51 protein-coding genes (2 of these 51 running past the window's edge) are annotated in these 56,655 nt (G+C 68.6%); 16 read left to right on the top strand and 35 right to left on the bottom strand.

The features are described 5' to 3' along the window. A protein-coding gene (locus tag ACTT2I_RS17155; protein ID WP_421098786.1) for a GGDEF domain-containing protein crosses the window boundary here: on the bottom strand, nt 1-951 show its 5' portion. It extends 219 nt beyond the left edge of the window; 951 of the gene's 1,170 nt are visible here — the first part of the coding sequence; its start codon is at nt 949-951; the stop codon falls past the left edge of the window. 268 nt (nt 952-1,219) lie between these two features. On the opposite strand from ACTT2I_RS17155, the gene ACTT2I_RS17160 reads away from it, so the two are divergent. After that, nucleotides 1,220-2,389, top strand: coding sequence for a lytic polysaccharide monooxygenase (locus tag ACTT2I_RS17160; RefSeq protein WP_421098785.1), 1,170 nt, complete (start codon nt 1,220-1,222; stop codon nt 2,387-2,389). An 87-nt stretch (nt 2,390-2,476) separates the two neighbouring features. On the opposite strand, the gene ACTT2I_RS17165 is transcribed toward ACTT2I_RS17160, so the two are convergent. Continuing rightward, entirely contained in the window at nt 2,477-3,226 is a 750-nt protein-coding gene (locus ACTT2I_RS17165; protein WP_088433471.1) for a ferredoxin--NADP reductase, read from the bottom strand. A 104-nt stretch (nt 3,227-3,330) separates the two neighbouring features. Between ACTT2I_RS17165 and ACTT2I_RS17170 the strand changes: the two genes are divergently transcribed. From ACTT2I_RS17170 to ACTT2I_RS17185, 4 genes are read left to right on the top strand one after another with little or no spacing between them, the layout of a single operon-like run. Beyond that, nucleotides 3,331-4,290 carry an ABC transporter ATP-binding protein gene (locus ACTT2I_RS17170; protein ID WP_088433470.1) on the top strand — a complete coding sequence of 320 codons (960 nt, stop codon included), beginning with the start codon at nt 3,331-3,333 and terminating at the stop codon, nt 4,288-4,290. After that, on the top strand, nt 4,287-5,087 hold the full coding sequence (locus tag ACTT2I_RS17175; protein ID WP_070426185.1) for an ABC transporter permease: 801 nt from the start codon (nt 4,287-4,289) through the stop codon (nt 5,085-5,087). Before ACTT2I_RS17170 ends, ACTT2I_RS17175 begins: the two co-directional genes overlap by 4 nt. Beyond that, the gene (panE, locus tag ACTT2I_RS17180; RefSeq protein ID WP_293980750.1) at nt 5,087-6,025 is read left to right on the top strand and encodes a 2-dehydropantoate 2-reductase; all 939 of its coding nucleotides are present in this window, start codon (nt 5,087-5,089) and stop codon (nt 6,023-6,025) included. The genes ACTT2I_RS17175 and panE overlap by 1 nt, the downstream gene beginning before the upstream one ends. A gap of 5 nt (nt 6,026-6,030) precedes the next feature. Next, on the top strand, nt 6,031-6,927 hold the full coding sequence (locus ACTT2I_RS17185) for an epimerase (RefSeq protein WP_088433469.1): 897 nt from the start codon (nt 6,031-6,033) through the stop codon (nt 6,925-6,927). Nucleotides 6,928-6,968: 41 nt separating this feature from the next. Here ACTT2I_RS17185 and ACTT2I_RS17190 read toward each other — a convergent pair whose 3' ends face one another. After that, nucleotides 6,969-7,766, bottom strand: a complete 798-nt coding sequence (locus tag ACTT2I_RS17190) for a TatD family hydrolase (RefSeq protein WP_088433468.1) — start codon at nt 7,764-7,766, stop codon at nt 6,969-6,971. 104 nt (nt 7,767-7,870) lie between these two features. On the opposite strand from ACTT2I_RS17190, the gene hrpB reads away from it, so the two are divergent. Next, a complete protein-coding gene (hrpB, locus tag ACTT2I_RS17195; RefSeq protein WP_421098784.1) occupies nt 7,871-10,375 on the top strand; it encodes an ATP-dependent helicase HrpB in 2,505 nt (834 codons plus the stop codon). 181 nt (nt 10,376-10,556) lie between these two features. Further along, the gene (locus tag ACTT2I_RS17200) at nt 10,557-10,946 is read left to right on the top strand and encodes a hypothetical protein (protein ID WP_019185464.1); all 390 of its coding nucleotides are present in this window, start codon (nt 10,557-10,559) and stop codon (nt 10,944-10,946) included. Nucleotides 10,947-11,002: 56 nt separating this feature from the next. Here ACTT2I_RS17200 and ACTT2I_RS17205 read toward each other — a convergent pair whose 3' ends face one another. Beyond that, nucleotides 11,003-11,545 (bottom strand): pseudouridine synthase, encoded by a 543-nt coding sequence (locus ACTT2I_RS17205; RefSeq protein WP_293980816.1) that lies wholly within the window; start codon nt 11,543-11,545, stop codon nt 11,003-11,005. Nucleotides 11,546-11,639: 94 nt separating this feature from the next. Continuing rightward, entirely contained in the window at nt 11,640-12,500 is an 861-nt protein-coding gene (locus tag ACTT2I_RS17210) for a class I SAM-dependent methyltransferase (protein ID WP_088433466.1), read from the bottom strand. A gap of 174 nt (nt 12,501-12,674) precedes the next feature. On the opposite strand from ACTT2I_RS17210, the gene ACTT2I_RS17215 reads away from it, so the two are divergent. Then, nucleotides 12,675-13,634: an aldo/keto reductase gene (locus ACTT2I_RS17215; protein ID WP_293980757.1), complete on the top strand. Its 960-nt coding sequence runs from the start codon at nt 12,675-12,677 to the stop codon at nt 13,632-13,634. A gap of 93 nt (nt 13,635-13,727) precedes the next feature. On the opposite strand, the gene ACTT2I_RS17220 is transcribed toward ACTT2I_RS17215, so the two are convergent. Continuing rightward, nucleotides 13,728-14,636, bottom strand: a complete 909-nt coding sequence (locus ACTT2I_RS17220; protein ID WP_293980759.1) for an NAD(P)/FAD-dependent oxidoreductase — start codon at nt 14,634-14,636, stop codon at nt 13,728-13,730. Beyond that, a complete protein-coding gene (locus ACTT2I_RS17225) occupies nt 14,626-15,078 on the bottom strand; it encodes an Rrf2 family transcriptional regulator (RefSeq protein WP_293980761.1) in 453 nt (150 codons plus the stop codon). The genes ACTT2I_RS17220 and ACTT2I_RS17225 overlap by 11 nt, the downstream gene beginning before the upstream one ends. 181 nt (nt 15,079-15,259) lie before the next feature. On the opposite strand from ACTT2I_RS17225, the gene ACTT2I_RS17230 reads away from it, so the two are divergent. Next, nucleotides 15,260-17,392: a methyl-accepting chemotaxis protein gene (locus tag ACTT2I_RS17230; protein WP_421098783.1), complete on the top strand. Its 2,133-nt coding sequence runs from the start codon at nt 15,260-15,262 to the stop codon at nt 17,390-17,392. Between the two features lie 30 nt (nt 17,393-17,422). Here ACTT2I_RS17230 and ACTT2I_RS17235 read toward each other — a convergent pair whose 3' ends face one another. Continuing rightward, nucleotides 17,423-18,325 carry a LysR substrate-binding domain-containing protein gene (locus ACTT2I_RS17235; RefSeq protein WP_421098782.1) on the bottom strand — a complete coding sequence of 301 codons (903 nt, stop codon included), beginning with the start codon at nt 18,323-18,325 and terminating at the stop codon, nt 17,423-17,425. A 126-nt stretch (nt 18,326-18,451) separates the two neighbouring features. Between ACTT2I_RS17235 and ACTT2I_RS17240 the strand changes: the two genes are divergently transcribed. Together ACTT2I_RS17240 and dkgB are read left to right on the top strand one after the other, a co-directional pair. Continuing rightward, entirely contained in the window at nt 18,452-19,666 is a 1,215-nt protein-coding gene (locus ACTT2I_RS17240; RefSeq protein ID WP_088433461.1) for an MFS transporter, read from the top strand. 163 nt (nt 19,667-19,829) lie between these two features. Next, on the top strand, nt 19,830-20,633 hold the full coding sequence (dkgB, locus tag ACTT2I_RS17245) for a 2,5-didehydrogluconate reductase DkgB (protein WP_088433460.1): 804 nt from the start codon (nt 19,830-19,832) through the stop codon (nt 20,631-20,633). A 57-nt stretch (nt 20,634-20,690) separates the two neighbouring features. Here the strand turns inward: dkgB and ACTT2I_RS17250 are convergent, their stop codons facing one another. The 3 genes from ACTT2I_RS17250 to mgtE all read right to left on the bottom strand — a co-directional run bounded on the left by ACTT2I_RS17250 (nt 20,691) and on the right by mgtE (nt 25,611). After that, complete coding sequence (locus ACTT2I_RS17250) at nt 20,691-21,389, bottom strand: alpha/beta fold hydrolase (protein ID WP_421098781.1); 699 nt, start codon at nt 21,387-21,389, stop codon at nt 20,691-20,693. 47 nt (nt 21,390-21,436) lie between these two features. Then, nucleotides 21,437-24,166 carry a bifunctional acetate--CoA ligase family protein/GNAT family N-acetyltransferase gene (locus ACTT2I_RS17255; protein ID WP_293980772.1) on the bottom strand — a complete coding sequence of 910 codons (2,730 nt, stop codon included), beginning with the start codon at nt 24,164-24,166 and terminating at the stop codon, nt 21,437-21,439. 74 nt (nt 24,167-24,240) lie between these two features. Then, nucleotides 24,241-25,611 (bottom strand): magnesium transporter, encoded by a 1,371-nt coding sequence (gene mgtE, locus ACTT2I_RS17260; RefSeq protein WP_088433457.1) that lies wholly within the window; start codon nt 25,609-25,611, stop codon nt 24,241-24,243. A 343-nt stretch (nt 25,612-25,954) separates the two neighbouring features. Between mgtE and ACTT2I_RS17265 the strand changes: the two genes are divergently transcribed. After that, nucleotides 25,955-27,760: a monovalent cation:proton antiporter-2 (CPA2) family protein gene (locus tag ACTT2I_RS17265; protein WP_088433456.1), complete on the top strand. Its 1,806-nt coding sequence runs from the start codon at nt 25,955-25,957 to the stop codon at nt 27,758-27,760. A 74-nt stretch (nt 27,761-27,834) separates the two neighbouring features. On the opposite strand, the gene ACTT2I_RS17270 is transcribed toward ACTT2I_RS17265, so the two are convergent. The 21 genes from ACTT2I_RS17270 to ACTT2I_RS17370 form a co-directional block, all read right to left on the bottom strand. Then, entirely contained in the window at nt 27,835-31,170 is a 3,336-nt protein-coding gene (locus tag ACTT2I_RS17270) for an ankyrin repeat domain-containing protein (RefSeq protein WP_421098780.1), read from the bottom strand. Next, nucleotides 31,163-31,429, bottom strand: coding sequence for a YcgL domain-containing protein (locus tag ACTT2I_RS17275; RefSeq protein ID WP_019185480.1), 267 nt, complete (start codon nt 31,427-31,429; stop codon nt 31,163-31,165). Before ACTT2I_RS17275 ends, ACTT2I_RS17270 begins: the two co-directional genes overlap by 8 nt. Nucleotides 31,430-31,690: 261 nt before the next feature. Continuing rightward, nucleotides 31,691-32,128, bottom strand: coding sequence for an excinuclease ATPase subunit (locus ACTT2I_RS17280; RefSeq protein WP_293980778.1), 438 nt, complete (start codon nt 32,126-32,128; stop codon nt 31,691-31,693). A 74-nt stretch (nt 32,129-32,202) separates the two neighbouring features. Next, complete coding sequence (locus tag ACTT2I_RS17285; protein WP_088433453.1) at nt 32,203-33,444, bottom strand: beta-ketoacyl-ACP synthase; 1,242 nt, start codon at nt 33,442-33,444, stop codon at nt 32,203-32,205. Continuing rightward, a complete protein-coding gene (gene fabG, locus ACTT2I_RS17290; RefSeq protein ID WP_421098779.1) occupies nt 33,444-34,175 on the bottom strand; it encodes a 3-oxoacyl-ACP reductase FabG in 732 nt (243 codons plus the stop codon). The genes ACTT2I_RS17285 and fabG overlap by 1 nt, the downstream gene beginning before the upstream one ends. Continuing rightward, nucleotides 34,172-34,633 (bottom strand): ApeP family dehydratase, encoded by a 462-nt coding sequence (locus ACTT2I_RS17295; protein WP_019185484.1) that lies wholly within the window; start codon nt 34,631-34,633, stop codon nt 34,172-34,174. The genes fabG and ACTT2I_RS17295 overlap by 4 nt, the downstream gene beginning before the upstream one ends. Beyond that, nucleotides 34,630-35,817 carry a beta-ketoacyl-[acyl-carrier-protein] synthase family protein gene (locus tag ACTT2I_RS17300; RefSeq protein ID WP_421098778.1) on the bottom strand — a complete coding sequence of 396 codons (1,188 nt, stop codon included), beginning with the start codon at nt 35,815-35,817 and terminating at the stop codon, nt 34,630-34,632. Before ACTT2I_RS17300 ends, ACTT2I_RS17295 begins: the two co-directional genes overlap by 4 nt. Continuing rightward, nucleotides 35,814-36,365 (bottom strand): DUF3261 domain-containing protein, encoded by a 552-nt coding sequence (locus ACTT2I_RS17305; RefSeq protein WP_088433450.1) that lies wholly within the window; start codon nt 36,363-36,365, stop codon nt 35,814-35,816. Before ACTT2I_RS17305 ends, ACTT2I_RS17300 begins: the two co-directional genes overlap by 4 nt. After that, nucleotides 36,353-37,594, bottom strand: a complete 1,242-nt coding sequence (locus ACTT2I_RS17310; protein WP_421098777.1) for an NAD(P)/FAD-dependent oxidoreductase — start codon at nt 37,592-37,594, stop codon at nt 36,353-36,355. The genes ACTT2I_RS17305 and ACTT2I_RS17310 overlap by 13 nt, the downstream gene beginning before the upstream one ends. A 43-nt stretch (nt 37,595-37,637) precedes the next feature. Then, on the bottom strand, nt 37,638-39,983 hold the full coding sequence (locus ACTT2I_RS17315; protein ID WP_421098776.1) for an MMPL family transporter: 2,346 nt from the start codon (nt 39,981-39,983) through the stop codon (nt 37,638-37,640). Next, nucleotides 39,976-40,596 carry an outer membrane lipoprotein carrier protein LolA gene (locus ACTT2I_RS17320; RefSeq protein ID WP_421098775.1) on the bottom strand — a complete coding sequence of 207 codons (621 nt, stop codon included), beginning with the start codon at nt 40,594-40,596 and terminating at the stop codon, nt 39,976-39,978. Before ACTT2I_RS17320 ends, ACTT2I_RS17315 begins: the two co-directional genes overlap by 8 nt. Next, nucleotides 40,593-41,015 carry an acyl-CoA thioesterase gene (locus ACTT2I_RS17325; RefSeq protein WP_046272607.1) on the bottom strand — a complete coding sequence of 141 codons (423 nt, stop codon included), beginning with the start codon at nt 41,013-41,015 and terminating at the stop codon, nt 40,593-40,595. Before ACTT2I_RS17325 ends, ACTT2I_RS17320 begins: the two co-directional genes overlap by 4 nt. Continuing rightward, nucleotides 41,002-42,558, bottom strand: coding sequence for an HAL/PAL/TAL family ammonia-lyase (locus ACTT2I_RS17330; RefSeq protein WP_088433446.1), 1,557 nt, complete (start codon nt 42,556-42,558; stop codon nt 41,002-41,004). Before ACTT2I_RS17330 ends, ACTT2I_RS17325 begins: the two co-directional genes overlap by 14 nt. Next, complete coding sequence (locus tag ACTT2I_RS17335; protein ID WP_293980800.1) at nt 42,548-43,495, bottom strand: LpxL/LpxP family acyltransferase; 948 nt, start codon at nt 43,493-43,495, stop codon at nt 42,548-42,550. Before ACTT2I_RS17335 ends, ACTT2I_RS17330 begins: the two co-directional genes overlap by 11 nt. Beyond that, nucleotides 43,492-44,277 carry a glycosyltransferase family 2 protein gene (locus ACTT2I_RS17340; protein ID WP_293980802.1) on the bottom strand — a complete coding sequence of 262 codons (786 nt, stop codon included), beginning with the start codon at nt 44,275-44,277 and terminating at the stop codon, nt 43,492-43,494. The genes ACTT2I_RS17335 and ACTT2I_RS17340 overlap by 4 nt, the downstream gene beginning before the upstream one ends. Then, nucleotides 44,270-45,955: an AMP-binding protein gene (locus ACTT2I_RS17345; RefSeq protein WP_421098774.1), complete on the bottom strand. Its 1,686-nt coding sequence runs from the start codon at nt 45,953-45,955 to the stop codon at nt 44,270-44,272. The genes ACTT2I_RS17340 and ACTT2I_RS17345 overlap by 8 nt, the downstream gene beginning before the upstream one ends. After that, nucleotides 45,948-46,499 carry a hypothetical protein gene (locus ACTT2I_RS17350; protein ID WP_293980806.1) on the bottom strand — a complete coding sequence of 184 codons (552 nt, stop codon included), beginning with the start codon at nt 46,497-46,499 and terminating at the stop codon, nt 45,948-45,950. The genes ACTT2I_RS17345 and ACTT2I_RS17350 overlap by 8 nt, the downstream gene beginning before the upstream one ends. A gap of 22 nt (nt 46,500-46,521) precedes the next feature. After that, complete coding sequence (locus tag ACTT2I_RS17355) at nt 46,522-46,779, bottom strand: acyl carrier protein (protein WP_019185496.1); 258 nt, start codon at nt 46,777-46,779, stop codon at nt 46,522-46,524. A gap of 20 nt (nt 46,780-46,799) precedes the next feature. Next, nucleotides 46,800-47,060 carry a phosphopantetheine-binding protein gene (locus tag ACTT2I_RS17360; RefSeq protein ID WP_421098773.1) on the bottom strand — a complete coding sequence of 87 codons (261 nt, stop codon included), beginning with the start codon at nt 47,058-47,060 and terminating at the stop codon, nt 46,800-46,802. Continuing rightward, nucleotides 47,047-47,850 (bottom strand): lysophospholipid acyltransferase family protein, encoded by an 804-nt coding sequence (locus tag ACTT2I_RS17365; protein ID WP_088433441.1) that lies wholly within the window; start codon nt 47,848-47,850, stop codon nt 47,047-47,049. Before ACTT2I_RS17365 ends, ACTT2I_RS17360 begins: the two co-directional genes overlap by 14 nt. Then, nucleotides 47,843-48,577, bottom strand: coding sequence for a beta-ketoacyl synthase chain length factor (locus ACTT2I_RS17370; protein WP_088433440.1), 735 nt, complete (start codon nt 48,575-48,577; stop codon nt 47,843-47,845). Before ACTT2I_RS17370 ends, ACTT2I_RS17365 begins: the two co-directional genes overlap by 8 nt. 189 nt (nt 48,578-48,766) lie before the next feature. On the opposite strand from ACTT2I_RS17370, the gene ACTT2I_RS17375 reads away from it, so the two are divergent. After that, complete coding sequence (locus tag ACTT2I_RS17375) at nt 48,767-49,726, top strand: chorismate transformation enzyme, FkbO/Hyg5 family (protein WP_421588848.1); 960 nt, start codon at nt 48,767-48,769, stop codon at nt 49,724-49,726. 496 nt (nt 49,727-50,222) lie between these two features. Here the strand turns inward: ACTT2I_RS17375 and cydB are convergent, their stop codons facing one another. The 3 genes from cydB to ACTT2I_RS17390 all read right to left on the bottom strand — a co-directional run bounded on the left by cydB (nt 50,223) and on the right by ACTT2I_RS17390 (nt 53,392). Next, nucleotides 50,223-51,236 carry a cytochrome d ubiquinol oxidase subunit II gene (gene cydB, locus ACTT2I_RS17380; protein WP_176987818.1) on the bottom strand — a complete coding sequence of 338 codons (1,014 nt, stop codon included), beginning with the start codon at nt 51,234-51,236 and terminating at the stop codon, nt 50,223-50,225. 1 nt (nt 51,237) lies between these two features. Continuing rightward, on the bottom strand, nt 51,238-52,635 hold the full coding sequence (locus ACTT2I_RS17385) for a cytochrome ubiquinol oxidase subunit I (protein WP_421098771.1): 1,398 nt from the start codon (nt 52,633-52,635) through the stop codon (nt 51,238-51,240). Nucleotides 52,636-52,768: 133 nt separating this feature from the next. Further along, on the bottom strand, nt 52,769-53,392 hold the full coding sequence (locus ACTT2I_RS17390; protein ID WP_421098770.1) for a hypothetical protein: 624 nt from the start codon (nt 53,390-53,392) through the stop codon (nt 52,769-52,771). A gap of 295 nt (nt 53,393-53,687) precedes the next feature. Here ACTT2I_RS17390 and ACTT2I_RS17395 point away from each other — a divergent pair, with 295 nt between their 5' ends. The 3 genes in view from ACTT2I_RS17395 to ACTT2I_RS17405 are tightly spaced (at most 30 nt apart) and all read left to right on the top strand, a layout consistent with a single transcriptional unit that may run on beyond the window. After that, nucleotides 53,688-56,054 (top strand): S9 family peptidase, encoded by a 2,367-nt coding sequence (locus tag ACTT2I_RS17395; protein ID WP_421098769.1) that lies wholly within the window; start codon nt 53,688-53,690, stop codon nt 56,052-56,054. A gap of 28 nt (nt 56,055-56,082) precedes the next feature. Beyond that, a complete protein-coding gene (locus ACTT2I_RS17400) occupies nt 56,083-56,502 on the top strand; it encodes an NUDIX hydrolase (RefSeq protein WP_421099389.1) in 420 nt (139 codons plus the stop codon). A gap of 30 nt (nt 56,503-56,532) precedes the next feature. Beyond that, nucleotides 56,533-56,655, top strand: the start of a protein-coding gene (locus ACTT2I_RS17405) for a hypothetical protein (RefSeq protein WP_421098768.1). It continues 477 nt past the right edge of the window; 123 of the gene's 600 nt are visible here — the first part of the coding sequence; the start codon lies at nt 56,533-56,535; the stop codon falls past the right edge of the window.

Consider the following 56,655-nt stretch of genomic DNA (forward strand, 5'->3'; position numbering starts at 1 on the left):
CTGGTCCTGATCCGCCCCTGGCAACAGCAGCACGAACTCCTCGCCGCCATAGCGGCCCAGCAGATGCGCCCGATCGGCGACACAGGCGCTCAGCACGTCGGCGACATGGCGCAGCACCGCATCGCCGGCCAGATGGCCCCAGCGGTCGTTGATCTGTTTGAAGTGGTCCACGTCCAGCAGCAGCAAGGCCAGCGGCCGGGCCGGGCGGCGACTGAGGTGCAGCAGGGTGGCGCCGTCGGCCAGCACCGCCCCACGGTTGAGCAGGCCGGTCAGCACGTCGGTGCGCGCCAGTCGCTGCAGGTCGACCAGCATGCGCTCCACCAGCAGCAGCACCAGTGCGAAGCAGCGCGCCAGCTCCAGGATCAGCCCGACCAGATAGGTTGCAAACACCGGCGACCCCGCGCGCATGATGTCCTCGCCTGCATCCGGCGCCACCGGCAGGAACAGACGCACCAGGTACAACAGGGTCTGTGCGGCGAACACCGCCGCCGCCAGCCGGCAACTGGTGCGCTGCGCCGGCGGTGCATGCCGCAGCAGCAGCCACGTCATCCAGCCATTGAGCAGCACCGCGAACACGCTGAACACATGCAGCCGGATGACCAGGCTGGGATGGACCACCAGGAAAAAGGCGATGGCACCAAGGTAAATGGCCGCCAACGCCACGGGCTGCCACGCCGGCAGGCGATGACCAAGATGGCGCGCTACGCCATACAGCATCAGTACGCCGGACAGCGCCACCGCGACGTTGCCCGAGAGGATGCCGGCGACCTGGGGCAGGTACGGCCGCAGCGCGACCAGGGTCAGGCTGACCGACAGCATCCACAGGCTGGCCGTCCACAGCCGCAGCGCAGGCTGCCGACGCAGCACCAGCAGCAGCAACGAGAAACCCATCGCGATGCCCAGGCACAACAGGAAGCCGAGCACGGCGATGGTGGGGAAATCCAGGGGCATCGTGTCAGCCAGGCGGAAGCGGGGCGCGGCGCATCTTACCGCCCGCCGCGCCGTGGCGCTGCCCGGCCACACACGCGGTGGTGCAGGCGCGCGGCGGTCTGCCGGACGCAGCGCGCAGATGCCCGCGAATTTTCAGATTCGTTGCATTCCGGTCCGCCCTTCGCGCCCGGAGACTGACTCGACTGCTTTCGACCGCCCCGGGCACCGTGGCCACGCGCCCGCGCTGCCGCGGGTCGGAGCACGCCTGCCCTTCTTTGATGGAAACCACATGTCCCACCACCCTCGTCATCCCCACGTGCTGCTGGCGCTGTCGCTCGCACTCGGTGGCCTGACCGTCTCCAGCGCCGCGCTGGCGCACGGCACCATGGTCACCCCGCAGAGCCGCGTCTATACCTGTTTCCAGGGCAATCCCGAGAACCCGACCAACCCGGCCTGCGCCGCGGCCAAGGCGGTTGCCGGCCCGCAGCCGTTCTACGACTGGATGGGTATCAACCAGGCCGCCGCCAACGGCAACCACCAGGCCGTGGTGCCCGATGGCAAGCTGTGCAGCGGCAACAACCCGACCTTCCGCGGCCTGGACCTGGCCCGCGACGACTGGCAGGCCACCCCGATCCACGGCGACGCCAACGGCCGCTACACCTTCGAGTTCAAGGCACCGGCCCCGCACGCTACCCGCGAGTGGAAGTTCTACGTCACCCGCGAGGGCTGGCAGCCGGGCACCGCGCTGCGCTGGGGCGACCTGGAAGCGTTCTGCACCCTGGGCAATACGCCGTTGTCGGCCGATGGCACCTACAAGCTGGACTGCCCGCTGCCCAAGCGCACCGGTCCGCACATCATCTACAACACGTGGCAGCGCTCGGATTCGGCCGAAGCCTTCTACACCTGCATGGACGTGAAGTTCGAGGGCGGCGGCAGCGGCACCCCGCCGGTCTGGCTGGATGCCGGCGCATTGACCGCCCGGGGGGACCTGCCGGTTGGCAGCGAACTGGAACTGCGCGTGTTCAAGGCCAACGGCAGCGATGCCGAGCGCATCAAGACCACCCTGGCCGCCGGCCAGACCTCGGCAGCGCAGTGGCCGCTGCAGCTGGCCCGCCGGGTCAACGCCAGCGCCAGCCGGGCCCGGATCGGTGTGATGCGCAACGGGGTGATCACCCCGGTCGCCTCGGCCACCGCCAACCGCGTGTACCTGCAGCGCGGGTTGAGCCATCAGCTCGACGTGCGCCTGCCGAACATCGATCCGCCGCCGGTCGGTGACTACGACCATGTCTATCCGGCCGGCATCGGCAGCTACGTGCCGGGCCAGACCGTGGTCAAGGGGACCGATGGCAAGCTCTATGCCTGCCGCCCGTTCCCGGAAGGCGCCTGGTGCAACATCAATGCGGACGCGTACCGCCCGGGCACCGGCTCGGCCTGGCGCGATGCCTGGATTCCGTACTGAGCCATGACGGCACCCGGGGTGAGGGCGCGGCCTTCATCCCGGGCAGCGCTGGGCGGCCGCGCCATGCGGTGCAGCCGCCGGGCGCGGTCATTTGCTGCTGACGTACTTCTCGCGGCGCACCTGCGGCGTGGGCAGGCCGGCCTCTTTGAGCGTCTCGAAGGTCGCATCGACCATGTCCGGGTTGCCGCACAGGTAGGCGATATCGGTGGCCGGGTTCGGGGCGAACTCGGCGAGATGCTGCTGCACGTAGCCGTGGCGCACGTCCGGATGCGGGTTCTCCGGCAGCTCGCGGGACAGGCACGGCACGTAGCGGAAGCCCGGGTGGGCCTCGGCGAAGGCCCGGAAGTCGTCGCTGTAGAGCAGTTCGGCCGGCGTGCGGGCGCCCTGCAGCAGGACCACCTCCACGCCACGCTCGGCCATGGCGGTGGCCAGCAACGGCAGCATCGACCGGTACGGGGTGACCCCGGTGCCGGTGGCGATCAGCAGGTAGCGGGCATTGTGGTCGCCCGGCTGCAGGCAGAACCGGCCGAACGGGCCACTGGCACTGACGTGGCCGCCGATATCCAGGCCCTCGAACAGCGAGGTGGCGGCCCCGCCGGGGACGAAGCTGACCGCGATATCGACCGCATCGCCCGCGCCGAGGGCGTGATCATGAATGGTCGCCAGCGAATAGCTGCGCTTGGTAGCGGTGCCGTCGGCGTACTCGAAATGGACCTGGATGAACTGACCGGGCTGGAAATCCAGCGGCTGGCCGTCATCACGCAGGAACTGGTAATGGCCGACGGTCGGGGCCAGCATGCGCCGGTCGACCAGTTTGAGGGGGAATTGAGCAGGCACGACTTTTCGGGACAGTGTGTAGCCGGGGCAAGCCCTCGGGGTCTTCTATAATAGCCGCTCCCCGCCCCTATCCAGCGCCAGCCCATAGGCGCGAAGGCAAGAGCTTGGCTTCCCAGAACACTCCCGCGCCCACCGCCGTGCCCGCCCTGCGGGTGCGTGACCTCCGCAAAACCTACGATAACGGCACCCAGGCGCTGAAGGGCGTCTCGCTGGACGTGGCCCCGGGCGACTTCTTCGCCCTGCTGGGCCCCAACGGCGCCGGCAAGTCGACCCTGATCGGCATCATCAGCTCGCTGGTGAACCTGAGCGAAGGCCAGGTCGAGGTATTCGGCAGCGACCTGGTGCGCAACCGCAGCGCCACCATGCGCCTGATCGGCCTGGTCCCCCAGGAGATCAACTTCAACCTGTTCGAAAAGCCCTTCGACATCCTGGTCAACTACGCCGGCTTCTATGGCGTGGCGCGTGCCGAGGCCGAGAAGATGGCCGAAGAAGAGCTCAAGCGCGCCCACCTGTGGGACAAGGCGCAGGTGATGAGCCGCACCCTGTCCGGCGGCATGAAGCGCCGGCTGATGATCGCCCGCGCGATGATGACCCGCCCGCGCCTGCTGATCCTGGATGAGCCGACCGCCGGCGTGGACATCGAGATCCGCCGCGACATGTGGCGCGTGCTCAAGGAGATCAACGCGGCCGGCACCACGATCATCCTGACCACGCATTACCTGGAAGAAGCCGAGCACCTGTGCCGGAACCTGGCCATCATCAACCACGGCCAGATCGTCACCCAGGGCCCGATGCGCGAACTGCTGGCCAAGCTGGACGTGGAGGGCTTCCTGTTCGACATCGACGGCAGCCTGCCGGCCCAGCTGCCGGAGATCGACGGCGCGATCCTGATCGCCACCGACAGCCACACGCTGGACGTGGACATGCCGCGCGCGATGGACCTCAACCGCGTGTTTGACGCCTTGAACGCCGCCGGTATCCGCGTGCGTTCGATGCGCACCAAGAGCAACCGCCTGGAGGAGCTGTTCGTGCGCCTCACCGGCAACCAGGAGAACGTGGCATGAGCAGCATCCCGACCCCGGTCCTGACCGACGGCCAGCGCAACCGCATTGCCCTGATGACCATCGTGCGCCGCGAAGTGGCGCGTATCCTGCGCATCTGGGGCCAGACCCTGGTGCCGCCGGCGATCACCATGACCCTGTACTTCCTGATCTTCGGCGGCCTGATCGGCTCGCGCGTGGGCGAGATGGGGGGTTACAGCTACATGCAGTTCATCGTGCCGGGCCTGGTGATGATGAGCGTGATCCAGAACAGTTACGGCAACATCAGCTCCTCGTTCTTCGGCGCCAAGTTCGGCCGCCACGTGGAAGAGCTGCTGGTCAGCCCGATGCCCAACTGGGTGATCCTGTGGGGCTATGTCTCCGGTGCGGTGCTGCGCGGCCTGATGGTCGGCGTGATCGTGCTGATCATCGCCATGTTCTTCACCCCGGTGCGCATCCCGCATCCGCTGGTGACGCTGACCACGGTGCTGCTGGGCGCGACGATCTTCTCGCTGGCCGGCTTCATCAACGCGGTGTACGCCAAGAAGTTCGATGACGTGGCGATCGTGCCGACCTTCATCCTGACCCCGCTGACCTACCTGGGCGGCGTGTTCTATTCGGTGAAGCTGCTGCCGACCTGGGCCGAAGCGGCCACCCACGCCAACCCGATCTTCTACATGGTCAACGCCTTCCGTTACGGCCTGCTGGGCACCAGCGACGTGCCGCTGTGGGTGGCCTACGCGCTGATGATCGGCTTCGTGGTCGCCCTGACCGCGCTGGCGCTGTGGCTGCTGAAGCGTGGCGTGGGGATGCGCAGCTGATGCGCATCCTGATCCTCGGTGCCGGCGGGACCGGCGGATACTTCGGTGGTCGCCTGGCCCAGGCCGGCGTGGACGTGACCTTCCTGGTGCGCCCGGCGCGCGCGGCGCAGCTTGCGCGCGAGGGCCTGGTGCTGCGCAGTCCGCTGGGCGATGCGGCGTTCCCGGTCCAGCACGTCACCGCCGAGGCGCTGCCTGCGCTGGCGAGCGCTGAACCCTTCGACCTGGTGATCCTGAGTTGCAAGGCCTACGACCTGGCCAGTTCGATCGAGGCGATCGCCCCGGCGGTCGGCCCGCGCACCACGGTGCTGCCGATCCTCAACGGACTGCGCCATTACGCCGATCTCGACGCGCGCTTCGGCCGCGACGCGGTGCTGGGCGGGCTGTGCTTCATCAGCGCGACCAAGGCCAGCGACGGCGCGGTGGTGCATCTTGCGCCGGCGGCCAAGCTGACCTTCGGCGAGCGCGACGGCACCGGCAGCAGCGCGCGGGTGCTCGCACTGGCGGCAGCCTGCGTACAGGCGGGCGTGGACCACGTCGCCACCGATGCGATCGGCCAGGAACAGTGGATCAAGTACACCTTCCTGACCACGCTGGCGGCGGCGACCTGCCTGATGCGCGCCGATGTCGGCACGATCGTGGCCACCGATGACGGCGCGGCGATCGTGCGCGGCCTGTACGCGGAGTGCGTGGCGGTTGCCGAGGCGGCCGGCGAGCCGATCCCGGCCAAGGCGCGCGAGATCGCACTTGCCGCGACCACCCAGGCCGGCTCGGCGTTGAAGGCGTCGATGCTGCGCGATCTGGAAGCCGGCCAGCAGGTCGAGGCCGAGCACATTGTCGGCGACATGCTGGTGCGCGCACGTGCAGCCGGCCAGCCGGCACCGCTGCTGGCCGTGGCTTACGCACACCTGCAGGCCTACCAGCAGCTGCGCAGCGCCTGAGCGCCATGCCGACCGCGCTGCCGGCCCGCGTGCTGGTGCTGGGCCTGGGCTACAGCGCCCGGCATCTGGCCGCGCGGCTGCACGCGCACGGCGTGGCCTGCAGCGGCACCGTGCGTGATCCGGCGAGTGCGCCGGCGGATGGGCTGCTCCGCCACCGTCTGGTGGCAGGCGAACCGATCAGCGCGGGCCTGTGCGAGGCGATCCGCACGGCCGAGGCCATCGTCTGCTCCGTGCCACCGGATGCAGACGGTGACCCGGCCCTGCGCCTGCTCACCGATGCGCTGAGCGACACCCCCGCCCTGCGCTGGGTCGGCTATCTCTCCTCCACCGCGGTTTACGCCGACCGCGATGGCGGTTGGGTCAACGAGACGTCTGCCGCCGATGCAACCGATGCGACCGCCCTGAAGCGCCTGCGCGCGGAACAGCAGTGGCAGGCGTTCGCGCAGGCCCGCGGCATCGCCTCGGCGGTGTTCCGGCTGCCGGGCCTGTATGGGCGCGGGCGCAATGCGTTGGTGCAATTGGCGCAAGGCAAGGCGAAGCAGGTGGTGCGGCCGGGGCTGGTCTTCAACCGGCTGCACGTGGAGGACCTGGCCAGCGGCGTGCTCGCGGCGATGCAGCGGCCTGCAGGCGCTGCGCTCCATCTGCTGAGCGATGACGAACCGGCGCCGCCACAGGACGTGGTGGCCTACGCCGCGGCGCTGAGTGGACTGCCGCTGCCCGTCGTGCAGGCGTGGGACGCACCCGAGGTGGCCGCCTCACTGCGCCGCTTCTACACCAGCAACAAGCGCATCGATGGCCACGCCACGCGCGCGGCACTGCAGTGGCAGCCACGGTTCACCACGTACCGCGAAGGGCTGGACGATGCGTGGGCCCACGGCGACGGACGCCCTGCCCTGCGGTAGGGTCCGACACGCGTACCGACCAACGGTCGGTACCTACCTTCTCAAGCCGCGTCAGGCAGCCGGAAGAACGCGCGCGTCGCGGCAGTGGCGTGGGCAGCCGTGACCTCCACGGCTTCGCCACGATCCCGCGCCAGCTCGTCGACGATATGCGACAGGAACATCGGCTCGTTGCGGCGGTCCTTCGGCAATGGCTTGAGCGTGCGTGGCAGCAGGTAGGGTGCGTCGGTCTCGATCATCAGGCGGTTGGCCGGGATGTGCTTGACCAGTTCGCGCAGGTGCGCGCCGCGGCGTTCATCGCACAACCAGCCGGTGATGCCGATGTACCAGTCCTGGTCCAGGTAATCGAACAGTTCCTGCCGCTCGCCGGTGAAGCAGTGCACCACCGCCGGGCCCAGCTTGCCGTCGAAGTTCTTCATCTGCGCCATGAAATCGGCGTGCGCATCGCGCTGGTGCAGGAACAGCGGCTTGCCGTTCTCGGCGGCGAGCTGCAGCTGACGCTCGAAGGCACGGTGCTGCGCCGGGCGCGGCGAAAAATCGCGGAAGTAGTCCAGCCCGCACTCGCCCACCGCCACCACCTCGGCATGCGCGTGCAGCGCGCGCATCTCCGCGTCGCACTCGTCGGTGTATTCCACCGCATGGTGCGGATGCACGCCGGCGGTCGCGTACAGGAACCCGGGATGCTGGCGGGCCAGCGCCAGCGCCATGGGCGAATGCTCGCGGCTGGCGCCGGTGATCACCATCTGCACCACTCCGGCCTCGCGCGCACGCGCCAGCACGGCGTCGCGGTCGCGATCGAAGGAGTCGTGGGTGAGGTTGGCGCCGATATCGATCAGTTGCATGGGGGCTACAAGGGCGAATGAACCCGCCCATTCTACCGTGCTGCCCCGCGATGCCCCGGCGTGCACGTCTCGCCGCCCTCGCCTGCGCCCCGTATCCTTGCCGCATGACGCCCCCGATGTTCCCGATTTCCACGCTGCTGCCGCAGCTCCTGACCACGCTGGAGCGCGGCCCCCGGCTGGTGCTGGAAGCGCCGCCCGGCGCCGGCAAGACCACCCAGGTGCCGCTGGCCCTGCTGGATGCCCCGTGGCTGGAAGGCCGCAGGATCATCATGCTCGAGCCACGCCGCGTGGCCGCCCGCAGCGCGGCGCAGTTCATGGCGCGACAGCTGGGCGAGAACGTCGGTGAGACCGTCGGCTATCGCATCCGCTTCGAGAACAGGATTTCCGCGCGGACCCGGATTGAAGTGGTGACCGAAGGCATCCTGACCCGGATGCTGCAGGACGATCCGTTGCTGGAGGGCGTGGGCGCACTGCTGTTCGATGAATTCCATGAGCGCCACCTTGCCGGCGATCTGGGCCTGGCGCTGGCGCTGGATGTGCAGTCGCAGCTGCGCGAGGACCTGCGCATCGTGGTGATGTCGGCCACTTTGGATGGCGAGCGGCTGGCGCAGTTCCTCGATGCGCCCCGGTTGAGCAGCGAAGGCCGCAGCTTCCCGGTGACGATCGCGCATTTCCCCGCACGCCGCGACGAAGCGCTGGAACCGCAGGCGCGCCGTGCGGTGGAGCAGGCGTTGGCCGAGCATCCCGGCGATGTGCTGGTGTTCCTGCCCGGCCAGCGCGAGATCGCGCGCGTGCAGACCGCGCTGCAGTCCGTGCTCGATCCCGCCGTGCAGGTATTGCCGCTGCACGGCGAACTGCCGGTGGACCAGCAATCGCAGGTGCTGCAGCCCGATCTCGGCGGTCGCCGCCGCGTGGTGCTGGCCACCAACGTGGCCGAGTCGTCGGTCACCCTGCCCGGCGTGCGCGTGGTGATCGACGCGGGGCTGGCCCGCGAGCCGCGCTATGACCCCAACAGCGGCTTCGCGCGCCTGGATGTGGTCCACATCGCGCAGGCCTCGGCCGATCAGCGTGCCGGCCGCGCCGGCCGTGTCGCCGAGGGCTGGGCCTGGCGGCTGTGGCCGCAGTCGCAGCGCCTGGAGGCACAGCGTCGGCCCGAGATCGCGCAGGTGGAACTGGCCTCGCTGGCGCTGGAACTGGCCGCCTGGGGCAGTGACGACCTGCGCTTCGTGGATACACCGCCGGCCGGTGCATTGGCCGCCGCCCGTGAACTGCTGCAGCGCCTGGGCGCGCTCAGCGACAGCGGCACGCTGACCCCGCTGGGCCGGCGCATGCTGACCCTCGGCACGCATCCGCGGCTGGCCGCGATGCTGATGGCGGCCGGCACAGGTGCCGAACAGGCCCTGGCCTGCGATCTGGCCGCGCTGGTGGAAGCGCGCGATCCGCTGCGCCAGGGCGGTGATGCGCTCGCCGCGCGGTGGCGTGCGCTGGCCGCGTTCCGTCAGGGGCGCGTGCCGCACGATGCCAACCGCGGTGGCCTGGCCACCATCGATGCGGCCAGCAAGCAATGGCGGCGACGCCTGCGCTGTGATGCCGCGCCGCCTGCGTCGGTCGAGGCGCATCAGCTCGGCGACCTGCTCGCGCATGCCTTCCCTGACCGGATCGCCGCCCGCCATCCGACCGATCCGCTGCGCTATCTGCTGGCCAACGGCCGCAGCGCGCGTCTGTTCGATCCCAGCGATCTGCGCGGCGAGCCGTGGCTGGTGGCCGTGGAGCTGCGCTACGAAGCACGCGACGCGTTGCTGCTGCGCGCCGCGCCGGTGGACGAGAACCGCCTGCGCCGTGATTTCCCCGAACGCTTCACACAGCAAGACGTGGTGCGCTGGGACGGTGAAAAGCGTGCATTGGTCGCGCGACGCGAAACCCGCTTCGACCGCATCGTGCTCGACAGCCGCTCGGCCGGCCGCGTGGATCCGGCGCACGCCGCCAAGGCACTGACCGATGCGGTTGCCGAACTCGGGGTGGATGCACTGCCGTGGACGGAGGGCCTGCGCCAGTGGCAGGCACGTGCACTGGCGGTGCGCGCGTGGATGCCGGAGCTTGACCTGCCGGATGTCTCCGATGCAGCGCTGATGGCGACGCTGCCGGCGTGGCTGACGCCGGCGTTCAACGGCAAGACACGCCTGGACGCGCTCGACGAATCCAGCTTGGGTGACGCGCTGAAATCCCCCCTGCCGTGGGCGCAACGCCAGCTGATCGATCGCCACGCCCCGGTCCGCATCACCGTGCCCTCCGGCATGGAACGTCCGATCCACTACGCGCTCGATGCCGATGGCGTCACGCCGCAGGCGCCGGTGCTGGCCGTCAAACTGCAGGAACTGTTCGGCCTGAGCGACACCCCGCGCATCGCCGATGGCCGCATCCCGCTGACGCTGCATCTGCTCTCCCCTGGCGGCCGCCCGCTGCAGGTCACCCAGGACCTGCGCAACTTCTGGGCGAACACCTACGCGGAAGTAAAGAAGGAAATGAAGGGCCGCTATCCCAAGCATCCATGGCCGGACGATCCGTGGACGGCCACGGCCACGCACCGGGCAAAGCCGCGCGGGACGTGAGCGCGCCCCGGCCGCGATGACGTATCCCCCCATTCATGGCTGTCACCTGACCGGCACCGTCGGTTCCGCTGACTGCACCGCGCCCAGCCGCTACAGTCATGACCTGGCCGTCGCTGGCGGATAACACCGCGTACACGGCCATCGCGCGACACTGGATCAGAACCGAGGCAAAGGACCCCCCATGAGCAGATTGACCGTGATTACCGACCGCGCCCTCGAGCGCGCCCTGGACATCGCCAGCACCGCTGGTGACGGCCTCAAGCATGCCGGCAGCAACCTGCGCCACTTCGGCCCGCAGGCCACCGACTGGATCAAGACCGGCGCCGCCCTCGGCGCGGTCAAGACCGGCAGCAAGGTTGCCGCCAAGGTGGTGCGCCGCAATCCGGCCGTGACCATCGCTGCCGCCGCTGTCGGCGTCGGCCTGCTGGGCTACGCGCTGTACCGCAAGCAGCAGAAGAAGAAGCTCGCCAACGGTGGCGTGGTGAACGGCCAGGCGCAGCGTATCAGCGCCCGCAACCGCCGCAACGACACCGTGGTGGATGAAACCAGCGATATCGGCAGCGACGCCTGATCCGCTGACGCATCACCGCATGCGTATCGAAACCGCCGGCTCCAACCGGCGGTTTTTTACTGTCCGATCTCCCGCCATTGGCCGGGCTGCAGATCGCCGAGCACATGCGCGCCCATGCAGACACGCACCAGCCGCAGCGTCGGCAAGCCGACCGCCGCGGTCATCCGCCGCACCTGCCGGTTGCGGCCTTCGCGCAGCGTGATCGCCAGCCACGCGTCGGGCACGGTCTTGCGGAAGCGCACCGGCGGCGAGCGCGGCCACAGCTCAGGCGACGGTTCCAACCGTTCGACACCGGCCGGCAACGTCGGCCCATCGTTGAGCAGCACGCCACGGCGCAGCGCCTGGACCTGTTCATCGGTCACCGTGCCTTCCACCTGCACCCAATAGGTCTTGTCGGCCTTGTGCCGCGGATCGGTCAACTGATGTGCCAGGGTGCCATCGTCGGTAAGCAGCAGCAGGCCTTCGCTGTCGTAATCCAACCGCCCGGCGGCGTACACCGCCGGCGGCAGGCCGAAGCCGGCCAGCGTCGCGCGCGGCGGCTGGCTGCGGTCGGTGAACTGGCACAGCACGTTGAACGGTTTGTTGAAGGCGATCAGCATCGGGGCAACAGCGGCGGTGGGATGGCCCATTGTCCCATCCCCGTGCCGCCGCCGCGATCCGCGCGGCGTTGGCCGTTGAACGTCGCGCGGTGTCTTACTTGCCCGGCTTCACGAAGCGCAGCGTCATGCGGTCGCTTTCGCCGATCGCCTGGTACTTGGCCTCGTCGGCTGCGTCATGCTGGTTGGTCGGCGGCAGCGTCCACACGCCGTTCGGGTAATCCTTGGTATCGCGCGGGTTGGTGTTGATCTCGCTGCTGCCGGCCAGTTCGAAGCCGGCGGCCTTGGCCATCGCGATCACCTGCTGCTGGCCCACGTAACCGGTCTTGTCGTCGGCCGGCACATCGGCCTTGGCACGATGCTCCACCACGCCGAGCACGCCGCCCGGCTTGAGCACCGAGAAGAAGCCCTTGAACATGCCTTCGGCCTGGCCGCTGCTGCGCCAGTTGTGCACGTTGCGGAAGGTCAGCACCACATCGGCCGAGTTGGCCGGGCCGAACACCGGCGCCTTCGGGTCATAGGCGACCACACGGCTCTTGCCGAACACGGCGGCGTCGCCGGCGAATTTCTTTTCCAGACCGTCGCGGCTGCGCTGCTGGTAGTCGCGGCCACGCCCTTCCGGCACGGCCATCGGGTCGACCACGGCAGCCACGTACTGGCCCTTGTCGTGCAGCAGCGGTGCGAGGATTTCCGAGTACCAGCCGTTGCCCGGGGTGATCTCGATGACGGTCTGGCCCGGCGCGACACCGAAGAACGACAACGTCTGCGCCGGATGGCGGTACGCATCGCGCTTGACGTTGGCCGGATCGCGGCGGCTGTCCTGCACGGCCTTCTGCACGGCCGGGGTGATCGCGACCTGCGCGTTCGGTCCGGCGGGCTTGATCGCCATCGCGGGCGCGGCAAGCATCAGGGTGGAGACGGTGAACAGGCAGGCACAGGTCAACGAACGGGCTTTCATCGGCGGGGCTTCCGGTAGCGGGATGCGGCGAGCCTAGCAGCCAAGCGTGCACAGGTGTTCACAAAACGTTAGTGCGGCGCAGCATTCCGGAACACTGTTTTGTGCCTGCTGCCGCAACGCTGTCACCACCCCGGCCGTATGCTGTGGAAACGATTCCCAGGGAGAACATCACCCATGACTGCTACGCGCGAACTCGGTCGTTCCGGCCTCCATGTTGCCCCCATCGCCTTCGGCGGCAACGTCTTCGGCTGGAGTGCGGACGAGAAGACCTCCTTTGCCCTGCTCGATGCCTTCGTCGATGCCGGCTTCAACCTGGTCGATACCGCCGACGTCTATTCCGCCTGGGTGCCCGGCAACCAGGGCGGCGAATCGGAAACCATCCTGGGCCGCTGGTTCAAACACAGCGGCAAGCGCGACAAGGTGGTGCTGGCGACCAAGGTGGCCAAGTGGTCTGAACACCCCGGCCTGTCCGCCGACACCATCTCCGCTGCGGTGGAGGGCTCGCTGCGCCGCCTGCAGACCGACGTGATCGATCTGTACCAGGCGCACGAAGACGATGAATCCACGCCGCTGGAGTCCACGCTGGCCGCCTTCGGTCGCCTGATCGAACAGGGCAAGGTGCGCGCGATCGGTGCCTCCAACTACAGCGCCGAGCGCCTGCGCGATGCCTTGAAGGTCTCGGCCGACTACAAGCTGCCCCGCTATGAAACGCTGCAGCCGGAGTACAACCTGTACGACCGTGCCGGCTACGAAGCCGGGCTGGAAGCGGTGGTGCGCGAGGCGCAGCTGGGCGTGATCAGCTACTACTCGTTGGCCAGTGGCTTCCTCAGCGGCAAATACCGCAGTGCGGCCGATGCGGGCAAGAGCAGCGCGCGCGGCCAGAGCGTAGTGGACAAGTACGTCAATCCGCGCGGCCTGCGCATCCTTGCCGCGTTGGATGATGTCGCCAGCACGCATGGCGTGAGCCCGTCGCAGATCGCGATCGCGTGGTTGATCGCGCGCCCGGGCATCACCGCGCCGATCGTCAGCGCCACCAGTGTCGAGCAGTTGAAGGATGTGCTGGCGGCCGCGAACGTCGCGCTGTCGGCGCAGGACGTGCAGCAGCTGGATGCGGCCAGCGCCGAACAGGCCTGAGCCCACCGGCAGGGGTGACGCACAGCCGCCGCAGGGCGGCTGTGTGCGTCTGGGGCGGGCGTTCGGTTTCCGGCCCGCCCAAGCTTGCTCGCCTTATCGGCTGGCCCGGCTGTCTTCGGCGACCAGCGCGTGGTGAAGGCTGACGCCGGCGCGCACACCTTCAGCACTGGCCAGGCTGATGTTGCCGACCAGCGTTGCATCGCCCGCGGCATAGATGCCCGGCACGCTGGTCTGCTTGCCTGCATCGACCTGGACCAGCACGCCGATCGGGCTGTCCTCCAGCACGCAGCCCAGTTGCTCCACCAGCGGTGTGGCCATGTGCTGGCGCGCGGTGACGAACAGCGCGCGCAGCTCAACCCGGCGGCCATCGGCGAGCACAGCGGCGCTCAGCGCCGGTGCCTCGCCGTCGAGATCAACCACGGCCTCGTGCTCGATGCTGACCCCGCGATGCTGCAGGGCAGCCAGGTCCTCGGGGGCCAGTGCCATGCCGTGCGCGAACAGGGTGACCTCACCCCAGTCGGCAAGCAACGCGGCCATCGTGGCGGATTTCTCATGCCCGCCCAGCAGGCCGATCGCGCCGCCGCCGATCTCATAGCCATGGCAGTACGGGCAATGCACCACGCTGTGGCCCCAGCGCTCGGCCAGGCCGGGCAGTCCGGGCAGTTCATCGGCGATGCCGGTCGCCAGCAGCAGCTTGCGGGTGGCCCAGGTGTCCCCGTTCGCGGTGCCGACCACGAAGCCATCCACGGTCGGCTGGGCCGTGCTGACCGTGTCGTTGATCCAGCGCACCGTCGGGTAGTCCAGCAGCTGCGCCTTGGCGTTGCGCAGCAGCTCGGCGCCGGCGATGCCGTCCTGGCCGAGGACGCCCTGGGAATGCGCGGCGAACCGGTTGCGCGGCAGGCCGCTGTCGATCACCAGGATCTCGCGGCGCGCACGGGCCAGGATCAGGGCAGCGGACAGGCCGGCGAAACTGCCACCGACGACAATCGCATCAAACGTCATGGGGAACTCCTGCAGCGTGGTGGGCCAGGTGGCGGGCGAATGCCTCGCCCAGCGTGGCCAGGGTGGTGTCGCGCAGGCGGGCCTCGAGCAGGGCCTGGGCCTGGCGGTAACTGTCGTCGAGGGCCTCGCTGACCACGCGCTGCACCGGGCAGCCGCGTCCGGTCTCGCGTGCGCCGGTGTGCAGCAGGGCGGGCGCGCCGATCGCCAGATACACATCGTGCAGGGTGATCTGCGCCGGCGCCCGGGCGAGTTGGGCGCCGCCCCCGTGGCCACGCACGGTGGTCACCAGGCCGCCTTTGTTCAGGGCCGACAGCAGACGCCGGATCACCACGGGATGGGTCGGCAGGCAGGTGGCGAGCTGCTCGGAGGTACGCGGACCGTCCTGGCCGACCAGATGGGCCATCACGTGCAGCGCATCGGAGAATTGGTTGCTGGATTTCATGTAACTACATTAGTTACATATTGATTGCGTGTCCAGTCCTGTTTCGTTCCATGCGCGGTCAAATTTCATCTACACGCGGCCCTCACATCATTGAATGGAACGGTAAGCGTGATTTGCGTCGCACTTCAGGGTGTCCGCCGCAGACCGATACCGCATCGCCCTTCCTTACTTTTGATCTCTCATGACGTCCTCCGCACCGGCGCGTCCACGCGCCCTGAGTCTTCAATTCAAACTGCTGGGCGCGCTGTCGCTCGGCCTGGTCATCATCGTGCTGGCGGCCTTGGCCGGGCTGGGCTCGGCCTGGCGGCACCTGTCGGCCGAGGTGCCCGTCGAGGTCGCCCGCAAGGCGCAGGCCGAGCTGCTGCAGCGCGAGTTCCGGCTGCAGGTGCAGGAGTGGAAAAACGTGCTGATCCGCGGCGCCGATGACGCCCAGCGCGAACGCCACCTGGCCGCGTTCAATGCGGAAGGACGCCGCATTGAAGCCCTGGCCGGCACGCTGGCGACCAGCCGCGACGAACAGACACGCACGCTGGCCAACCGGTTCCTGGCCGAGCACCGCGCATTGGAGGCCCGCTACCGCGGCGCGCTGGAGGCGTTCGCGGCCAGTGGCTATGACACCCGGGCCGGCGACGCGCTGGTGCTCGGGGCCGACCGTGCCGTGGGCACCACCTTGGATGCATTGGCTGCGCGGGCCAGCGAGCGCGCGGCGTACGAGACCAACGCCACCTCCGAGCGCGCACGCGAAGCGTTGGTCGCCTCGGCGATCGTCACGGCGCTGGCGGCGGTGCTGCTGCTGGTCGCGCTTACCGTGTGGCTGCGGCGCGCGGTGATCGCCCCGGTGGTCGCGGTGGAAGCGGCGGCACGCGCGGTGGCACGCGGTGATCTGGAGCATGGCGTGGTGGTGCGCAGCCACGACGAGATCGGTCGCCTCGGCACCGCGATGCGCGCGGTGACCCAGACCCTGAAGGAAGTGCTGGCCGCGCAGGCGACCATGGCACAGCGCCACGACGCCGGTGAGATCAGCTACCGCATGGACGCCACGGCATTCCCCGGCGGCTATGGGCAGATGGTGCGCGACACCAACACCCTGGTCGCCAACCACATCCAGGTGAAGCTGCGGGCGATCGAGATCATGGGCCATTACGCGGTCGGCGATCTGTCGGTGGACATGGAGCGCCTGCCCGGCGAGAAGGCGGTGATCACCCAGGCGCTGGATACGGCCAAGGCCAACCTCGGTGCGATCAATGCCGAGATCAAGCGGCTGGCCGAAGCAGCCGCCGTGGGCGATTTCAGCCAGCGCGGCGATGAAGCGCGTTATCAGCATGACTTCGGTGAGATGGTCGGCGGCCTCAACCGCCTGATGCAGACCACCGAGCAGGACCTGGGCGAGGTCTCGCGCGTGCTGCAGGCGATCGCCGGCGGTGATCTCAGCGCGCGCATGCACGGCGACTTCCATGGCGTGTTCGCGCGCATGCGCGATGACATGGCGCGCACCACCGGTCAGCTGACCACCATCGTCGGCGACATCAAGCAGGCCGCGCAGTCGATCCAGACCGCTGCCGGCGAGATCGCCGCGGGCAACAGCGATCTGTCGCGCCGTACCGAACAGCAGGCGGCCAATCTGGAAGAAACCGCCGCCTCGATGGAGGAACTGACCTCCACCGTGCGCCAGAATGCCGAGCATGCGCGCCAGGCCAACCAGCTCTCGATCAGCGCCGCCTCGGTCGCCTCGCAGGGCGGCGAAGTGGTCGGCCAGGTAGTCACCACGATGGGGGCGATCCAGGCCTCGTCGCGTCAGATCGCGGAGATCATCAGCGTCATCGACGGCATCGCGTTCCAGACCAACATTCTTGCGCTGAATGCCGCGGTGGAAGCGGCGCGTGCCGGCGAACAGGGCCGTGGGTTTGCCGTGGTCGCCAGCGAAGTGCGCACGCTGGCGCAGCGCTCGGCCGGTGCGGCCAAGGAGATCAAGGCGCTGATCGATCAGTCCGTCACCGATGTCGACAGCGGTGCAGCGCTGGTGCGCCAGGCCGGCCAGACCATGGGCGAGATCGTCGGCAGCGTGCAGCGCGTCACCGACATCATGGCCGACATCGCTGCCGCGTCGCAGGAACAGTCGGCCGGGATCGAGCAGGTCAACCAGACCGTGGTGCAGATGGATGAGACCACGCAGCAGAACGCGGCCTTGGTGGAGGAAGCCTCGGCGGCGGCACGCAGCATGGAAGCGCAGGCCGTGGCCTTGAATGCCGCGGTGGATGTGTTCGTGCTGGACGCCGGGCACAGTGCGATGCGCGGATGGGCTCGCGCTGCGTGATCCACGCATGGTGCCGGCCGCTGGCCGGCACTACCGGACGTAGGGCGTGCCGACCATGGCCTCGGCCAGGTGATCGAGGAACGAGCTGATCCGCGCCGAGACCGCCGTGTTGCGGTAGTACACGGCGTGGATCGGCTGGCGGACCTCCACGGTGATATCCGGCAGCACCTGCACCAGCGCGCCGGCTTCGCGGTCGCGGTGGGTCATGAAGTCGGACAGGCTGACGATGCCGACTCCTTCCAGCGCGAGCCGGCGCAGGGTTTCACCGCTGGAGACCGCCACCGCCGGACGGACGTGCAGCAGCGCGTCGGTGGCGCCGGGCAGCGGCCAGTGATTGAGCGAATCGGGCTCGTTGAAGCCCAGCAGGGTGTGCTCGGCCAGCGCCGCCACATCACGCGGGGTGCCGTGCTGCGCCAGATACGCCGGGCTGGCCATCACGCGCAGGCGGCTGTGGGCCAGCGGCCGCGCGTGCAGGGTGGAATCGGCCAACGGCCCGATCCGGATCGCCACATCGGTGCGCCGCTCCAGCAGATCGATGTAGCGCTCGCTGCTGTTGAGTTCCAGCGCCACCTCGGGATAGCGCGCGCGGTAGCTTGCCACCAGCGGGGCGATCACGTGCAGGACGAACGGCATCGCCGCGTCCACGCGCAGGCGTCCGGCCGGGCGCTCGCGGCGTGCGGCGATCTGCTCTTCGGCCGCCTCCACCGAGGCGACGATCGCGCGGGCCTGGGCCAGGAAGGCATCGCCCTCTTCGGTCAGCTGCAGGCGGCGGGTGGTGCGCGTCAGCAGCGTGGTGCCGAGTTTTTCTTCCAGCCGGCCCAGCGCGCGGCTGACGCCGGAGGTGGTCTGGCCCAGCTGTTCGGCGGCGGCGGTGATCGAGCCGCTGTCGATCACGGCGATGAAGGCCTGCATCTCATCGAGGGTGGTTTTCATGGCGGCGGCACGGCGGAGGGGCCCCATTATTGACCATGGGGCAACAGTGATTGGCGTGAAGACCGCTTTTTCCGCAAGAGTGCGGCGCGCAGACTGCGCAGCCTTACTCCCCACCGGTATCCGTCCATGTCCCGTGGTATCCCCTTGGCCTTGTTGGCGCTGACGCTGGGTGCGTACGCCATCGGCACGACTGAATTCGTCATCGTCGGCCTCATCCCGACCATCGCCGCCGACCTCGGCGTCACCCTGCCCTCGGCCGGCCTGCTGGTATCGCTGTACGCGCTGGGCGTGGCGGTCGGTGCGCCGGTGCTCACCGCGCTGACCGGCCGGGTGCCGCGCAAGACCCTGCTGGTGGCGCTGATGCTGCTGTTCACCCTCGGCAACGTGATCGCCTGGATGGCACCGGGCTACGGCTCGCTGATCGTGGCGCGCGTCCTGACCGGCCTGGCGCACGGCGTGTTCTTCTCGATCGGCTCGATCATCGCCACCTCGGTGGTGCCCAAGGAGAAGGCGGCCAGCGCGATCGCGATCATGTTCACCGGCCTGACCGTGGCCCTGGTCACGGGCGTGCCGCTGGGCACCTTCATCGGCCAGCATCTGGGCTGGCGCGCCACCTTCCTTGCGGTCGCCGCGCTCGGCGTGATCGCGCTGATCGGCAGCCTGCTGTTCGTGCCGCGCAACCTGCAGCGCAGCGAGCCGGCCACCTTCGGCCAGCAGCTCTCCGTGCTGGCGCAGCCGCGCCTGCTGCTGGTGTATGCGATCACCGCGCTCGGTTACGGCGGCACCTTCCTGTCCTTCACCTACCTGGCCTCGATCCTGCAGGACGTCACCGGTTTCTCGGCCAATGCGGTCAGTGGCGTGCTGCTGGTCTATGGCGTGTCGGTGGCGATCGGCAATCTGTGGGGCGGCCGCCTGGCCGACCGCCGCGGCCCGATCCCGGCACTGAAGCTGATCTTCGCGCTGCTGGCCGCCGTGCTGTTCGTGCTCACCTTCACCGCCTACAACACCTGGCTGGTGCTGCTGACCGTGCTGGCGCTGGGTGCGGTGGCGTTCGGCAACGTGCCGGGCCTGCAGGTGTACGTGGTCAAGCAGGCACAGCGTTTCGCCCCGCAGGCCGCCGATGTGGCCTCGGGCCTGAACATCGCCGCGTTCAATGTCGGCATCGCCCTCGGTGCTTCGCTGGGTGGCCTGGTGGTCGATCACTTCGGCCTGATGCACACCCCGTGGCTGGGCGCGCTGGTGGTGATGGGCGCCTTCGGCCTGACCGCATTGAGCGGCCGCCTGGATCGCCGCGATGGGGTGGCCGACCGCGCCGAAGGCATCGCCGTGAGTGCGCATTGAGGGATTCCGGTCGCGGACCCGTGACAGCAGCCGACCAACGGTCGGCTCTACCTGACAGCCGAGCAACGATTCGTTTCACGTCACCACAGCCGACCCACGGTCGGCTCTACGTCACTTTACGGTGCACGGCGTAGCCTGCACCTCACCCCACCAAGGAGTTTCCATGAGCATTCCCGCCTTTGGCCTCGGCACCTTCCGCCTGAAGGGCCAGACCGTGATCGACTCGGTGCGCAACGCACTGGACGTCGGCTACCGCGCCATCGATACCGCCCAGATCTACGAGAACGAAGCCGAGGTCGGCCAGGCCATCGCCGAGTCCGGCGTGGCGCGCGATGAGCTGTTCCTGACCACCAAGATCTGGATCGCCAACTTCCACCACGACGCGCTGCTGGAGAGCCTGCGCGAGAGCCTGCGCAAGCTGCGCACCGACCATGTCGAGCTGACCCTGATCCATTGGCCCTCGCCGAAGGATGCCGTGCCGATGGCCGAGTATCTCGGTGCCCTGGCCGAGGCCAAGTCGCAGGGCCTGACCCGGCAGATCGGCATCTCCAACTTCACCATCGCCCAGACCCGCCAGGCGATCGAGATCCTGGGCGCCGACGCGATCGCCACCAACCAGATCGAAGTCCACCCGTACCTGCAGAACCGCGCGTTGATCGCGTTCCTGAAGGACCAGGGCATCCATGTCACCGCGTACATGAGCCTGGCCTACGGCGAAGTGCTCAAGGACCCGGTGATCCAGGCCATCGCCGAGCGCCACCAGGCCACCCCGGCCCAGGTCGCCCTGGCGTGGGCATTGCAGCAGGGCTTTGCGGTGATTCCGTCCTCGACCAAGCGCGAGAACCTGGCCGGCAACCTGCTGGCGGCCGAGCTGCGCTTGAGCGATGAGGACATGGCGCAGATCGCCACGCTGGATCGCGGGCATCGCCTGGCCAATCCGGAGGGGATCGCCCCGGCCTGGGATTGATCGGCAGGGCCCGATGGTTGGTCGGGCGTGGGGTGCGTGCCGACCAACGGTCGGCACCTACCGGAGCAACCAGTCCCGCATCGCCGCGCTGACCTCGTCGGGCTTTTCCATCGGGGCCAGATGCCCACAGTCGGGCAGCACCACCAGGCGCGAGTGCGGCACCAGCGCATGCATCTCCTCGCTGATCGCCAGCGGGGTGATGCGGTCGTTCGCACCGCACACGATCAACAGCGGATCGCGATACCCGGCCAGCACGTCGTGGCCATCCACGCGGTCCAACGCACTCTGCCGCAGGAACACCTCCGCACCCAGCCGTGCGGTCATGTCGCGCACGCGCTGGACCAGCACATAATCGTCCAGCCGCGAGGCGTCGATGTAGCTGCGCATCAACGTATCGCCAAAGCCGTGGAATTTTCCGGGCAGGCGCACACTGGCGCGCTGGGTCTGGCGTTGCCTGGCACGCTCGGGCGAGTCGGCATGGATCGAGGTATCGATCAGGGCCAGCCGCAGCACCCGTTCCGGCGCGGTGCGCAGGATCGCCTGCGCCACGAAGCCGCCCAGCGAGAAACCAGCCAGGGCGAAACGCGCCGGTGCCTGGGCCAGCACATCATCGACCACCGCCTGCATCGTCTCGCCGCGGGTCTGGTCGCCGACGATGCACTCGGCGATATCGGACAGGTCGGCGATCTGCGCACGCCAGAGTTCAGCGTCGTTGAGCAGGCCGGGGAGCAGCAGCAGGGGGATACGATCGGTCATGCCGTATTGTCGCCCCGCCCGCGTGCCCACGCCGTACCGCGATCGGCTCAGTGCGTTGCAGGATCGGGTGCCTGCGGCACCTGCACGTCCTGCACGGGCAGGGTCACCACCATCACCGTCGAATCGTCCGGGTCGAGCTTGGTCTTGAAGCCCAGGCTCTGGCACATCGCGAGCATGGTGCTGTTTTCGCGCAGCACCTGGCCTTCGATGATGTTCAGCCCGAGCCACTGCGCGTACTCGATCATGATCGCCATCAGCCGCCAGCCGATACCATGGCCCTTGAGGTCGGAGCGGATCAGGATGCCGTACTCGCCACGGTCGTAGTCCGCATCGGCGTGCAGGCGCACCGCGCCGAGCATGTCGCCGCTGCGCGGGTCGATCGCCACCAGCGCGATGGAGCGCGCGTAGTCGAGCTGGGTCAGGCGCGCGATGAATTCGTGGCTGAAATGCTTCACCGACTGGAAGAAACGCAGGCGCAGGTCGTCATCGGTGACGCGGGCAAAGAAAGCGCGGAACAGCGCGTCGTCCTCGGGGCGGACCGGACGCACGAAGGCGGGGGCGCCATCGGACAGGGTAATGGTGCGTTCCCACTCCTTCGGATACGGGAACACCGCGAAACGCGGGTGGCCACGGCCCTTGTGCAGCTTGCGCGAGGGTTCGATCGCCACGCGCGCGTCCAGTGCGATCACACCATCACGGTCGGCCAGCAGTGGATTGATGTCGAGGGTGCGGATCTCGGGAATGTCGGCGGCGAGCTGGGCGAGCTTGACCAGGATCAGCGCGACCGCGCGTTCGTCGGCGGCCGGAACATCGCGGTAGGCCTTGAGGATGCGCGAGACGCGTGTGCGTCCGATCAGTTCGTGTGACAGCCGCAGGTCCAGCGGTGGCAGGGCGATGGCTTTGTCATCGATCACTTCCACCGCCGTGCCGCCGCGGCCGAACACGATCACCGGGCCGAAGGTCGGGTCATCGGCGATGCCGGCAATCAACTCGCGCGCCTTGGGCCGCACGATGGTCGGCTGCACCAGCACGCCATCGATGCGCGCATCGGGCCGCTTCTCGTGCGCACGCGCGATGATCGAGGTGGCCGCCGCATGCACCGACTGCAGGGTGCTGAGGTTCAAGCGCACGCCGTCCACATCGGACTTGTGCGGAATGTCGGCCGAGAACACCTTGATCGCGACCGTGGCGCCCTGCTCCAGCAACGGCTGGGCCAGGTCCATCGCCTCGTGGGCATCGCGTGCCTGCATCACCGGCGCGGACGGAATGCCGTAGGCATTGAGCAGCTGGTGGGTGGCGATCGGGTCCAGCCACTGCTGGCCGGCCGCGAGCGCAGCCTCCACCAGCGCGCGGGCGCCGGCGGTATCGACCACGAAATCCTCGGGCAGGCTGGGCGGGGTTTCCATCAACGCGGCCTGCGCGTCGCGGTAGCGCACCAGATGCTGGAAGCCGCGGACCGCCTCGGCTTCGGTCGGGTAGGTCGGCACGCGCGCGGCATTGAGCGTGGCGGTGGCGCGGTCGTCGTTGCCCAGCCACACCGCGAACACCGGCTTGTCGCGGTGATGGCGCGGGCGCAGGCCGAGCGTGCGGGTCAGCGCCTGCGCGGCATCGGCCGAGGAGGTGAACGCGGTCGGCACGTTGACCACCAGTACCGCGTCGTTCTCGGTATCGGACATCAGCGCTTCGATCGCGGCGGCATAGCGGTCGCCGTCGGCATCGACCACGATGTCGACCGGATTGCTGCGCGACCAGCCCTGCGGCAGCACCGCATCGAGCTGGGCGACGGTGGCCGGCGACAGCTCGGCCAGACTGCCACGCAGGGCCAGCAGCTGATCCACCGCCAGCCGCCCGACCCCGCCACCGTTGCTCAGGATCGCCAGCCGGCGCCCGGGGAAGGTGCCCAGCCGGCCCAGCGTTTCGGCGGCGGTGAACAGCTCGTCCAGCGCGCTGACGCGCAGCAGGCCCGCGCGGTTGAACGCCGCCCCATACACCGCATCGGCACTGGCCAGCGCCTGCACGTGCGTGTCCGCATCCGGGTTGATGCGGATGTGGCGGCCGGATTTGACCACCACCACCGGCTTGGCGCGCGCCGCGGCACGCGCGGCCGACATGAACTTGCGCGCATCGCGGATGTGCTCGACGTAAAGCAGGATCGCGCGGGTGCGGTAATCGGTGGCGAAGTAATCGAGCAGATCGCCGAAGTCCACATCCAGGGTGTCGCCCAGCGAGACCACGGCGGAGAACCCGACCGAGCGTGCCACGCCCCACTCCACCAGGGCCGCGGCGATCGCGCTGGATTCGGAGATCAGCGCCAGATCGCCGGCCTGCGGGAAGTGCGCGGCGATACTGGCGTTCAAGCGCGCATGCGGGGCGATCACGCCCAGGCAGTGCGGGCCGAGAATGCGCAGGCCCTTGGGCCGTGCGGCCGCCTCCACCTGCGCGGCCAGCGAGCCCGGGCCCTCGCCCAGGTTGGCGGTGAGGATGATCGCCGCGCTGACCCCGCGCTCGGCGGCCGTGGCCACCACCTGCGGCACGATGCTGGCCGGGGCGGTGATCACCACCAGTTCCGGCACCCAGTCCAGGTCCTTGAGCCGCTTCACGGTGCGGATGCCGTCGATCTCGCTGTAACGCGGGTTGATCCAGGCCACCTTGCCGGGGAAACCGGTGCCGCGCAGGTTGCGCATCACCGCCCGGCCGGCGGAGCGTTCACGCGGGCTGCCGCCGATCACGGCGACCGACTGCGGGCGGAAGACGGCTTGCAGGTGGTAGGTACTCATGCGACCAGACAGTAACAGGGACGGGGGTGATTAATAATCACCCCCGTCCCTGTTATTAACGACCTCCGTCCCTGTTAAAGGAGGGTGCCGCGCAGGATCATCGCGGCGATGCTGAAGTAGATGACCAGGCCGGTGACGTCCACCAGCGTGGCCACGAACGGGGCCGAGGCGCTGGCCGGGTCGAAGCCCAGCCGCTTGAGGATGAAGGGCAGCATCGAGCCGGACAGCGAGCCGAACGTGACAATGCCGACCAGGGCCGCGCCGATGGTCAGTGCCAGCAGCTGCCAGTGCTCGCCGTAGTCGTGCAGGCCCAGCAGCTGCCAGGACACGATGCGGATGATCGCCAGCACGCCCAGGATGGCGCCCAGGGTGATGCCGGTCGGCACCTCGCGCAGCGCCACCTTCCACCAGTCGCGCAGGCGCAGTTCGCGCAGGGCCAGGCTGCGGATCAGCAGCGAAGTCGCCTGCGAGCCGGAGTTGCCGCCCGAGCTCATGATCAGCGGGATGAACAGCGTCAGCACCACCGCACGTGCCAGCTCGTCTTCGTAGTGCTGCATCGCGCTGGCGGTCAGCATCTCCCCGAGGAACAGCACGCTCAGCCAGCCGGCGCGCTTGCGCAGCATCTCGAAGAAGCCGATCTGCATGTACGGCTTTTCCAGCGCTTCCATGCCGCCGAACTTGTGCACGTCCTCGGTGGATTCTTCGATCAGCGCATCGAGGATGTCATCCACGGTGACGATGCCGAGCACATGGCGCTGCGCGTCCACCACCGGGATCGCGAGCAGGTCGTGGCGGCGGATCAGCTGCGCCACTTCTTCCTGGTCGAGCTGCACATCCACCGTCACCGGCGGGTTGACCTGGGCGACGTCGAGGATGGGCTCCTCGGGCAGCCCGGTGATCAGCCGGCGCATGGTGACGACCTGCACCAGCGCACGCGTGTGCGGGTCCAGAACGTAGATCGCGTAGACCGTCTCGCGGGTGCGCTCGACCTCGCGGATGTGCTGCAGGGTGCGGCCCACCGTCCAGTCCGAGGGCACGCTGACGAACTCGGTGGTCATCAGCGCGCCGGCGGTGTGGGCCGGGTAACTCAGCAGCTGCTGGATCGCCTTGCGGGCCTCGGGGCTGAGCAGCGGAATCAGGCGCGCGCGCTCGTCCTCATCCAGCTCGTGGACGATATCAGTCGCACGGTCATCGGCCATCAGCCCGAGCAGGGCCGCAGCGCGGGCCACCGGCATGGCCGCCACCAGGTCGCCACCGCGGTTGAGCTCGGGCTGCTCGAGCATCTTCACCGCGCGCGGCAACGGCAACGCGGCCAGCGTGTCGGCGGCGCGCGACAGGCTCAGCGTGTTGAGGAATTCCACCGCATCGGCGGTGTTGAAATTATCGAGGGGTGCGCTCAAGGAGGCGGCATCGGCCACCGGGCGCAGCAGGTCTTTCTGGTTCATCGTATTCGCCTGTGGGTATCGCATTGCGCGACGCCAACGCTGGCGAACCGACCCGTGTCAGGCGGTAGCCATCGCTGGCGTCGAGCAAGGTCGACTTCTACTGTCGCTGGACATGGGTTGGGGACTCCGGAAGGGTTTACTGCCGACGGCGGACGCCAGCAGCGGCGGGCAGTCTGGACCCGGGTGTGACGCAGGTCAACCCTTGAGCGGCGCGCCGTTCGGGTAATAGTGGCCTTCGGCCCGCATCGCGGCCGCATAATGGCGCGTGGCTCCGGCCGCAGGCCCCGGCTGCCGGGGAGGCTCTCCACCCGCACGGCACACGATCCCATGAGCAGGTTCCCCCATGCATAGCGGCGCGCTCGAGCTGGCCCTGGTGCTGCTGCTGGCCGCGGTGATCGCCGTGCCGGTGTTCAAGAAGCTCGGCCTTGGCGCGGTGCTCGGCTATCTGGCCGCCGGCGTGGTGCTCGGCCCGGATGGCCTGGGCTTCGTGCAGGATGCCGACCGCATCCTCAGCGCTGCGGAAATCGGCGTGGTGATGCTGCTGTTCGTGATCGGGCTGGAGCTGTCCCCCGCCCGGCTGAAGGTGATGCGCCGCTCGGTGTTCGGTGCCGGCGCGCTGCAGGTCGCGCTGAGTGCCCTGGTGCTCGGCAGTCTGCTGATGCTCGATCACTTCCAATGGAAGAGCGCGTTGATCGTCGGCATTGCGCTGGCGCTGTCCTCCACTGCGGTCGGCCTGCAGTTGTTGTCCGAGCACAAGGCGATCAACAGCGATTACGGCCGGCTGGGCTTTGCCATCCTGCTGTTCCAGGACCTGATCGCGATCCCGCTGCTGGCGGCGATTCCGCTGCTGGGCGGCGCGCGCAACGACACCCTGCAGTGGAATGACGTGGCGATCGCCCTCGGCGCGCTGGCCGTGGTGATCCTGTGCGGGCGGCCGGTGCTGCGCCGGCTGTTCAACATCATCGCGCGGACGCGCAGCCCGGAAGTGTTCACCGCCACCGCACTGCTGGTGGTGCTGGGCACCGCCTGGTTCATGCAGGAAGCGGGGTTGAGCCCGAGCCTGGGCGCCTTCCTGGCCGGTGTGCTGCTGTCCGATTCGGAATTCCGGCACGAGCTGGAATCGCAGATCGAGCCCTTCAAGGGGCTGCTGCTCGGCCTGTTCTTCATCGCGGTCGGCATGGGCATCGACCTGGACCGCATCACCGCCGAGCCGATGACGATCGCCGCCGGCGTGGCCATCCTGCTGGTGGTGAAGTTCGGCCTGCTGTTTGGCATCGGCAAACTGGCCAAGCTGCGGACCCGCCACGCGGTGCTGTTGGGCAGCGTGTTATGGCTGGGCGGCGAGTTCGCCTTCGTGGTGTTCAACGAAGCGCAACGGGTGCACCTGCTCGGCGATGCCAATCATGATCGGCTGGTGGCGATCGTCGGCCTCTCGATGGCGATCACGCCGCTGCTGATGATCGGCCTGATCCGGCTGCTCGGCCGCGATGACGGCCCCAAGGCCGCGCCCACGCCTGCCGACAAGGTCGACATCGGCGATGTGCAGCCGCAGGTGATGATCGCCGGCATGGGCCGCTTCGGCCAGGTGGTGGCGCGCCTGCTGACCGCGCAGAAGATCCCGTTCGTGGCGCTGGAATCGAACCCGGATACCGTTTCGGACCTGCGCCGGTTCGGCAACAAGCTCTATTACGGCGACCCGACCCGGCCGGAAATGCTGCGTGCCGCAGGCGGCGAGCACATCCGCGTGTATGTGGTCACCCTGGATGATCCGGACGCCAACATGCGCGCCACGCGGCTGATCCGGCGCATGTATCCGGACGCGGTGGTGCTGGTGCGCGCGCGCAACCGCCAGCATGCGTGGCGGCTGATGGACATGTCCGCCGAGCCGTTCCGCGAGGTGTTCGGCACCAGCCTGGAGCTGAGCGAACGGATGCTGATCGCGCTGGGGATGTCGGTGGAGACCGCACGCAACCATGTGCAGCGCTTTCGCGAGCATGACGAAAAACTGCTGCGCGATCAGTACCTGGTCTATGACGACGAAGCGGCGGTGATCCAGACCTCGCGCGATGCGCGTGCGGACCTGATGCATCTGTTCGAGGCGGATGCGGAGAGTGATGGGAAGGGGGCGGACGGCGATCCGCCGCGTTGATGAACCTGCGGATGCACCGCTTGGTGCATCGAGGATGCGCGGCCGGCCAGCGGCCGGCACTATCAGCCGCGGCGTCAGCCGTTGTCGCGCAGGAACCGGGCCATCGAGGACACGCCCGGCACCAGCGGTTCGAACTCGCCCGCGACGTCGATGAAGCCGCGCATCACCGCGATCTCGCGCGGGCTGCGGTTGAGCGCATCGCGCACATCCGGGTCGGCGCCGGCACGCAGCAGGCGCTGCACCAGCAGCGGCAGCCCGTGCAGGGCGGCCAGATGCAGCGGACCGAAGCCACGCGGATCGCGCACGTCCAGCGAAACCTCTTCGTCGAGCAGGCGCTCCACCGCCGCGAGCACGATCTGCTCGTCGCAGGCGGTCCCCGGTTCGGCGCGTGCGCCGAGCAGCAGCAGCAATGGCGTGACCGAGCCGGCCGCGGCCTGGTCCGGTTCGGCACCGGCCAGCAGCAGCGTGTCGAGCAGGGCGAGCAGCCGTGAGCGGTCGCGCGCACTGAAGCCATACAGCGCGGCGCAGTGCAGCGGGCCCAGTTGCTGGGCATCGCCGGCGTGTACGTTGGCACCGGCGGTGAGCAGGCGCGAAACGATATCCGGCAGGCCCAGCGCCGAGGCCAGCATCAGTACGGTGACGCCGCCCGGCAGGCGGTATTCCAGTTCGGCCCCGGCATCGAGCAGGGCCGAGACGATATCGATCTGACGCATGCTGACCGCCGCCGACAGCGGCGTCGCACCACTGGCCGCGGCGTGCTGCGGATTCGCGCCGCGGGTGAGCAGCAGATCCACCACGCCCAGGTGACCGCCACCGGCGGCGCGCAGCAGCGCGGTGCAGCCCTGGGCGTCGACCACATCGACCCCGAAGCCGAGATCGATCAGGCGGCGCACGGCATCGGCATCACCGGCCATCGCGGCGGCCGGCAGGTCGCCGTCGCGCAGCGCGCGGCGCGGCAACGGCCAGACGCGCCAGTCCAGCCAGTCGGCGAGATCGCGGCGGCCGATCGACAGCGCCACGCCCAGGGGCGTCTGGCCGTCGGCGGCGCGGGCTTCGGGTGAGGCGCCCTGCTGCACCAGCAGCTTGATCGAGCCTTCGCGCGCGAGCGCGGTGGCCAGATGCAGGGCGGTCATGCCATGGCTGTCGCGTGCTTCGCGATCCACGCCCAGCGTCAGCAGGGCCTGCTGCAGGCGCAGCCAGCCCAGGCGCACGGCCAGCGACAGCGGTGGATCGCCGGCCGGCGACGGCGCGAACGGATCGGCGCCGCGTTCCAACAGTTCCAGCGCGAGCTGTTCCAGCCCGCGCGAGGCGTGGTCGTGCTGCGCGCAGGCGCTCAGCAGCCGTGCGAGACCACCGCGACCGGCCGGGGACAGGCCGCGGCGCAGCAGCACCTGCAGGGCCGGCACCGCATCAATGCCACGCGCCAGCAGCGCGAACATCGGGGTATCCCCGCAGGCATCGAGTACTTCCGGGGCCGCGCCGTGCGCGAGCAGCCAATCCAGTGCCTGCGGATCCAGCGCCAGTTCGGCATCGTGCAGCAGCGCACCGAGTTCCTCCGGCGCGCACAGGCGGGCCAGCGCGGCCATGCCGTCGACATTGCCGAAACTCAGCGCTTCACGCAGCAGCTCCAGTGGCGGGCGGTCCGGCAGCGATGGCGAGGCCGCATCGCTGTCGCCGGACATCACCAGGCCATCGCTGACCGCGGACGGCAGCGGATAGGACGGATCCAGCAGCGAGACGATCGCCCAGCGCCCGGCGCCCGCGGCGATGTCCACCGCACGGCGGCCCTGCGGGTCGGCCACGTCGGCGGCGATGCCCAGGTCGCGCAGGCGGCGCACCAGCAGCGGCGACACGTTGTCGGCCATGCAGGCCAACAGCACGGCGTTGCGGCCTTCGCCATCCACCGCATTGAGGTCGGGGTGGTGCGGCAGCAGGTGTTCGACCACGCCGGCACGGCCGCCACGGGCGGCCTCCAGCCATGGCGTGCGCGCCAGTGCATCGCGCGCTTCCAGGTTGGCGCCGGCAGCAAGCAGCACATCGATGATGTCGACATGACCGGCCAGCGCGGCTTCGTGCAGCGCACTGCGGCGCTGGCGGTCGCGCGCGTCGGCGCGGGCCTTGTGCTTGAGCAGCAGCTGCACACCGGCCGGATCGTCTTCTTCGGTACCGGCGGCGGCCAGCAGCACGGGCGTGCCCTCGGCCGGCTCGGTCTTGGCCCCGCGCTCGAGCAGGAATTTGGCCAAGCGCCAGTTGCCGACCTGGCAGGCCACGGCCAGTGGCGACCAGCCGTCGTCGTTGAGCGCATCCACTTCGGCGGCGGCATCGCGCAGCAGCGCGGCGACACCGGGATCGGAACTGCGCGCCGCGTGATGCAGCGGCGTGTTGCCCTCGCTGTCCACCGCGCGCGGGTCGGCGCCGTTGGCAAGCAGGGTCATCACCGCCTCGGGGCGGCCGTGCCAACTGTCGCGGGTAGCGGCCAGCAGCGGAGTCATGCCACGGTGCGGGGCATTGACGCCCACGCCGCGCGCGATCAGCTCACGCAGCAGGCGCAGGTCGGGCAGCACCGCGGCCAGCACGGCCAGGCTGCGCTGGTCGCGCCAGGCCGGATCGGGCAGGCCGTGCGGGTCGGCACCCGCCTGCAGCAGCTGCAGGGCGCGGTCGACCCGGCCGCTGCGCGCAGCGTCGTACAGCGCCGGCTGTTGCTCGTGCAGGCCGATCGATTCCAGCGGCGTTGGCTCTGCGTGGTGATCGGCGAATGGGTCATCGCGGTCGGCGCGTGCCTCGACCGGCAGGGGAACGCCCAGTGCGGTGGCCGGCGCGATCGTCTGCAGCAGCAGGTGCGCCAACGGCGACAGCACGACCACCGCCCCGGCGATCGGCCAGTGCAGCGCGTCCGAAACCAGGCCCGGCCACGCCGGCAGCACCACCAGTGCGCACACCAGCACCACCAGCGCAGCCACGGCCAGGCCACGCCAGGCGGTCAGGTCGCGCCCGGCCAGCGTCTGCCAATGACGGGCAAGGCTGCCGTCGCTGCGTTCCACGTCATTCCACAACGGCCAGGTCCGCCACACCCCCAGCAGCGCGGCGCTGACCGCCACACTGAGGCCGAGCACGGCGGCCAGGCTGCCGCTGTCGTGCAGCGCACTCAGCGGCCAGGCCACCAGCAGGGTCAGCAGCAGCGGGCCCAGGCCCCACAGCGCCAGCAAGGCCGGTGCATCGTGGCGAGCCACCTGCGGCAGCGGCTGCAGCGCGCGGGTACGGCGCCACCACGACACCGCCAGCGCGAACGCCGGCTGCGCCAGTGCGGCGCACACGGCGCCGGGCACGCCGCCGACGGCCGCGGCCAAGGCCAGCAGCACACCGAGGGCGGCAGCGGCGGCAACAGCGCGGGGGCGTTGGGATTCAATCATTGCGTCGCGGGAACCGGACCGGCGCCAACGGGGGCGGCGGCAGTTGCAGGTGGAATCCACGCTCGGTCAGGTTCTGGCGCACTTGTGCGGCATCGACCTGGGCAAGGCGACGGTCGGGAGTCAGGGCCACTTCGAGAACGAACTGGAACGGCGCCAGCGAGGCCTTCACCGCGTCCGGAATGACCGAGAAGTCATCACGAACGGCGAGATAGACGAAGCTGTCCTGCTTGCGTTGGCTTTTATAGACGTAGGCTTGCATGCCGCAGGGCGTTGCCCAGGGTAGTGAATGGCAATGATTGTGGAGGAAAGCCGGCACAGGTGAAAGCTGCGTGCACTCTCCGCCGTCGGTTTTCCGTCGCGCGACAGCATCAGGTTCATCAATGTGGTGATGTCGTTCAGCTGCGCGCCGCTGCAGTCTGCCGTCGCCGCCGTGATGAATGCGTCGCTGTGGCGATGCGGCGGGTGCCCACGTTCGCCGCCGCGTGGACCACCGCCCCGGCAGGGGCAGTGATCCGGGAGCTCACTTCACCTTGGCGTAAGTGCCCTTCAGCGCCACGCCGGCCAGAATGGCGCCCGCGTAGCATTCGTAGTTGGTGCTGCTCTTGAATTCGTTCTTCTTGTAGTAGCTGACGATGTCGACCACCGCATTGGCGCCGCGCGACCTGGCCCCATCCTGCAGCGCGCGCAGCGCCGACAGCGCCACCCAGCGGCAGGCGTCGGCATCGCTCTTGTTGGCGGCGTTGGTCTTCTTGTTGGTCACGTCCTCGCCCAGGCGCTCGACGACGCTGGGCTTTTCGCCGGCCAGGTAGAACTTCACGCTGCCGTCGATCCCGACGTTGCGGGCTTCGGCGGAATTGACCAGCTCATGCAGCGACTGCTCCACGCGGGTTTCGCGGGCCTGGGCGGTACTGGCCAGGGCGAGCAGCGCGGTGGCGGCGATCAGGGCAAAACGACGCATTCAACGTTCTCCTTGTTGGTGGGACGCGAGGGTCCATGGAACGACCGGCCCGCAGGGCTGGCCGAAAACAGCGGTCAGCCCTGCCAGCGGCGGAAGATCAACGAGGTGTTGATGCCGCCGAAGGCGAAGTTGTTGCTCATGACGTAGTCGGTCTGCAGGACACGGCCGTCACCCTGGATGTAATCCAGCGCGCCGCAGCGGGGGTCGACCTGGTGCAGGTTCAGGGTCGGGGCGAACCAGCCCTCGCGCATCATCTCGATGCTAAGCCAGGCCTCGAACGCGCCGCAGGCACCGAGCATGTGGCCTACATAGCTTTTGAGCGAGCTGATCGGCATGCCGGGGCCGAACACCTGGTGGGTGGCCTGGGTTTCGGCGATGTCGCCGTGCTCGGTGGCGGTGCCATGCGCGTTGACGTAGCCGATCCGGTCGGCAGCCAGGTCGGCATCCTCCAGCGCCAGCCGCATCGCCTGGGCCATGGTGCCGGCGCTGGGCTGGGTGACGTGCTGGCCGTCGCTGTTGGTGCCGTAGCCGACCACTTCGGCCAGGATCGTGGCGCCGCGCGCCTGCGCATGCTCCAGCTCTTCCAGGATCAGCGTGCAGGCGCCCTCGCCCAGCACCAGGCCGTCGCGGTGCGCATCGAACGGACTGGGCGTGGTCTGCGGGGCGTCGTTGCGCACGCTGGTGGCGAACAGGGTGTCGAACACCGCCGCGGCGGTGGCGTCGAGCTGCTCGGCACCGCCGGTGACCATCACGGTCTGTTTGCCGCTGCGGATCGCTTCATAGCCCGAGCCCACGCCCTGGCTGCCCGAGGTGCAGGCACTGGAGGTGGTGTAGACCCGCCCGGACAAGCCGAAGAACACGCCGATGTTCACCGGTGAGGTGTGGCTCATCATCTTCAGGTAGGTGGTGGCGCTGATGCCTTCGGTGGTGTGCTCATGGAGCATCCGGCCGAACTCGGCGGTGGCCTCGTGGCTGCCCGAGGACGACCCGTAGGCTACGCCGGCCATGCCACTGCGCAGCACCGGATGGCCGAGCAGGCCGGCCGCCTCCAGCGCCAGTTCGGTGGCGCGCACCGACATCACCGCGACCTTGCCCATGCTGCGGGTGGTCTTGCGGTTGTAGTTGGACGGCAGCTCGACATCTTCGGCCGGTGCGGCCAGGCGGGTGTTGAGGCCATCGAAGACCTCCCACTCGGGGATGTAGCGCACCGCATTGGTCCTGGCCCGCAGGCGCGCATGGATGCTCGCCCAGTCCTGCCCGAGCGGGCTGATGGCAGCCGCGCCGGTGACCACCACGCGACGATCGGGCCGGGCCATCAGACCATCCCTCCGTTGACCGAGATCACCTGGCGGGTGATGTAGCCGGCCGATTCGGAGAGCAGGAACGAGACCGCGGCGGCGACCTCCTCCGGCTGGCCCAGGCGGTTGGCGGGAATCAGCTTGAGCGCGTGCTCGACCACTTCTTCGTTGACCATCTCGGTCTCGATCAGCCCGGGGGCCACGCAGTTGACCGTGATCGCGCGGCTGGCCAGTTCCAGCGCCAGCGCCTTGGTGGCGCCGATGATGCCGGCCTTGGCCGCGCTGTAGTTGGTCTGGCCGCGGTTGCCGACCAGGCCGGAGACCGAGGACAAGGTGACGATGCGGCCGGGCTTGCGCCGGCGCACCAGCGGCATCACCAGCGGATGCAGCACGTTGTAGAAGCTGTCCAGGTTGGTGTGGATGACCGCATCCCAATCCTCGGCCGGCATCGCCGGGAAGGCGCCATCGCGGGCGATGCCGGCATTGCAGACAACCCCGTAATATGTGCCGTGCGCGGCGATGTCCGCTTCCAGCGCGGTACGCGCGGCATCGCGGTCGCTCACGTCGAACATGAGCACCCGGGCCTGCCGGCCCAGCGCCTGGATCTCGGCCACCACGGCCTGCGCTTCCTCGATGCGGCTGCGGCAATGCACCACCACATCGAAGCCGTCGCGCGCGCAACGCAGCGCCACGGCACGGCCGATGCCACGGCTGGCGCCGGTCACCAGCACGGTCAGATTCCCTGTCATGCCTCTCCACTCTCCAGATAGGCCATCGCGTCCGTGGGTTCAAACACGGAGACGTTGGCAACCGCCATTTCGATATCGCCCGCCAGGATCCGGCAGGCGAACATGCCCAGGCCATTCTCGCCCAACAGCTCGCAGTTCGCCTCCACCCGCAGGCAGCTGCCGGCGGCGAAGAACGGCTGGTGGGCGGTGTAGCGGCGGGTGCCGAGCAGGAAGCCGATCGACGGCGCGCGGCCGGCGTGGCGTGCGCGGCACCCGGCCCAGGCGGCGATCGCCTGCGCCATGTACTCCACCCCGACCCAGGCCGGCACGCCGTCAGGTGTGCAGAACAGCCCCTGCGCGGGCACGTCCACCTCAACGGCGATGGACTCGTCCTGCCAGGCCACCACGCGGTGGATCAGGCGCATGCTGTCGCGGTGCGGGAGCACCGCATCGATGTCATCGGGCAGCGGCATGCTCATCCTCGCGCCAGTGCCAGCACGGCGTTGCTGCCGCCGAAGGCGAACGAATGGCTGAGCACGTGCTGCAGCGGTTGCGCAGCGCACGTGCCCGGTGCCACCAGGGCCAGCGCCGGCAAGGCGTCATCGGCCTGCCCGTCCCACCAGTGGGTGGGCAGCTGCTGGTCGGGGTTGTCGGCCAGGGTCATCCAGCACAGCGCCGCCTCGATCGCGCCGGAGGCGCCGAGCGTGTGCCCGGTCAGCGGCTTGGTCGAGCTGGCCGGCACCTGCGTACCCAGCACCGCGGCGACCGCCTGGCTTTCCATCGCATCGTTGTGACCGGTGGCGGTGCCGTGCAGGTTCACGTAGTCGATCTGCGCCGGATCCAGCCCAGCCCGGTCCAGCGCCTGCTGCATGGCATCGATCGCGCCCCGTCCCTGCGGGTCAGGCGCGGACATGTGGTGGGCATCGGACGATTCGCCCCAGCCGGACAGGCGCACCGGGCCCGGCTCGCGGGTCATCAGGAACAGCGCGGCGCCTTCGCCGATGTTGATGCCGCTGCGGTTTACCGAGAAGGGATTGCAGCGCACCGCCGAGACCGACTCCAGCGCGCTGAACCCGGCCACGGTGAAGCGGCACACCGAGTCCGCCCCACCGGCGACCACCGCATCGACCACGCCGGCGCGCAGCAGGCGTGCGGCGGACATCAACGCCTTGGCGCTGGACGAGCAGGCGGTGGAGATCGTCCAGGACGGGCCGGTGCAGCCGATCCGCTCACGCACGAAGCGCGCGGCGGTGCCCATTTCCTGCTGGGCGTAATGGAAATCCGCCGGCCACACGCCATCGCGATGATAGGTGCGCAGTGCGTGCTCCGACTCGCCGATGCCCGAGGTGCTGGTACCGATGATCACCGCCACGCGCTCGGTACCAAAACGGGCGACGGCGGCATCGACGGCCTCGCGGATCTGGCCAAGCGCAGCGTCCAGCAGGCCGTTGTTGCGGCCGCGCAGGGCCACCGGCAGGTCGGCCAGGTCCGGCAGCGGCGCCTGCACCTCGCCCAGCGCCAGTGTGCGGCCGGGCAGGAGGGTGTCGTTGTCGTGCAGCCCGCCGGGATGCGCCGCGAACAGGCCCTCGCGCACCTGGGCGCGGTCGGCCCCCAGTGCGCAGATCACGCCCAGCTCGTTGAGATAGACCGCGCTGCTGCTCACTCTTGGCCCTGCCCCATGTCCATTGATTCGATCACCAGTTCGTAGCCCTCGGCCAGGTTGCGCAGCCGCACGCGACCATCGGGCAATGTCTCGCGCACCAGCCAGGGGGTGCCGCCCTGGACCAGACTGCGCACGCCGTCGGTTTCCTGCAGGCTCCAGCCGTCCGGCAGCGCTGCACGGATCGCCGTGGCCGGCCATAACGCGAACTGCAGGTCGTCGAGCACGCGCTCGCCGCGTACCTGCGGCGGCAGCCACGGCGCCCGGGTCTGCTCCAGATGCTGCCCGTCCCAGACCATGCGCACGCCGGTCTGGCCCATCGCCTGCACCGCCAGCCGCACTTGTTCGGCATCCACCTCCAACAGGGCATCCAGCTCGCGCTCATGACTACCGAAGCGGAACTGCAGGCGCTGCTGCAGCTGCACCGGCTGCGGCAATGCCGAGGGCGCCAGCTGCAGCGTGGGCAGCTGTACCAGCGGCGTGGGCATGCGGGTGCTGGCGCATGCGGCCAGCAGCAGGCCCAACAACAGGGTCAGGATCAGGCGCTGCACAGTTCCTCCAGCACGCGCAGGCGCCGGCCGCTGGCGTCGGCAACGTACGGATTGTTGGTATCCCAGGCATAGCCGGCCAGGATCGAGGAGATCATGCGGCGCACCTCCGGCTGCGGATCGGGATGGTAGATGATCTTCTGGAAGCCACCGGCATACCAGGCCTCGACGAAGCGCCGGAAGGTTTTCACCCCGGCGCGCAGCGGCACCGAGAAGTCCTGTTCCCAGTCCACCGTCTCACCGGCGTGCTCGCGGGCCAGGCAATCGCTGGCCAGCTGGGCCGATTTGAACGCGATGGTCACCCCCGAGGAAAACACCGGATCGAGGAACTCGCCGGCGTTGCCGAGCAGGGCATAGCCTTCGCCCCACAACGAGGAGACATTGGCCGAGTACCCGGTGATGGTGCGCACCGGCAGCACCGCCCATTCGGCGTTCCCGAGCAGGCGGGCCAGGTTGGGATCCTCACCGACGATGGCCTGCAGCTTCTCCAGATCGTTGCCCGGGTAGCGCGCGAAGAAGCTCGGCTCGGCCACCACGCCCAGCGAACAGCAGCCGTTGGAGAACGGAATCGTCCAGTACCACACGTCCACGTGCTCGGGATGGGTGGTGATCAGGATCTTGTTGCGGTCAAAGCCCGCGCCAGCCGGAATGTGGTCGCGCACATGGCAGAAGATCGCACCGCGCACCGGGAAGTTCGACGGCGACTCCAGGTTCAGCAGGCGCGGCAGCAACCGGGCGAAGCCGCTGGCGTCGAGAATGAAACCGGCCTCGATGGTGTACTCACGGCCATCGGGCCGGCGCACCTGCACCTGCGCCGGACGCCCGGGCTGCACGGACAGCACCTCATCACCGAAGCGCAGCGTAGCGCCCATGCGCTCAGCACCGCGCGCCAGCACGTCATCGAAGTCGGCGCGCTGCACCTGGTAGGTGGTGCCCCAGCCCGGCGAGAACTTGTCGCGGAAATCAAACTCGGTGGTCGCCTCGCCACGCACGAACGCCGCACCGTTCTTGTACTGGAAGCCGGCCTGCACCACATCCTGCAGCAGCCCGGCCGCCTCGATGTATTCCATGCTCTGCGGCAGCAGGCTCTCGCCGATGGAGAACCGCGGGAACGCCTGGCGCTCCAGGATCAGCACCTGGCGCCCCTGGCGGCGCAGCATCGCCGCCGCCACGGAGCCGGCCGGGCCGGCGCCGATGACGAGGATTTCAGTACGTTCCACCTGCGGGTTCATCGATACATCCTTGATCAGATCATGAGAGGGAAAACGCGGTCGCTCAGTGCGGTGCGTCGTGCGGTGGCGGGCGGAACAGCGGCGAGATCAGCCAGACCAGGCCGATGCCGAACAACAGGGTCAACCCGAAGGCGCGCAGCGCCGGCGTGGCCGACAGGCCGAGCAGGCCGAACGACAACCAGGTGCTTGCAGCGCCCACGCAGACCGCGAGCCAGGCACTGGCATCGCCGCGGTGTTCGATCAGGAAGATGCCATAGTCGATACCCATGCCGAGCAGCAGCATCAGCGCCAGGACGTTGAACAGTTGCAGTGGCTGGCCGAACAGCCCCAGCAGCGCCAGTGTCAGTGCGCCGGCGATCAGGGTCGGGGCGAGCACGCGCCAGGCCTGGCCGCGGTAGCGCCAGAACAGCACCGCAAACACCAGCGCGATCCCGATCAACAGCAGCCCGCTCATCAACTTGCGGTAATGCTTGAGCAGCTGCGAGAAATCGGCGGTCCGGTCCACCCAGCGCACACCATCGATGCCCTTGGCCTGTGCTTCCAGCAGCGCCAGCGCATCGGCACGCGAGAGGTCATCGACCATCACCACCGACGCCACGCCCTGCCCGACCGTGCCCAGCCACAGATGTCGGAACGGCATCGCCGCGGGCGAGGCAAGGAAGGCCTCGGCCTGCAGGTCGTGCGCAGCATAGGCCGGGCGCAGCAGTGGCTCACCCACCGCCGCACCGACCCGTGCCAGCACCTGCGGCTCGACCTTGGCAGTCAGGGCCGCATCGGCATGTTGGCGCTGCTGCGAGGGCAGCCAGTCGCTGATCGCACGATAGCCACCGATCTGCTTGTCCGCTTCCAGCACGCGCAGGCGATCGATCAATGCCTCTTCGCGCTCCAGCACCTGTTCGGCGGTATCGCCCTGGACCAGATAGAACTGGGCCGGGCTGGGCATGCCCAGCATCTGGCTGATGCGGATCTGCTGGGCGATCAGGTCCGGCGGCGATGACTGCAGGCTGCGCAGGTCATCATTGGTCTGCAGGCGGGCGATGCCGATCGCCGAGAGCACCGTCACCATGCCCAGGAAAAGCGCGGCACTGCGTCCATGCAGGCGCGGCCAACGCTCCAACGTGGCGCCCAGCCACCGGGAAAACCCGGTGCGGCGGATCTCGCCGCCATCCAGCCATGGGAACCAGAAGATCACGGTCAGGAACGCGGCGGCCAGGCCGACCACCGAGAACAGCGCCATCTGGCGCAGCCCCGGGAACGGCGCCAGGCCCAGCGCGAGATAGGCCAGTGCACTGGTCAACAGCGCCAGCCACAGGCCGGGCAGCAGGTGCCGCAGCAGCTTCCAGCGGCGGTCCGCCGGTTCGGCCTGGCGCGAGGCGAACCAGTGGATGCCGTAATCCTCGGCCACGCCCACCAGCGAGGCACCAAACACCAGCGTCAGCACATGCACCTTGCCGAACACCAGCACCGTCACCGCCAGCGCGACGCCACAGCCGATCAGCAGCGAGGCGGCCACCAGCAGGATCGGGCGCAGCGAACGGAACGCCAGCCATACCAGCAGCAATACTGCGGCCAGCGACCCCCAACCGATCGTATTGATCTCCCAGTTGGCCTGCACGGCCGCCGCTTCAGCGTGCAGCGGCACACCGGCACGCAGCACTTCCAGACCCGGCGCCTGCGTCGTGGCGGCCGCGGCGGCGGTGTCCAGCAGCAGGTCGATATGGCGCTCGCCATCGAGCTGGAACGCCGAGCCGACCGTGTCGTACTGCACGATCGACCAGTGCTTCCCATCGGCTTCCAGCAGCCCGTCATCGCCCATCTGCAGGCCCGAACCCAGCGCGCGCTCCTGCCACCACTGCGGCCACAGCGAGAGCGGATCCTGGCGCCACTCGGTCAGGCGCGGCGCGCCCATCGGGCCGTACAGCGCCGCCAGTGCCGACTCGGCCAGGCCGTCGGTGGGTTCGCTCTGCAGCCGCTCGCGCTGTGCACTGGTCAGCAGGCGGTCGCGATACGGTGCGTAAAACGCCCGTGCCCGATCGAACCAGCCCTCGATCGAGCCGCTTTCCTGGAGCAGGGGGGCAGCGCCCCGCTCCACCTTGATGGCATCGCGGAACGCGGCCTCGGCTGCCTTGGTTTGTGCCGCATCGGTGCTGCCCAGCAGCACCACGATCTGGCGCGCATTGGCATCGGCGATGCGGCGGGTGACATCGGACAGCAGGCGGTCATGCGCGTCCTGCGGCAACAGCGCGAGGATGTCGGTGTCGATCCGCGATTCGCTCTTCCACAACTGCCATTGCTGCACGCCCAGGCCGATCAGCACCAGCAGCCAGGCAATGGCCAGCCAGCGCCAGAGGCGCTGCAGGCGGCCGTTGGACGTCAGCACGTCATTCAAACTTGCGGCCCTCGTCGGCGCTCAACGCCGCCGGCGTATCGCTCATGCCGGCAAAGTGGATGCGGGTGACATCCTGGTTGGCCTCGTTGATCTGCACCTCGCGCACGTAGCGGTCACCGCTCAGGGTGAGCTGCGCGAACACCTTGCCGAGCATCGCCGAGCGCGGCGTCAGCTGCATGCGCCAGGCATTGCCGGGCAACACTTCCACCTTGACCGTGAACTGCGCCGACAGCGCCTGCGCATCGCCGCTCATCAGCGCGAACATGATCGCGTTGACCGAGCGCATCGCCGGCTGCTGGCGGCCATCCAGTTCGACCCGGCTGCTGCCATCGCTTTGCCGGCTGAGGATGCGGTCACGGGTGACCACCACCTCGGAGGGGAAAGGCTTGAGCGTGGTCCAGACCACCCCGTGGTCTTGGGCCAGCACGAAGCGGCCCTGCGAGCGCAACGGGTTCTTGAACCCGGCGACCTGCTTCTCCTGGGTGAACTCGCCGCGCAGCACGTCGACCTTGGCCACGCGCTGCTTGATTGCCTCCACATCGGTGGCGGCGAACACCGGGGCGACCATGGCCAGCATCACCAGTGCACACAGCGTGCGCAGGAAACGGTTCATTGCGGTTGCACTCCCAGACGCTCCCACAGCACCGGCGGGCACAGGTAGAGCATTTCATTGGTGGCCGCGTCGACCGCGACCTGGATGGTATGGGCGCGGGTCAGCGTGGTACCGCTGTCCGCATCCACGATTTCGTAGGCGATCTTCAGGCGGTTTTCCCACTCGGTGATCGTGGCGCGCACGCGCAGTGCCTGGCCGTACAGCAGCGGGCGGATGTACTTCACCCGCGCATCGACCACCGGCCACAGGTATCCGGAATCGCGCATCTGCGGGTAGTCGTAGTCGTGGCGCTGCAGCAGGGCGCAACGCGCGATCTCGAAGTACTTGAAGTAGTTGCCGTGCCAGACCACCTGCATCGCATCGCAGTCATGGAAGGCCGGCGACAGCGCCACCTCGAAGCTCAGATCATTCGTGGACATACAGCTCCCAGCGCTGTGCGCGGATATCGTCCAGCAGGGCGCGCAGCTCGCCATCCAGCGCGCGGTCTTCCTCGATCAGGGCGATGCGCTCGGACAGGTCCTGGTACATCGCAGCCAGATCGCCGTGCAGCGTGGCCTTCATGCCCACGCGCTCACGCAGCGCCACGCCCTGGCGGGCGGTGATCAGCAACGCCGCCACGACCTGCTCGGTCAGCTCGATCACACGCAGGCAGTCGCGGGCGGCAATGGTGCCCATGCTGACCTTGTCCTGGTTGTGGCATTCGGTGGAACGCGAGAACACCGAGGCCGGCATGGTCTGCTTGAGCGCTTCGGCGGTCCACGCCGAGACACTGATCTGCAGCGCCTTCAGGCCATGGTTGATCGCCGCACGCTCGCCGGTGGCGGCCGACAGATTGGCCGGCAGGCCGTGGTTGAAGCGTGCATCCACCACCAGCGCCATCTGCCGGTCAAGCAGGTCGGCCAGATTGGCGATGGTGTTCTTCAGCGCGTCCATCGCGAAAGCGATGTGTCCCCCGTAGAAGTGGCCACCATGCAGGATGCGCTCACCGTCGACATCGATCAGCGGGTTATCGTTGGCACTGTTGAGTTCGGTTTCGATCAGCTGGCGGAAGAACGGCAGTGCGTCCTGCACCACGCCGATCACATGCGGGGCGCAGCGCAGGGAGTAACGGTCCTGCAGGCGCTGTTCGTTGCGCGGCGGCCGGTCACTGTGCAGGTCCTGGCGCAGGCGCGCAGCGATCCGGCTCTGCCCCGGGTGCGGCTTGGCAGCGAACAGCATTTCGTCGAAATGATGGGCGTTGCCGTCACTGGCCAGCACGTTGAAGGCGGTCAGGCGCGTGGCAAGCCTGGTCAGGTAGTCGGCGCGGTCGTACGCCAGGCAGGCCAGCGCCGTCATCACGGCCGTGCCGTTCATGATCGCCAGGCCCTCCTTGGGGCGTAGCCGAAGCGGAGTCATGCCGATATCGGACAGCACGTCGGCCGCCGGGCGGCGCGCGCCCTGGTACATCACCTCGCGCTCGCCGCACAGTACCGCGGCCACGTAGGACAGCGGGGTGAGATCGCCACTGGCGCCGACCGAGCCTTCGGCCGGAATCAGCGGCAGCACGTCATGCCGCAGCAGCGTGGCCAGGCCCTGCAGCAGCGGGTGGCTGACCCCGGACATGCCGCGCACCAGCGAAGCCAGGCGAGCGGCGATCACTGCACGGGTTTCCTGGGGGTCCAGGAAACGGCCCAGGCCACAGCCGTGGTAGGTGAACAGGTGGTGCGGCAGTTCGGCCACCAGCGCCGGCGGAATGTTCACCGTGCACGAATCACCGTAGCCGGTGGTCACCCCGTAGATGACGCCATCTTCGCGCAGCAGGCGATCGAGGAAGTCCGCGCCGCGCTGGATGCGCGCGGTGAACGCGGCATCGTCGGTGACCACGGCCTGGGCCTGGCGCTGCGACAGCGCGACCACGTCTTCGATGGTCAGCGGCGCATCGCCGAAGCGGACGGAGGGTGCCTGATCGGCCTTACTTGCCATGAGATGCCTGATCCCAGAAGGGGAAGAAATTGAACCAGTCCAAGGGTGCCTGGGTGACCTGAACTTCCAGCCACCGGGCGAAATGTTCAGCCTGCGCGGTCAGCGCGGCGTCACGCGAACCGCGCGGCAACACGATGCGGTCGGTGAAGTGTTCAAAGCGCACCTGGTAGCCACGGCCGTGATGCAGGCAGGCCATGGTGTAGACCGGGCAGGACAGCGCCGCGGCCAGTACATAGGCGCCGATCGGGAACTGCGCGGTGTGGCCGAGGAATGGGGCGGGCACGGTGCGGCCGCCACGCAGCGGCACGCGGTCGCCGACGATGGCCACGAATCCACCCGCTTCGACCCGGCGCTGCAGCTCGACTGCGGTGGCCGGGCCCATGTCGGTGACCTGCAGCAGCTCCACCGAGGCCAGCGGATCGAGCCGCTGCATCAGGCGGTTGAAGCGCTGCGCGTGCGCGGTGTGGACCAGCACGGTGATGTGGAAGCCCGGTACCCGCTCGGCCAATACCTGGCACAGCTCCAGACAGCCGATGTGCGCGGTGAGGATGAGCCCGCCTTCGCGGCGCGCGATCTTGTCCAGCACCAGGTCGCGCTGCAGATAGATGTGCTCGGGCGGATAGCGGCCGCCCAGGCCGAGCAGCTTGTCGAGCATGGTGTCGGCAAACAGCGCGAAGTGCTTCAGGCTCTGCCAGCGCCCAGGTGCCGAGGCGAACACGCCGGTATGGGCCTGCAGCCGCTCCAGGTACTGCAGCGACGATTCGCGCGCGACCCGGTTGCTCAACCAGTGGCAGAGCACCACCGGATACACGCACAGCCGGAACGGCCAGCGGCCGAACCAGCGGTGCACCCAGCACAGGAACAGCACGCCAGCGGCCGAGGTGGACTCGCCGATGTCGGCCCAGTGCGGGGCGCTTCCGGGGGCGGGCGTGGTCATGCGCCTGGCCCCGCGATGCGCTGCCACAGCAGTCGCGGCGCGCGCCACAGCATCCCGAAGAACAGGCGCGCATGCATGCGGCTGATGCGCACGTTGTCGCGCCACACATCGAAGTGCGAGACGCCGTCGCTGGGATAGGTGACAGCGGTCGGCACACTGATCACCTTCACCCCACGCCAGAACAGCCGCACCAGGATTTCACTGTCGAAATCCATGCGCCGGCCGATGGTTTCCTCGCCCATCAGGCGGATCACCGGGGCCAGCGGATACAGGCGGAAGCCGCACATCGAGTCGCGGATCTGCAGCGACAGCGTGTTGATCCAGACCCAGATATGCGTGGCATAGCGGCCGTACAGGCGCGCCTTGGGCACGCTGGCGTCATAACTCGGGATACCGCAGATCACCGCCGCCGGCTGCGCCTGCGACAGCGCGACGAAACGGGGGATATCAGCGGTCTCGTGCTGGCCGTCGGCATCGATCTGCAGCACGTGGCTGTAGCCCAGGCGCGCGGCTTCGGCGAAGCCGGCCAGCATCGCGCCCCCCTTGCCCTGGTTCACCGCCAGCCGCAGCAGGGTCACCTGCGGTGCGTGCTCCCTGGCCAGCGCATCAAGCACCTGCGCGCACTCACGGTGCGAGCCATCGTCGACCAGCAGGCACGGCTGCCCACTGGCCAGCACGCCCTGCACCACCGCACCGATCGCATGCGCGTGGTCGTACACCGGGATCACCACCAGCGGGGCGAAGGCCGATCTGCTCATTCCGTCACCGGGGTCATCATGCATCACCAAACACCACCCGGCCGCTGGCGTGCACGCCATGCTCGGAGACGTAGCGGAAGCTCATCGCCGATTTGGCCGCATCCCAGCCCAGGCTCAGCTGCAGGCAGTCGCCCGGGCGGGCCACGTGCTGGAACTTGACCGCGTCCATGCGCAGGAACCGCGGCGGCATCGTGAATGCGCTGCGGCCGTAGTGGATTGCCCAGTCCAGCTGGACCACGCCGGGCAGGATCTTCGCCTGCGGGAAGTGGCCATCGAACGCGACCAGGTCCGGATCCAGCACGAACTGCAGCGACGCGGTGGTGTCATCGCGCTGCTGCCACTCGGCCGTGGGCATCGATGGACGGAACAGCGCGGCCAATGCCGCGGCGGTGACCTTGCCCTGCGCGTTGAACGGCAGTTCGTCGATGAAGCGCCAGCGGCGTGGCCGGGTCACGGCGTCATGGCTGCGGGCCAGATGGGCGCTCAGCTGCTGCGTCTGGCGGCGGCGCTCAGCGTCATCCCACTGCGCGGCGCCCGTCGCCTGCGGTACCACCACGGCGGCCAGCTGTTCGCGCGCGCCCGGCAGCACCAGCACGCGCACGTCCTGCACCGCCGGGTGCACACGCAGCTGCTGTTCGAGGGCGTCCAGTGAGACGCGGCGCTCTTCGATCTTGACGATGCGGTCGGCGCGGCCGAGCAGCCGGAAGCTGTGGCCGTCATCGGCCACCGCGCGGTCCTGGGTCAACCACCAGTCCTCGCTGTCCAGGTGCGGCGAGCGCACCGCCAGGCAACCGTCGTCGATCCGCCAGGCAACGCCCGGCAGCGGATGCCACTGCGGCTGCTCGGCACTCCAGCGGCGCCAGGCCACGCCCCCGGTCTCGCTACTGCCGAACACTTCGGTCGGGGCCACCCCCATCAGGGCGCGGACCTGCAGCGCCGCCTCGCTCGGCAGCGGGCCGCCGGAGGAGAACACCGCACGCAGCTGGCCGCCCAGCGAGGACCAGTCCAGCTGTTCGGGCAACCGTTTGAGGTGGGCCGGGGTCGCTACCAGCACCGACGGCTGGCCGCCCAGTGCGCTGACCAGATCCTCATGGAAAAACCGGCGCGGCTGGATCGCGCGGCCAGCCACCAGCGGCCACAGCACGCGGAACAGCAGGCCGTAGATGTGCTGGTGCGAGACCGTGCCCTGGACCTGCGCGCCGTCCATCTGCTCGCCGAAGGCGGCCTGCAACGCATCCACCTCGCGGGTCAGCTGGCGGATGCGCTTGACGATCGCGCTCGGCGCACCGGTGCTGCCGGAGGTGAACACCACCAGCGCCGGTGCCGCTTCATCCAGCGGTTGCAGCACCCCGGCGGGATCGACCTCCGGATCCGGCTGCAGCGGCGCATAGCGCGCCGGCACGTCACCCGCAAAACCGGCCACGCGCGGGCTCAATCCCTCCAGCGTGGCCGGCAGGTTGTCGCCACCGAGGAACACGCGCTTGCCGGCATGCCACGCCCCCAGCAGGGCGGCGGCGAAAGTGAGCGTGTCATCGAAATACAGCGCCCAGTCGGTGCCGGGCGCGCGTGCGAAGGCCTGCTGCCACCTCAGCACCTGCGCGCGGAACTGCGGATGCTCCACCACGGTGTCGCCGGCGATGCCGACGATGCGGCCCGGGTGCGGGACCAGCGCCAGCCGGTCCAGTGCGATCCACTCAGCCATGCGCATGCGCCGCCTTGACCCGTCGCCGGACCAGCCATTCCCCACCAAACAGAGCACCCATCATCACGTACGCCAACAATCCGTTGTAGAACGCCCAGACCTGGTTGGACGCCCACAGCGCCGTGGCCAGGGCCAGACTTCCGTTGAGAACAAAGAAGCCGCACCAGATCCAGGTGACGCGGCGGGTATAGATCACGGCGAACGGCGGCAGGTCCGGCTCGCTCAGCCGCGCCAGGCGCTCCACCGCACTGGGGCCGAAGCGCAGGCTGGTGGCGAAGATCACCAGCATCACCGCATTCACCAGCGCCGGGTACAGCTTCAGCGGCAGCGCCTCGTTGAAGGCCGTGGCGACCAGCGCGAGCACGCCGGCACCGAGCGCGGCCACCCACCACACCGCCTGGCGGGTGGTCAGCGCGCGCAGCGCGGCCAAGGTGAACAGCAGCAGCGACAACCAGCGCGGCTCGAACCGGCCCAGCGACAGGTAGACCACCAGCGGGTATGCCAGCGACAGCAACGCAAACGCCGCGACGCGTACCCGGACCATGGTCAGTCTTCAGCGATGGCCGTCAGGCGGCCGCTTGACCGGGCAACAGCCCGTGCACCACATCCACGATGTCCTGCACGGTGCGCACCTGCTTGAAGGCCTCCGGCTGCAGATTGCGGCCGAGCAGCGGCTTGAGCTGCACGATCAGGTCGACCGCGTCGATGCTGTCGATGTCCAGGTCGTCGTACAGCCGCGCGGCAGGCGTGATGCGGCTCGGCTCGATCTCAAAGCTGTCCTTGAGGATCTTGACGATGCGCTCGAAAAGTTCGTTCTTGGTCATGGGTAAATCCTGACGCGCCGTTAGGACGGCTGGCGTGCGGCGACAAACTCGCTCAGGGCACGCACGCTGGAGAAATGGCGACGGGTCTCTTCCGAATCGGCTGACAGGCTGACACCGTACTTTTTCTGCAGGGCCAATCCAAGTTCCAGCGCGTCGATCGAATCCAGGCCCAGCCCCTCTACAAACAGGGGCGCGGTGGAATCGATGTCTTCGGGAGAGATGTCTTCCAGTGAAAGCGATGAAATGATCAATTCCTTGATCTCGTGCTCAAGTGCCTGCACGGGTCGGGTCTCCAGCGAAGTCGAAGTAATGGGCAAGATGATCGGTCACACGCCTGGCCGCCAAGGCATCCCCCCTGGGCGCATCGCCGGTCTCGTTCAGAAACGGGGCAATCGGGAGATCCTCCCCGACTTCCAGCTGAACGTGAAATCGCCGTGATGGCACACGATACCATTTCTGGTCCTTGGTCAGGGTCGGCGGAGTGCAGGTGATGCGCACCGGGGTGATGTCCAGCCGGCCCCGCACCGCGATGTTGGCCGCGCCGCGCTGCAGGCGCAGCGGCTGCCCGGGCACGGTGCGGGTCCCTTCCGGGAAGATCACCAGGTTGCCGCCGGCCTGGACCGCGGCGATGCAGTCGTCCACCAGCCCGGCCCCATCATCATTGGACACATAACCGGCGGCACGGACCGGGCCGCGCATGAAGGGGTTGCGGGCCACGGCCTGCTTGACCACGCAGTCGGCATTGGGCAGCTGGGCGATCAGCAGCACCACATCGATCAGGGTCGGATGGTTGGCCAGGATCAGCAGGCCGTTGCGCTGCAGGCGCTCCCCCCCGCGGATCTCGTAGGTCATCAGCCCCAGCCGGCGCATCAGGACGACATGGGTAGCGAAACCGGCCTGGACCAGGCGCCGCGCCAGCACGCGCCGGCGTACCGGGTCGCGGACCAGCAACAGGGACAGGAACAGCATCCCGCCCAGGACCAGCCCCCCGATCCCGAAGGCGGCAAAGCTCAGCCCCGTGCCCAGCACCCGCCAGGCACGGTTGATCCGGGCCGGCCAGCGCTCAGCCATGGCGCTGCCAGCTCCAGTGCTGGCCGTCGGCATCCAGGCTCAGCGAAGGCGACCCCGCCAGCAGGAAGCGCAGCGCTTCAAGGCCATGCGGCAGACCATCGGAGGGACGATCCCCGCCGCCGGCACCCCAGCCCAGCGACAGTCGGGTACCCGGACCGCCGGCCGGCCCGAGCCGCCAGCACCAGGCGAAGAAGGGGTCGGGCTCGTCGGCGAAGCCGGCATAGATCGGCGGCAGCGGCGACTCGTACACCACCAGCCGCACCTCCGGCGCACCATCGGCGAGCAGCCCGAAGGCCTCCACGCAGGCCGTTTCCACCGTGGCCCGGCCAGCCGCGAGGGCCAGATAGTTGCCCCGATGGCCGCGGGCGATCGAGTACAACGCGGCGATCGCGTTGTGCACCGACAGGCCGAAGCCGGTCGGCGACATCGGCTGGTCGGCACTCAGGGTGTTGAGCAACTCCATCGAGCGGGCCACGTCGCCGTGCCGCGAGGCAAACACCAGCGGCACCCGGCCACCGTCCTCGGGCTGCTCGCACCAGCAGGCGGTCTGGATCGCCATGCGTCCGAGCCGCTCGATGCGACGTCGCTGCATGGCGGGCACTTCGGACAACGCGGGGGTGTCTTCACCGGTCGGCAGCCAAGGGGCCCTCGCCCACGCCTGCCACTGCGCGTGAGTGGTGATGCCCGGCGCCCACGCCGCCCAATCGATTACAGAAAACTCAATCATTCCCGCCAACATGATGGATGGGTACCAGGAGAAGGCCGTCGACATCGCCTGGCACCGGTGGCGGCGCCGGGAAAGGAGCGCACGCTATCATGACACTCTCCGCACTGGCTGCATTCACATTCTGAAATGAGCAACACGATCGACAACGCAACGGCCCCGGCAGTCGCTTCCCCTTTCTCCGGACCCGCGTTGTTCCGTGTCGCGTACGTCCCGGCCGCGCAGCGCGATGCCGCGCTGGCCGACCCGCAGACGCTGGCCGTGTTCGGCTTCGGCCTTGCCCCCCTCGCGCCGGACGACCCGCGCTGGCTGCAGGTGCCGCTGGCCGAACAGGGCCCGGCGCAGATCGAGGTCTGGCGCGGCGGCACACCGGTCGAGCACGGCATCACCGATGGGGTCCGCTGGTCGCACAACGACAGCGTGCTGTTCGGGGTGCTGGAGATCGACGAGCTCGACAGCGACATCGAGTCGGCCGCGGCCGAGGCCTACGCCCGGATGAGTGCGTTCCTGGCGCGCTGCGGCTATCCGCATCTGCTGCGGACCTGGAACTACCTGGACGCGGTGACCGAGGGCGACGGCGATCAGGAACGGTATCGGCGTTTCTGCGTGGGCCGCGTGCGGGGCCTGCGCGAACTGGACGAGGCCGCGCTGCCGGCGGCGACCTGCATTGGTCGCTTCGACGGGGAGCGCCGCCTGCAGGTGTATTGGCTGGCGGCACGCGAGCCGGGCCAGCCGCTGGAGAATCCGCGCCAGGTCAGCGCGTTCCGCTACCCACGCCAGTACGGGCCGCAGTCGCCGAGTTTTTCGCGGGCGCTGCTGCCGCCGCTGGCCACCGGCCTGCCCTTGCTGCAGTCCGGGACGGCGGCCATCGTCGGCCATGTGTCCCAGCACACCGGGGCGGTGGATGAGCAGTTGCGGGAGACGCTGACGAATCTGCAGAGTCTGGTGGATACGGCGCGCGGTCAGCGGCCGTCGTTGTCACCGGTGCTGGGAGCGGGGTCGTTGCTGAAGGTGTATGTGCGGCGCGCGCAGGACATGGGCGCGGTGGCTGCGCAGATGGCGGCGCTGCCGACGGCACCGCCGTTCGTGGTGCTGCATGCGGAGGTGTGTCGGGCGGAGTTGCTGGTGGAGATCGAGGGGCTGCACGGCTGAGCCAAAAGCCTTGGTTTTCCGGTCGTACCTGGGCTGGGTCGGCGTGGGTGGGGTGTCGGGACCCGCTGCAAGTACGTCCATGTAAGCTCATGTGTTGCCATCCATGGCAACACATGGTCCCGCCACCCCACCCACACCGCCCCTTCGACAGTTGGCTGGTGCGCATGGGTAACATCAAAAGCAGACGGCGCCCGATCGGTTGCCTGACACTTTTTCTTGATGAATAAGGCGATCTCTCGCTGTGGCTCTGGCTCTGGCTCTGGTAGAGCCGACCGCTGGTCGGCTGCTGTTGAATTGGCTGCCCTTGACCCTTCTTTTACGGTTGGCTTCTTCCAACCGACGACGCAGACTCTGCCGGGCGAGGGCGGTCAGACCCTGCCGGGACCGTTGGAGCGGCATGGATGCCGCTCACGAGCATGGATGGGTTTACGGCGCGTCCGGGCAGGGTCTGACCGCCCTCGCCCACACGGAACCGGGAATAGCCACCGCGCTTTCCTCAGTGATACCCCACATCCGCCCGCACCTTGCCGCGGAACACCCGGTACGACCACGCCGTGTAGCCCAGGATCACCGGCAGCAGGATCACCAGCCCGACCAGACTGAAGCTCAGCGACGAGGCCGGTGCGGCCGCCTGCCACAACGTCATGCTCGGCGGCAGCAGGTAGGGCCACATGCCCAGCACCAGGCCGATGAAGCCGAGCACGAACAGGGCCAGCGTCAACAGGAACGGCGGCAGGTCGCGCTTGGGATGCATCGCGCTGCGCCACAGCGCCGTGGCGACCGCCAAGGTCAGCAACGGCACCGGCGAGAGCCACCAGAAGTTGCCATCGCTGAACCAGCGTGCCATCAGGCGCGAATCCAGGAACGGCAGCCACGCGCTGACCAGGCCCATGAACACGATCACGGCGACCACCAGCGGGCGAGTCAAGGTGCGCGCGAAGGTCTGCTCGCGGCCCTCGGTCTTGAGGATCAACCAGGTGCTGCCCAGCAGAGCGTAACCGAACACCACCGCTGCGCCGGTCAGCATCGAGAACGGGCTGAACCAGCTGAAGGCGCCGCCCACGTAACGGCCATCCACGACCTGAAGGCCCTGCACGAGCGCGCCGAGGATCACGCCCTGCGCGAAGGCGGCCAGCAGCGAACCCAGGCCGAACGCCACGCTCCACAACTTGCGCGAGCGGTGTGCCTTGAAGCGGAATTCGAAGGCCACGCCGCGGAACACCAGCGCCACCACCAGCAACAGGACCGGCAGGTACAGCGCCGACAGCAGCGCGGCATAGGCCTTCGGGAAGGCCGCCATCAGCCCGGCCCCGCCCAGCACCAGCCAGGTTTCGTTGCCGTCCCAGATGGGCGCGGCGGTGTTCATCATGATGTCGAGCTGTTCTTCATCCTCGGCCATGGGCGCGAGGATGCCGATGCCGAGCACGAAGCCATCGAGCACCACGTACATCAGCACACCAAAGCCGATCACCGCGAACCACGCAACCGGCAACCAGGTCGTCATCTCCATCTCAGCGCTCCTCCAGCGGTTCATCGGCACCGGACAGCGGCCGCGCCGGGGTATGGCTGCCGGCATCCAGCTTCGGTGCCGGCTCATGCGGCTTGGGACCGGTGCGGATGATCTTCACCAGGTACCAGATGCCCCAGCCGAACACGAACGCATAGCCGACGATGTACACGCCCAGCGACAGCGCGGTCATCCACGCACTCTGCGGACCGACGGCGTCGGCGGTACGCAGTACGCCATAGACCACCCACGGTTGCCGGCCCATCTCGGTCACAAACCAGCCGGAAATCAGCGCGATGAAGCCGCTGGGCAGCATCCAGTTCCAGCCGCGGATCAACCAGCGCGACTGCAGCAGTTTGCCGCGCCACCACTGGAACGCCGAGACCCAGGCCAGCAGCAGCATCAGCGTGCCCAGCCCGACCATCACCCGGAATGCGAAGAACACCGGGACCACCGGCGGCCGATCGCTGGCAGGCACCGAGGTCAGCGGATCGAAGGTGCCATCCAGCGAGTGGGTGAGGATCAGGCTGCCCAGGCGCGGGATCGCGATTTCATAGTCATTGCGTTCGGCCTTTTCATTGGGTACCGCGAACACCACCAGCGGCACGCCCTTGCCCTCGCCTTCGGAATGCCAGTGCGCTTCCATCGCCGCGATCTTCATCGGCTGGTGCTTCAACGTGTTCAGGCCATGCATGTCGCCGACGAAAATCTGCACCGGCACCGTCAGCGCGGCAAAGCCCACCGCGGCCAGCAGCATCTTGCGTCCGGCTTCACGGTGCACGTCCTTGCGCAGGTACCACGCGCCCACGCCACCGATCACAAAGCAGGTGGTGATGAACGAACCCAGCGCCATGTGTGCCAGGCGGTAAGGGAAGGACGGATTGAACACCACGTGCCACCAGTTCTGAGGGTGCACGATGCCGTCGATGATTTCGTAGCCGGCCGGCGTCTGCAGCCAACTGTTGGAGGACAGGATCCAGAACGTTGAGACCAGCGTGCCCAGCGCCACCATGCAGGTGGAGAAGAAATGCAGCCGCGGCGAGACCTTGCCCCAGCCGAACATCATCACGCCCAGGAAGCTGGCTTCCAGGAAGAACGCGGTGAGCACTTCATAGGTCAGCAGCGGGCCAATTACCGTACCGGCGACCTCGCTCAGCCGCGGCCAGTTGGTGCCGAACTGGAAGGCCATGACGATGCCGCTGACCACGCCCATGCCGAAGGACACGGCGAAGATCTTCTGCCAGAAGAAATACAGCTCGCGCCAGACCGGATTGCCGGTGCGCAGCCAGCGCGATTCGACAAAGGCCAGCCAGCTGGCCGTGCCGATCGTGAAGGCCGGGAACAGCACGTGGAAACTGATGACGAACCCGAACTGGATCCGGGACAACAACAACGCGTCCAAGAGACGCCTCCGACTGGCTTCTGAAATCCGCACCAGTCTGGGCCTGTATCCGTGAAAGGCACATGCGACCCGGTGACGCGCTGCTTCACTTTGTCGCAGGCGGCGTCGTTAGCGCCCGCCGCCTGCCAGATGCTCAGCGCTTGAACTGGCTCTCGTGCACCCAGCCATCATGGGTGAGGATCAAGGTGGCCTTGGCGGCCACGCGGTCCTGGGAGTGCTTGGCCAATTCAGGATAGGCAGTGCCCAGGGCCTCCGAACGCGTCCAGTCGGCGCCGTCCTTGACCGTATAGGTGTACTCCACGTGCGAGAGCTTGACCCCCATCAGCTCGCCCGGCTCGGTGAAGTTGGTGACCTCCTGCACCCGGTACGTCCCGCTGCAGAACGCGGCGCGCTGGATCAGGGTTTTCGGGGCCTGGGTGTCCAGGAAGGTCTGGCCGAGCGTCGTGGCCCGGTACTCGGTGGCGGGGCGGGTGCCGCTGCCGAAGCCCGGCTTCATCCCGGTCGGCTGTGCGGCCAGCAGGCCGGCCTGGACCAGCGCGTCGGCACGGGCCTTGTTCTGCGGGAACAGGTCCTGGTCGGGCAGGGTGAAGGGGACCTCGTTGGCCGGCAGCGGGACACAGAGCCCATTCTGCCCATCCAGGTAGGCCTGGATGGCACGGGTGAAGTTGGCTTTGCTTGCCTCGCGGGGATTGCTGCACGCCCCTAGCGCCAACACGGCGCCGGCCAGCACGGTCAGGCGGGTGATCGTCTTGAACATCGAATCGCTCCTTGAATTGGATGTCCCCCTTGGATCCCCGGGGGTCACGGCCACCGTAGAGAGCCGGTTGCGGGCTGTCGACGCGGCGACACGCTGCACGCAGCCAAGCAAGACAGCGCAAGGCCGGGTTCCCGAGGCCGCGTGTCGGGATCACCTCACCCCGCGCACGGGGCAGCGTCCGGGGCGGACGACTTTGCCGATCCCGGCCACGGCACGCTGCCATGACCTGTGGCCCCTTCCCGCAGTCCTTGCGGCTGCTACGCTTGCCGGGTTTTCCTCATTGGTGCCGCCCGCAATGCCCAGAACGCTGCCTTTGTCCCTGCTGCTGCTCGCCGCCCTTGGCGGCGCTGCCCATGCGGCGCCGACGCCGATCACCATCGAGCAGGCCATGGCCGACCCGGACTGGATCGGTCCGCCGGTCGAGAGCGCCTGGTGGTCGTGGAACAGCCAGCAGGTGGAGTACCAGCTCAAGCGCACTGGCAGCCCGGTGCGCGACACCTTCCGCCAGCCGGTCGCCGGTGGCGTGGCGGCGCAGGTTGGCGATGACCAGCGCGGCACCCTGGATGTGGACAGCCCCGTCTACGACAGCGCGCGCCAGCGCTCGGCGTTCGTGCGCAATGGCGATGTGTTCGTGCGCGACCTGCGTAGTGGCGCGCTGACCCAGCTCACCCGCAGCACCGAGAAGTCCGGCGCGGTCAATTTCGCCCGCGACGGCGGCGTGATCTGGCGCACCGGCCAGAACTGGTTCCATTGGACGGCCGCCGCCGGCGTGCAGCAGGTCGCCAGCCTGAAGGCCGAAAAGAACCCGGACGACGCACCCAAGGCCGACACCCTGCGCGAGCAGCAGCTGCGCACCCTGGCCACGCTGCGCAACGATCGCGCCCAGCGCGAGGCGCTCAAGGCCCAGGAAGCCAGCTGGCGCCGTGCCGACGGCACCCGTGCGCCGGGTCCGGTGTATCTGGGCGCCGATGTGGAGATCATCGACAGCGTGCTCTCGCCCGATGCGCGCACCCTGATCGTGGTCACCAAGCCGAAGAGCTTCGATGAAGGCCGCGGCGGCAAGATGCCCAAGTACGTGACCGAATCGGGTTACGAAGAGTTCGAGGACACCCGCACCCGCGTGGGCCGCAATGATCCGGAGCCGAATGCGCTGTGGCTGGTCGATGCCGTCGCCGGCACGGTCAAGCCGCTGTCGCTGGACGGCCTGCCGGGCATCGCCACCGATCCGCTGGCCGCGCTGCGCAAGGCCGCCGGCAAGGACGCGCTGAAAGGCAATCGCCCGGTGGAAGTACTCGGCGGCCCCGGCGCGCCCGGCATTCGCTGGAGCGCCGATGGCGAGCAGGCCGCGATCATGCTGCGCGCCAACGACAACAAGGACCGCTGGATCACCAGCGTGACCCCGACCAGCGGCAAGCTGGAGACGCGCCATCGCCTGACCGACAGCGCCTGGATCAACTGGAGCTTCAACGATTTCGGCTGGTCCAACGACAACCGCACGCTGTGGCTGCTGTCCGAAGAATCCGGCTACTCGCACCTGTACACCCAGCAGGGCACGGCCAAGCCGCAGGCGCTGACCGGCGGCAAGTGGGAAACCTCGATGCCGGTGCCCAGCGCCGACGGCCGCGGCTTCTACTTCCTGTGCAACCAGCAGTCGCCGGGCGACTACGAAGTCTGCGCGGTCGACACCGCCAGCAAGCAGGTGCGTGAGCTGACCGCGCTCAACGGCGTGGAAGACTTCTCGCTGTCCCCGGACGGCCAGCAGCTGCTGGTGCGTTACTCCGGCGCCTACCTGCCGACCCAGCTGGCCGTGGTGCCCGCCGCCGGTGGCCAGGCCAAGGTGCTGACCGACACCCGCACGGCCGAGTTCAAGGCGCGCGAGTGGATCCAGCCCAAGCTGGTGCAGGTGCCGTCCAAGCATGGCGCCGGCGTGGTGTGGGCCAAGTACTACGGCCCGGAGACGTTCGAGCCGGGCAAGCAGTACCCGATCGCCATGTTCGTGCACGGCGCCGGTTACCTGCAGAACGTGCACCAGCAGTACCCGGCCTACTTCCGCGAGCAGATGTTCCACAACCTGCTGGTGCAGAAGGGCTACGTAGTGCTGGACATGGATTACCGCGGCAGCGCCGGCTACGGCCGTGACTGGCGCACGGCGATCTACCGCAACATGGGCCACCCGGAACTGGAGGATTACAAGGACGGCCTGGACTGGCTGGTCGCCACCAAGCAGGGCGACCGTGACCACGCCGGCATCTACGGCGGTTCCTACGGCGGCTTCATGACCTTCATGGCGCTGTTCCGCTCGCCGGGCACGTTCAAGGCCGGCGCCGCGCTGCGTCCGGTGGTTGATTGGCACCAGTACAACCACGGCTACACCGCCAACATCCTCAACACCCCGGACATCGACCCGGAGGCGTACCGCAAGTCCTCGCCGATCGAGTACGCCGACGGCCTGCAGGACCACCTGCTGATCGCGCACGGGATGATGGACGACAACGTGTTCTTCCAGGACTCGGTCAACCTCACCCAGAAGCTGATCGAGCTGCACAAGGACAACTGGTCGATCGCGCCGTACCCGCTGGAACGCCACGGCTATGTGCGTGCCGATTCCTGGCTGGACCAGTACAAGCGCATCCTCAAGCTGTTCGAAGAGAACCTGAAGTAAGCCAGCGATGACGTCGGTGCCCACTGACGTGCAGCACGCCGCGGCGACGATCGATATCGTCGCCGCGGTCGTTTTCGACCCCGATCGCCGCGTGCTGGTGGTGCGTAAACAGGGCTCGGAGACCTTCATCCAACCCGGCGGCAAACCCGAGCCCGGCGAAGCCCCGTTGGTCGCCCTGGCACGTGAACTGTACGAAGAACTCGGGGTCACGCTGGAGCCTGGCAGTGCCGTGTCGCTGGGCCGGTTCGAGGCCTGGGCGGTGCACGAAGCCGGGCACCGGGTGCGGGCCCATGCTTACCTGGTAACGGTCACCGGTACGCCCCACGCCCAAGCGGAAATCGCCGAACTGGCCTGGGTGCCGTTGCGCCCGCCGCATGGATTGCGCTTGGCACCGTTGAGCGCAGACCATATCCTGCCCGCGGCCGCGAACGCGGTGGCTGCGACCTAGACGTTGCGGCCTGCCCAACCAGGACACCGGATGTCAGCATCGCTTCCTCCGCAATTGCCTTCCACCCTGCCCTCCCCCAGCGGGGATGGCGCACCTGCCTTTCTCGCACCATTGCTCAAGTCGGTGCTGCTGGTCTGCCTGGTCTCGGCCGCG

The organism is Stenotrophomonas sp. PUT21, from assembly GCF_052232875.1.
GTDB lineage: Bacteria > Pseudomonadota > Gammaproteobacteria > Xanthomonadales > Xanthomonadaceae > Stenotrophomonas > Stenotrophomonas maltophilia_N.

Bases quoted from the DNA above. Each gene is read 5' to 3' on its own strand.
- ACTT2I_RS17320 (WP_421098775.1), bottom strand. From the start codon at position 40,596: ATGAACCGTTTCCTGCGCACGCTGTGTGCACTGGTGATGCTGGCCATG.
- cydB (WP_176987818.1), bottom strand. From the start codon at position 51,236: ATGGAGATGACGACCTGGTTGCCGGTTGCGTGGTTCGCGGTGATCGGC.
- ACTT2I_RS17185 (WP_088433469.1), top strand. From the start codon at position 6,031: ATGCCGACCGCGCTGCCGGCCCGCGTGCTGGTGCTGGGCCTGGGCTAC.
- ACTT2I_RS17295 (WP_019185484.1), bottom strand. From the start codon at position 34,633: ATGAGCATGCCGCTGCCCGATGACATCGATGCGGTGCTCCCGCACCGC.
- ACTT2I_RS17345 (WP_421098774.1), bottom strand. From the start codon at position 45,955: ATGGCTGAGTGGATCGCACTGGACCGGCTGGCGCTGGTCCCGCACCCG.
- ACTT2I_RS17390 (WP_421098770.1), bottom strand. From the start codon at position 53,392: ATGTTCAAGACGATCACCCGCCTGACCGTGCTGGCCGGCGCCGTGTTG.
- ACTT2I_RS17370 (WP_088433440.1), bottom strand. From the start codon at position 48,577: ATGATTGAGTTTTCTGTAATCGATTGGGCGGCGTGGGCGCCGGGCATC.
- ACTT2I_RS17330 (WP_088433446.1), bottom strand. From the start codon at position 42,558: ATGGCAAGTAAGGCCGATCAGGCACCCTCCGTCCGCTTCGGCGATGCG.
- ACTT2I_RS17275 (WP_019185480.1), bottom strand. From the start codon at position 31,429: ATGCAAGCCTACGTCTATAAAAGCCAACGCAAGCAGGACAGCTTCGTC.
- ACTT2I_RS17255 (WP_293980772.1), bottom strand. From the start codon at position 24,166: ATGAGTACCTACCACCTGCAAGCCGTCTTCCGCCCGCAGTCGGTCGCC.
- ACTT2I_RS17230 (WP_421098783.1), top strand. From the start codon at position 15,260: ATGACGTCCTCCGCACCGGCGCGTCCACGCGCCCTGAGTCTTCAATTC.
- ACTT2I_RS17280 (WP_293980778.1), bottom strand. From the start codon at position 32,128: ATGCGTCGTTTTGCCCTGATCGCCGCCACCGCGCTGCTCGCCCTGGCC.
- hrpB (WP_421098784.1), top strand. From the start codon at position 7,871: ATGACGCCCCCGATGTTCCCGATTTCCACGCTGCTGCCGCAGCTCCTG.
- ACTT2I_RS17235 (WP_421098782.1), bottom strand. From the start codon at position 18,325: ATGAAAACCACCCTCGATGAGATGCAGGCCTTCATCGCCGTGATCGAC.
- ACTT2I_RS17395 (WP_421098769.1), top strand. From the start codon at position 53,688: ATGCCCAGAACGCTGCCTTTGTCCCTGCTGCTGCTCGCCGCCCTTGGC.
- ACTT2I_RS17225 (WP_293980761.1), bottom strand. From the start codon at position 15,078: ATGAAATCCAGCAACCAATTCTCCGATGCGCTGCACGTGATGGCCCAT.
- ACTT2I_RS17160 (WP_421098785.1), top strand. From the start codon at position 1,220: ATGTCCCACCACCCTCGTCATCCCCACGTGCTGCTGGCGCTGTCGCTC.
- ACTT2I_RS17175 (WP_070426185.1), top strand. From the start codon at position 4,287: ATGAGCAGCATCCCGACCCCGGTCCTGACCGACGGCCAGCGCAACCGC.
- ACTT2I_RS17365 (WP_088433441.1), bottom strand. From the start codon at position 47,850: ATGGCTGAGCGCTGGCCGGCCCGGATCAACCGTGCCTGGCGGGTGCTG.
- ACTT2I_RS17335 (WP_293980800.1), bottom strand. From the start codon at position 43,495: ATGACCACGCCCGCCCCCGGAAGCGCCCCGCACTGGGCCGACATCGGC.
- ACTT2I_RS17270 (WP_421098780.1), bottom strand. From the start codon at position 31,170: ATGATTGAATCCCAACGCCCCCGCGCTGTTGCCGCCGCTGCCGCCCTC.
- ACTT2I_RS17205 (WP_293980816.1), bottom strand. From the start codon at position 11,545: ATGCTGATCGCCTTCAACAAACCGTTCAACGTGCTGTGCCAGTTCACC.
- dkgB (WP_088433460.1), top strand. From the start codon at position 19,830: ATGAGCATTCCCGCCTTTGGCCTCGGCACCTTCCGCCTGAAGGGCCAG.
- ACTT2I_RS17200 (WP_019185464.1), top strand. From the start codon at position 10,557: ATGAGCAGATTGACCGTGATTACCGACCGCGCCCTCGAGCGCGCCCTG.
- mgtE (WP_088433457.1), bottom strand. From the start codon at position 25,611: ATGAACCAGAAAGACCTGCTGCGCCCGGTGGCCGATGCCGCCTCCTTG.
- ACTT2I_RS17285 (WP_088433453.1), bottom strand. From the start codon at position 33,444: ATGGCCCGGCCCGATCGTCGCGTGGTGGTCACCGGCGCGGCTGCCATC.
- fabG (WP_421098779.1), bottom strand. From the start codon at position 34,175: ATGACAGGGAATCTGACCGTGCTGGTGACCGGCGCCAGCCGTGGCATC.
- ACTT2I_RS17210 (WP_088433466.1), bottom strand. From the start codon at position 12,500: ATGAAAGCCCGTTCGTTGACCTGTGCCTGCCTGTTCACCGTCTCCACC.
- ACTT2I_RS17215 (WP_293980757.1), top strand. From the start codon at position 12,675: ATGACTGCTACGCGCGAACTCGGTCGTTCCGGCCTCCATGTTGCCCCC.
- ACTT2I_RS17350 (WP_293980806.1), bottom strand. From the start codon at position 46,499: ATGGTCCGGGTACGCGTCGCGGCGTTTGCGTTGCTGTCGCTGGCATAC.
- ACTT2I_RS17340 (WP_293980802.1), bottom strand. From the start codon at position 44,277: ATGCATGATGACCCCGGTGACGGAATGAGCAGATCGGCCTTCGCCCCG.
- ACTT2I_RS17325 (WP_046272607.1), bottom strand. From the start codon at position 41,015: ATGTCCACGAATGATCTGAGCTTCGAGGTGGCGCTGTCGCCGGCCTTC.
- ACTT2I_RS17240 (WP_088433461.1), top strand. From the start codon at position 18,452: ATGTCCCGTGGTATCCCCTTGGCCTTGTTGGCGCTGACGCTGGGTGCG.
- ACTT2I_RS17250 (WP_421098781.1), bottom strand. From the start codon at position 21,389: ATGACCGATCGTATCCCCCTGCTGCTGCTCCCCGGCCTGCTCAACGAC.
- ACTT2I_RS17190 (WP_088433468.1), bottom strand. From the start codon at position 7,766: ATGCAACTGATCGATATCGGCGCCAACCTCACCCACGACTCCTTCGAT.
- ACTT2I_RS17220 (WP_293980759.1), bottom strand. From the start codon at position 14,636: ATGACGTTTGATGCGATTGTCGTCGGTGGCAGTTTCGCCGGCCTGTCC.
- ACTT2I_RS17355 (WP_019185496.1), bottom strand. From the start codon at position 46,779: ATGACCAAGAACGAACTTTTCGAGCGCATCGTCAAGATCCTCAAGGAC.
- panE (WP_293980750.1), top strand. From the start codon at position 5,087: ATGCGCATCCTGATCCTCGGTGCCGGCGGGACCGGCGGATACTTCGGT.
- ACTT2I_RS17265 (WP_088433456.1), top strand. From the start codon at position 25,955: ATGCATAGCGGCGCGCTCGAGCTGGCCCTGGTGCTGCTGCTGGCCGCG.
- ACTT2I_RS17310 (WP_421098777.1), bottom strand. From the start codon at position 37,594: ATGAACCCGCAGGTGGAACGTACTGAAATCCTCGTCATCGGCGCCGGC.